At 71.0% G+C, this 57,671-nt stretch carries 39 protein-coding genes and 1 pseudogene (2 of these 40 only partly in view); 27 read left to right on the top strand and 13 right to left on the bottom strand.

What is annotated here, in order from left to right; translation table 11 throughout:
- The 4 genes in view from ASG30_RS13605 to ASG30_RS13590 are tightly spaced (at most 10 nt apart) and all read left to right on the top strand, a layout consistent with a single transcriptional unit that may run on beyond the window.
- Positions 1 to 8,179 carry the 3' portion of an Ig-like domain-containing protein gene (locus ASG30_RS13605; RefSeq protein ID WP_055897436.1) on the top strand. Its footprint begins 8,084 nt before the window's first position, so only the last 8,179 of its 16,263 coding nucleotides appear in the window; the start codon falls outside the window, past its left edge; its stop codon occupies positions 8,177 to 8,179.
- Positions 8,176 to 10,650, top strand: a complete 2,475-nt coding sequence (locus ASG30_RS13600; RefSeq protein ID WP_055897432.1) for an ATP-binding protein — start codon at positions 8,176 to 8,178, stop codon at positions 10,648 to 10,650. The genes ASG30_RS13605 and ASG30_RS13600 overlap by 4 nt, the downstream gene beginning before the upstream one ends.
- Before the next feature lie 10 nt (positions 10,651 to 10,660).
- Positions 10,661 to 12,592, top strand: a complete 1,932-nt coding sequence (locus ASG30_RS13595) for a GGDEF/EAL domain-containing response regulator (RefSeq protein WP_055897430.1) — start codon at positions 10,661 to 10,663, stop codon at positions 12,590 to 12,592.
- A gap of 4 nt (positions 12,593 to 12,596) precedes the next feature.
- Positions 12,597 to 13,535 carry a serine hydrolase domain-containing protein gene (locus ASG30_RS13590; protein WP_055897427.1) on the top strand — a complete coding sequence of 313 codons (939 nt, stop codon included), beginning with the start codon at positions 12,597 to 12,599 and terminating at the stop codon, positions 13,533 to 13,535.
- A 27-nt stretch (positions 13,536 to 13,562) separates the two neighbouring features.
- On the opposite strand, the gene ASG30_RS13585 is transcribed toward ASG30_RS13590, so the two are convergent.
- Together ASG30_RS13585 and ASG30_RS13580 are read right to left on the bottom strand one after the other, a co-directional pair.
- On the bottom strand, positions 13,563 to 13,772 hold the full coding sequence (locus ASG30_RS13585) for a hypothetical protein (protein ID WP_055897424.1): 210 nt from the start codon (positions 13,770 to 13,772) through the stop codon (positions 13,563 to 13,565).
- Positions 13,773 to 13,993: 221 nt separating this feature from the next.
- A complete protein-coding gene (locus ASG30_RS13580; protein ID WP_055897420.1) occupies positions 13,994 to 14,437 on the bottom strand; it encodes a universal stress protein in 444 nt (147 codons plus the stop codon).
- 85 nt (positions 14,438 to 14,522) lie between these two features.
- Here ASG30_RS13580 and ASG30_RS13575 point away from each other — a divergent pair, with 85 nt between their 5' ends.
- The 9 genes from ASG30_RS13575 (at position 14,523) to ASG30_RS13535 (ending at position 22,150) form a co-directional block, all read left to right on the top strand.
- A complete protein-coding gene (locus tag ASG30_RS13575) occupies positions 14,523 to 16,808 on the top strand; it encodes a heavy metal translocating P-type ATPase (RefSeq protein ID WP_055897418.1) in 2,286 nt (761 codons plus the stop codon).
- 3 nt (positions 16,809 to 16,811) lie between these two features.
- The gene (ccoS, locus tag ASG30_RS13570) at positions 16,812 to 16,949 is read left to right on the top strand and encodes a cbb3-type cytochrome oxidase assembly protein CcoS (protein ID WP_055897415.1); all 138 of its coding nucleotides are present in this window, start codon (positions 16,812 to 16,814) and stop codon (positions 16,947 to 16,949) included.
- Between the two features lie 71 nt (positions 16,950 to 17,020).
- Positions 17,021 to 18,457: a cytochrome-c oxidase, cbb3-type subunit I gene (gene ccoN, locus ASG30_RS13565; protein ID WP_055897412.1), complete on the top strand. Its 1,437-nt coding sequence runs from the start codon at positions 17,021 to 17,023 to the stop codon at positions 18,455 to 18,457.
- A 13-nt stretch (positions 18,458 to 18,470) separates the two neighbouring features.
- On the top strand, positions 18,471 to 19,097 hold the full coding sequence (gene ccoO, locus ASG30_RS13560) for a cytochrome-c oxidase, cbb3-type subunit II (protein ID WP_055897408.1): 627 nt from the start codon (positions 18,471 to 18,473) through the stop codon (positions 19,095 to 19,097).
- Positions 19,098 to 19,115: 18 nt separating this feature from the next.
- On the top strand, positions 19,116 to 19,253 hold the full coding sequence (locus ASG30_RS13555; RefSeq protein ID WP_055897552.1) for a cbb3-type cytochrome oxidase subunit 3: 138 nt from the start codon (positions 19,116 to 19,118) through the stop codon (positions 19,251 to 19,253).
- A gap of 4 nt (positions 19,254 to 19,257) precedes the next feature.
- Positions 19,258 to 20,175: a cytochrome-c oxidase, cbb3-type subunit III gene (ccoP, locus tag ASG30_RS13550; protein WP_055897406.1), complete on the top strand. Its 918-nt coding sequence runs from the start codon at positions 19,258 to 19,260 to the stop codon at positions 20,173 to 20,175.
- A 28-nt stretch (positions 20,176 to 20,203) separates the two neighbouring features.
- Positions 20,204 to 21,619, top strand: a complete 1,416-nt coding sequence (gene ccoG / locus ASG30_RS13545) for a cytochrome c oxidase accessory protein CcoG (RefSeq protein WP_055897404.1) — start codon at positions 20,204 to 20,206, stop codon at positions 21,617 to 21,619.
- A 17-nt stretch (positions 21,620 to 21,636) separates the two neighbouring features.
- Entirely contained in the window at positions 21,637 to 21,900 is a 264-nt protein-coding gene (locus ASG30_RS13540; protein WP_055897549.1) for a hypothetical protein, read from the top strand.
- Between the two features lie 7 nt (positions 21,901 to 21,907).
- Positions 21,908 to 22,150 (top strand): hypothetical protein, encoded by a 243-nt coding sequence (locus ASG30_RS13535; RefSeq protein WP_055897401.1) that lies wholly within the window; start codon positions 21,908 to 21,910, stop codon positions 22,148 to 22,150.
- 252 nt (positions 22,151 to 22,402) lie between these two features.
- On the opposite strand, the pseudogene ASG30_RS23205 reads toward ASG30_RS13535, so the two are convergent.
- Both ASG30_RS23205 and ASG30_RS13530 read right to left on the bottom strand, forming a co-directional pair.
- A pseudogene (locus ASG30_RS23205) lies at positions 22,403 to 22,654 on the bottom strand (type II toxin-antitoxin system HicB family antitoxin); the annotation flags it as partial.
- Between the two features lie 11 nt (positions 22,655 to 22,665).
- Positions 22,666 to 22,920: a type II toxin-antitoxin system HicA family toxin gene (locus ASG30_RS13530; protein ID WP_082522095.1), complete on the bottom strand. Its 255-nt coding sequence runs from the start codon at positions 22,918 to 22,920 to the stop codon at positions 22,666 to 22,668.
- 119 nt (positions 22,921 to 23,039) lie between these two features.
- Here ASG30_RS13530 and ASG30_RS13525 point away from each other — a divergent pair, with 119 nt between their 5' ends.
- From ASG30_RS13525 to ASG30_RS13490, 9 genes are all read left to right on the top strand, one after another.
- On the top strand, positions 23,040 to 24,116 hold the full coding sequence (locus ASG30_RS13525) for a PAS domain-containing sensor histidine kinase (RefSeq protein ID WP_235579794.1): 1,077 nt from the start codon (positions 23,040 to 23,042) through the stop codon (positions 24,114 to 24,116).
- Complete coding sequence (locus ASG30_RS13520) at positions 24,113 to 24,748, top strand: response regulator (RefSeq protein ID WP_055897395.1); 636 nt, start codon at positions 24,113 to 24,115, stop codon at positions 24,746 to 24,748. The genes ASG30_RS13525 and ASG30_RS13520 overlap by 4 nt, the downstream gene beginning before the upstream one ends.
- A gap of 149 nt (positions 24,749 to 24,897) precedes the next feature.
- Positions 24,898 to 25,605, top strand: a complete 708-nt coding sequence (locus tag ASG30_RS13515) for a hypothetical protein (RefSeq protein ID WP_055897392.1) — start codon at positions 24,898 to 24,900, stop codon at positions 25,603 to 25,605.
- Complete coding sequence (locus ASG30_RS13510; protein ID WP_055897389.1) at positions 25,553 to 26,341, top strand: Fic/DOC family protein; 789 nt, start codon at positions 25,553 to 25,555, stop codon at positions 26,339 to 26,341. Before ASG30_RS13515 ends, ASG30_RS13510 begins: the two co-directional genes overlap by 53 nt.
- A gap of 129 nt (positions 26,342 to 26,470) precedes the next feature.
- Positions 26,471 to 26,860 (top strand): response regulator, encoded by a 390-nt coding sequence (locus ASG30_RS13505; protein WP_156385536.1) that lies wholly within the window; start codon positions 26,471 to 26,473, stop codon positions 26,858 to 26,860.
- A gap of 23 nt (positions 26,861 to 26,883) precedes the next feature.
- Positions 26,884 to 27,165, top strand: a complete 282-nt coding sequence (locus ASG30_RS23155; RefSeq protein ID WP_327212926.1) for a hypothetical protein — start codon at positions 26,884 to 26,886, stop codon at positions 27,163 to 27,165.
- Complete coding sequence (locus tag ASG30_RS13500) at positions 27,081 to 27,617, top strand: helix-turn-helix domain-containing protein (protein WP_327212925.1); 537 nt, start codon at positions 27,081 to 27,083, stop codon at positions 27,615 to 27,617. Before ASG30_RS23155 ends, ASG30_RS13500 begins: the two co-directional genes overlap by 85 nt.
- A 116-nt stretch (positions 27,618 to 27,733) precedes the next feature.
- Positions 27,734 to 29,128: an oxygen-independent coproporphyrinogen III oxidase gene (hemN, locus tag ASG30_RS13495; protein WP_055897385.1), complete on the top strand. Its 1,395-nt coding sequence runs from the start codon at positions 27,734 to 27,736 to the stop codon at positions 29,126 to 29,128.
- Between the two features lie 2 nt (positions 29,129 to 29,130).
- Positions 29,131 to 29,775: a sulfite exporter TauE/SafE family protein gene (locus ASG30_RS13490; RefSeq protein ID WP_055897382.1), complete on the top strand. Its 645-nt coding sequence runs from the start codon at positions 29,131 to 29,133 to the stop codon at positions 29,773 to 29,775.
- A gap of 1 nt (position 29,776) precedes the next feature.
- On the opposite strand, the gene ASG30_RS13485 is transcribed toward ASG30_RS13490, so the two are convergent.
- The 5 genes from ASG30_RS13485 to ASG30_RS13465 form a co-directional block, all read right to left on the bottom strand.
- Positions 29,777 to 30,502 carry a Crp/Fnr family transcriptional regulator gene (locus tag ASG30_RS13485; protein WP_055897379.1) on the bottom strand — a complete coding sequence of 242 codons (726 nt, stop codon included), beginning with the start codon at positions 30,500 to 30,502 and terminating at the stop codon, positions 29,777 to 29,779.
- A gap of 47 nt (positions 30,503 to 30,549) precedes the next feature.
- Positions 30,550 to 31,908, bottom strand: coding sequence for a TolC family outer membrane protein (locus tag ASG30_RS13480; RefSeq protein WP_082522093.1), 1,359 nt, complete (start codon positions 31,906 to 31,908; stop codon positions 30,550 to 30,552).
- A gap of 1 nt (position 31,909) precedes the next feature.
- The gene (locus ASG30_RS13475) at positions 31,910 to 33,313 is read right to left on the bottom strand and encodes an HlyD family type I secretion periplasmic adaptor subunit (protein WP_082522092.1); all 1,404 of its coding nucleotides are present in this window, start codon (positions 33,311 to 33,313) and stop codon (positions 31,910 to 31,912) included.
- Positions 33,314 to 33,326: 13 nt separating this feature from the next.
- Entirely contained in the window at positions 33,327 to 35,102 is a 1,776-nt protein-coding gene (locus tag ASG30_RS13470; protein WP_055897373.1) for a type I secretion system permease/ATPase, read from the bottom strand.
- 94 nt (positions 35,103 to 35,196) lie between these two features.
- Positions 35,197 to 42,075, bottom strand: a complete 6,879-nt coding sequence (locus ASG30_RS13465; protein ID WP_055897370.1) for a peroxidase family protein — start codon at positions 42,073 to 42,075, stop codon at positions 35,197 to 35,199.
- Positions 42,076 to 42,605: 530 nt separating this feature from the next.
- On the opposite strand from ASG30_RS13465, the gene ASG30_RS13460 reads away from it, so the two are divergent.
- The 5 genes from ASG30_RS13460 to ASG30_RS13440 all read left to right on the top strand — a co-directional run bounded on the left by ASG30_RS13460 (position 42,606) and on the right by ASG30_RS13440 (position 48,139).
- Positions 42,606 to 43,376, top strand: a complete 771-nt coding sequence (locus ASG30_RS13460) for a LuxR C-terminal-related transcriptional regulator (RefSeq protein WP_055897368.1) — start codon at positions 42,606 to 42,608, stop codon at positions 43,374 to 43,376.
- A 359-nt stretch (positions 43,377 to 43,735) separates the two neighbouring features.
- Positions 43,736 to 45,451: a multicopper oxidase family protein gene (locus ASG30_RS13455; protein WP_082522090.1), complete on the top strand. Its 1,716-nt coding sequence runs from the start codon at positions 43,736 to 43,738 to the stop codon at positions 45,449 to 45,451.
- Between the two features lie 15 nt (positions 45,452 to 45,466).
- A complete protein-coding gene (locus ASG30_RS13450; RefSeq protein ID WP_055897365.1) occupies positions 45,467 to 46,186 on the top strand; it encodes an SCO family protein in 720 nt (239 codons plus the stop codon).
- 83 nt (positions 46,187 to 46,269) lie between these two features.
- Positions 46,270 to 47,385 (top strand): NAD(P)/FAD-dependent oxidoreductase, encoded by a 1,116-nt coding sequence (locus tag ASG30_RS13445; RefSeq protein WP_055897363.1) that lies wholly within the window; start codon positions 46,270 to 46,272, stop codon positions 47,383 to 47,385.
- A 196-nt stretch (positions 47,386 to 47,581) separates the two neighbouring features.
- Complete coding sequence (locus ASG30_RS13440) at positions 47,582 to 48,139, top strand: NADPH-dependent FMN reductase (protein ID WP_055897360.1); 558 nt, start codon at positions 47,582 to 47,584, stop codon at positions 48,137 to 48,139.
- Positions 48,140 to 48,235: 96 nt separating this feature from the next.
- Here ASG30_RS13440 and glgA read toward each other — a convergent pair whose 3' ends face one another.
- The 4 genes from glgA to glgX all read right to left on the bottom strand — a co-directional run.
- Complete coding sequence (gene glgA, locus ASG30_RS13435) at positions 48,236 to 49,717, bottom strand: glycogen synthase GlgA (RefSeq protein ID WP_055897356.1); 1,482 nt, start codon at positions 49,715 to 49,717, stop codon at positions 48,236 to 48,238.
- The gene (locus tag ASG30_RS13430; protein ID WP_055897353.1) at positions 49,714 to 54,765 is read right to left on the bottom strand and encodes a malto-oligosyltrehalose synthase; all 5,052 of its coding nucleotides are present in this window, start codon (positions 54,763 to 54,765) and stop codon (positions 49,714 to 49,716) included. Before ASG30_RS13430 ends, glgA begins: the two co-directional genes overlap by 4 nt.
- A 166-nt stretch (positions 54,766 to 54,931) precedes the next feature.
- Positions 54,932 to 56,788, bottom strand: a complete 1,857-nt coding sequence (treZ, locus tag ASG30_RS13425) for a malto-oligosyltrehalose trehalohydrolase (protein ID WP_055897350.1) — start codon at positions 56,786 to 56,788, stop codon at positions 54,932 to 54,934.
- Positions 56,785 to 57,671, bottom strand: the 3' end of a protein-coding gene (gene glgX, locus ASG30_RS13420) for a glycogen debranching protein GlgX (protein WP_082522089.1). 1,276 nt of this gene lie beyond the right edge of the window; 887 of the gene's 2,163 nt are visible here — the last part of the coding sequence; its start codon lies off the right edge, out of view; it ends in the stop codon at positions 56,785 to 56,787. Before glgX ends, treZ begins: the two co-directional genes overlap by 4 nt.

Below are 57,671 nucleotides of genomic sequence, written 5' to 3'. Positions count from 1 at the left end.
GCCCTTGGCGGTGGCGGCGGCCGACCTGCTTTCGAACGACAGCGACGCGGAGGGCCAGGGCCTCGCGATCACCGGCGTGACGGCCATCGCCGGCGGCAGCGTCACGCTCTCGGGCGGCACGATCAGCTTCACACCGGACGCGCACTTCAATGGCACGGCCCGCTTCAGCTACACCGTTTCGGACGGCAACGGCGGCCAGTCCACCGGCATCGTGACGATCAACCTGGCCGCGGTGGATGACGCACCGGTGGCCGTGGACGACACGCTGGCGGCCACCGAGGACCAGCCGCTGACGATCACGCCCGCCGTGCTGCTGGCCAACGACCGGGCGTTCGACGGCGAGACGCTGGCCCTCACCGGCGTGACTGCCGGGACCGGCGGCACGGTCGTGCTCGACGGCGGCAGCATCGTGTTCACGCCGGACGCCGGCTTCAACGGCACGGCCACGTTCAGCTACACCGTGGAGGACGGCGAGGGCGGCACGACGACCGCCACGGTCAGCGTCCAGTTGTCCGCGGTGAACGATGCGCCGGTGGCCGGCGCCGACGCGGTCGCGACCAGCGAGGACCAGGCGCTGACCCTGCTGCCGGGCGTGCTGCTGGCCAACGATTCGGACAGCGACGGCGGCGTCCTGTCGATCACGGGCGTCAGCGCGGTCAGCGGCGGCTCCGTCGCGCTGTCCGGCGGCAGCATCGTCTTCACGCCGACGGCCAACTTCCATGGCACGGCCAGCTTCACCTACACGCTGGTCGACGGGCAGGGGGGCACCACCACGGGCACCGTCACCGTGACCGTGGCCTCCGTCGACGATGCGACGGTGGTGGCGGCCGACACCGGTGGCAGCGCGGAGGACAACGCCGCCACGGGCAACGTGCTGGCCAACGATTCCGATGCCGATGACCTGCTGCAGGTGGCGGGCTTCAGCATCGGCGGGACCTCGTACGCCGCCGGCGCGACCGCGACGCTGGCCAGCGTCGGCAGCTTCACGCTGGCGGCCAATGGCGACTACACCTTCACGCCGGCGGCGAACTGGAACGGGTCGGCGCCCCAGGTCGACTACACCACGAGCACGGGCGCAGGCGGGACGCTGGACCTCACCGTGGGCGCGGTGGACGACGCCACGCTCGTGAACCCGGAAACGGCCGCGACGGCCGAGGACACGCCGGCCACCGGGAACGTGCTGGCCAACGACGTCGACGTCGACACGCCGCTGCAGGTGGCGACGTTCAGCATCGGCGGGACGAGCCACGCGGCCGGCTCCACGGTGGCGATCGCCAGCATCGGCAGCTTCACCCTTGGCGCCAGCGGCGATTACGTCTTCACGCCCATCGCGCATTGGAATGGCGCGGTCCCCCAAGTCACCTACATCACGAACACGGGCGCCAGCAGCACGCTGACTTTGACGGTCGACGCGGTCGACGATGCGACCGTCGCCGCCGCGGACGCGGTCGCCACCAACGAGGACACCGCTGCGACCGGCAACGTGCTGGCCAACGACAGCGACGCCGACGACGCGCTGCAGGTGGCCAGCTTCCAGCTCGGCGGCACCACGTACGCGGCCGGCGCCACGGCCACGATCGCGGGCGTGGGCAGCTTCACCCTGGGCGCGGATGGCGGTTTCACCTTCACGCCGCTGGCGGACTGGAGCGGCAGCGTCCCGCAGGTCAGCTACACGACCAGCACGGGCGCAACCAGCACGCTGGCCATTTCGGTGGCTGCGGTCGATGACGCCACGGTGGCGACGGCCGACACCCTGGTCGTCGATGAAGACACGGTGGCCACCGGCAACGTCCTGGCCAACGACACGGACGTCGACTCGGCGCCGGGCGTGGCCTCTTTCCAGGTGAGCGGCAGCACGTACGCCGCCGGCAGCACCGCGGCGCTCGCAGGCATCGGCAGCTTCACGCTGGGGGTGAACGGCGACTTCACTTTCACGCCGGTGGCCCACTGGAACGGAGTGCTTGCGCAAGTCAGCTACACGACCACCACCGGCGCCAGCAGCACGCTCGACATCGCCCTGGCGGCCATCGACGACGCCACGGTCGCCGCGGCCGACACGCTCATCGCCAACGAGGACACCGTCGCCACCGGCAACGTGCTCGCCAACGACAGCGATGCGGACGACCTGCTGCAGGTCACGGGGTTCAGCGTCGGCGGCACTGCCTACGCCGCCGGAGCGACGGCCAACCTGACGGGGGTCGGCAGCCTGACCCTGCGGGCCGATGGCAGCTACACCTTCACGCCGGTGGGCGACTGGAGCGGAACCGTTCCGCAGCTCACGTACGCCACTTCCACCGGCGCGACCGGCACGTTGACCGTCACGGTGGCGCCGATCGACGACGCGAGCGTGCTCGCGCCCGAGGCACCGGCCGTGGACGAGGACACGGTCGCGTCGGGCAACGTGCTGGCCAACGACACCGACGTCGACACGCCGCTGCAAGTGGCGAGCTTCAGCATCGGCGGGACGGGCCATGCAGCCGGCTCCACGGTGGCGATCGCCGGCATCGGCAGCTTCACCCTGGGCGCCAACGGCGATTACGTGTTCACGCCCATCGCGCATTGGAATGGCGCGGTCCCCCAAGTCACCTACATCACGAACACAGGCGCCAGCAGCACGCTGACTTTGACGGTCGACGCGGTCGACGATGCGACCGTCGTCACCGCCGACACGTTCTCTACGTCCGAGGACACCGCCGCGACCGGCAATGTCCTCGCCAACGACAGCGACGCCGACGGCGCGCTCCAGGTGGTCGCCTTCACCATCGGAGGCACGACCTACGCCGCCGGCGCCACGGCGAACCTGGCCGGGGTCGGCAGCTTCACCCTGGGATCGGACGGCGCCTTCAGCCTTGCGCCGATCCCCCATTGGAACGGTGCGGTCCCGCAGGTCAGCTACACGACCAGCACGGGCGTCAGCAGCACCCTCGACATCTCGGTCACCCCCGTCGACGACGTGACGGTCGCAGCGGCTGACACGCTGGTCGTCGACGAAGACACCGTCGCCCCGGGCAACGTGCTCGCCAACGACAGCGACGTCGACTCCCCGCTGCAGGTCGCCAGCTTCACCCTCGGAGGCACCACCCATGCCGCCGGCGCCACGGCCAGCCTGGCCGGCATCGGCAGCTTCACGCTCAGCCTGAACGGTGACTTCAGCTTCACGCCGGTCGCTCACTGGAACGGAACGCTTCCCCAGGTCAGCTACACGACCACCACCGGCGCCAGCAGCACGCTGGATGTCTCGATGACGGCCGTCGACGACGGAACCGTCCTGGCGGCCGACACGCTGGTCGTGAACGAGGACACGTCGGCCACGGGCAACGTGCTGGCCAACGACTCGGACGTGGACTCGGCGCTGTCGGTTGCTTCATTCGAGTTGAACGGAACCGTGTATGCCGCGGGCAGCACGGTGGCGCTGGCGGGCATCGGCTCGTTCTCGCTCGCCGCCACCGGGGATTACGTGTTCACGCCGGTGGCGGACTGGAACGGCAGCCTGCCGGTCGTCAGCTACGCCACCAGCACCGGTTCAACGAGCACGTTGGCCCTCACCATCGCCCCGGTGGACGACGCCACCGGGGTCGCCCCGGACACCCTGACCGTGGACGAGGACGACGTCGCCACCGGCAACGTGCTGGCCAACGACAGCGATGTGGACGATGCGCTCCAGGTGGTGGGGTTCAGCATCGGCGGCACTGCCTACGCGGCGGGGACGACGGCGAATCTCGCCGGGATCGGCGGCCTCACGGTGCGTGCCGACGGCAGCTACACCTTCACGCCGCTGGCGGACTGGAACGGGACGCTCGCGCCGATCACCTACACGACGACGACCGGCGCCAGCAGCACGTTGAGTGTCGCGGTGACCGCCGTCGACGACGCCAGCGTCCTCGCGCCCGAGGCACCGGCCGTGGACGAGGACACGGTCGCCACCGGCAACGTGCTGGCCAACGACACGGACGTCGATACGCCTCTGCAAGTGGCGACCTTCAGCATCGGCGGAACGACTCATGCCGCCGGGACCACGGTCGCGCTCGCCGGCGTCGGCAGCTTCACGCTGGGCGCCAACGGCGATTACGTCTTCACGCCCGCGGCCCACTGGAACGGCGCCGTCCCGCAGGTCACGTACACCACGACCACCGGCGCCAGCAGCACGCTGACCCTCACTGTCGATCCGGTGGATGACGCCACCCTCGTGACGGCCGATGCGGTGACGGTCACCGAGGACAGCCTCGCCACTGGCAACGTACTCACCAACGACAGCGATGCCGATGGCGCCCTCCAGGTGGCCAGCTTCACCATCGCAGGCACCACCTATGCCGCTGGCGCGACGGCGAGCCTGGCCGGGGTCGGAAGCTTCACGCTGGGATTGGATGGCGCCTTCAGCTTCACCCCGATCGGCCACTGGAACGGCACGGTCCCCCAGGTCAGCTACACGACCAGCACCGGCATCAGCAGCACCCTCGACATCTCGGTCACTTCCGTCGAGGACGCAAGCGTCGTGGTGGCCGACACCCTGGTCGTCGACGAGGACACGGTGGCGGTGGGCAACGTACTGGCCAACGACACGGACGTCGACTCCGTGCTGACGGTGGCCTCGTTCCAGGTGAACGGCACGGTCTACGCGGCGGGCGGCACGGCGACACTCGCGGGCATCGGCAGCTTCACGCTCGGCGTCAGCGGCGACTTCAGCTTCACGCCGGTGGCCCACTGGAACGGCACGCTGCCCCAGGTCACCTACACCACCACCACCGGCGCCAGCAGCACGCTCGACATCGCGGTGACGGCGGTCGAGGACCCCACGTCGGCGGCTGCCGACACGGTGCTCGTGAACGAGGACACCCCGGCCACCGGCAACGTCCTGGCCAACGACACGGACGCGGACTCGGCGCTCTCCGTGGCGTCGTTCGAATTGAACGGAACCGTGCATGCGGCCGGCAGCACCGCGACGATCGTCGGCGTCGGCAGCTTCACGCTGGGCGTGAATGGCGACTACGTGTTCATGCCCGCGACCCACTGGAACGGCAGCCTGCCCATCGTCAGCTACACCACCAGCACCGGTGCCACGAGCACGCTGGCCGTCACCGTCACGGCGGTCGACGACGCCACCGTGACCGCCGCGGACACCCTGACCGTGGACGAGGACACGATCGCCACTGGCAACGTGCTGGGCAATGACAGCGACTTCGACAATGTCCTGCAGGTGACGGGGTTCAGCGTCGGCGGCACCGCGTATGCCGCTGGGGCCACGGCCACCCTGGCCGGCCTGGGCAGCCTGAGCTTGCAGGCCGATGGCAGCTACACCTTCACGCCCGCGGGTGACTGGAACGGGACCGTTCCCCAGCTCACGTACACCACGTCAACGGGTGCGACCAGCACGCTGACCGTCACGGTCAACGCGGTCGACGATGCGACCGTCGTGGCTGCCGACGCGGTATCCACGGCCGAGGACGCCCCCGCCACGGGCAACGTGCTCACCAACGACAGCGACGTCGACTCCCCACTGCAGGTGGCCAGTTTCGTGGTCGCAGGCACCACCTACGCCGCCGGCGCCACGGCCAGCCTGGCCGGGGTCGGCAGCTTCACGCTCAGCCTGAACGGCGACTTCAGCTTCACGCCGGTGGCGCACTGGAACGGGACGCTCCCCCAGGTCACCTACACCACCACGACCGGCGCCAGCAGCACGCTCGACATCGCGGTGACGGCGGTCGAGGACCCCACGGTGGTGGCGGCCGACACCGGGATCGTGAACGAGGACACCCCGGCCACGGGCAACGTGCTGGCCAACGACACGGACGCGGATTCGGTGCTCTCGGTGGCCTCTTTCCAGGTGAACGGCACGGTGTTCGCGGCGGGCAGCACCGCGACGCTCGCTGGGGTCGGCGCGTTCACGCTGGCCGCGACGGGCGACTTCGTGTTCACGCCGGCATCGAACTGGAACGGCGCGGTCCCCCAGGTCAGCTACACCACCAGCACCGGTGCCACGGGCACGCTCGCCCTCACCGTCGCCGCGGTGGATGACGCCACCGTGGCCACCGCCGACACCGCCGCCGTTCCCGAAGACAGCCCCGCCACCGGCAACGTGCTCGCCAACGACAGCGACGCCGACGACCTTCTCCAGGTGGCGAGCTTCCGGATCGGCAGCACGACCTACGCCGCCGGCACCACCGCCACCCTGGCCGGCATCGGCAGCTTCACCCTGCACGCGAGCGGCGCGTACACCTTCACGCCGCTGGCCGACTGGAACGGCGCCGCGCCGCAGGTGGCCTACACCACCAGCACCGGCGCCGGCAGCACGCTCGACCTGGCCGTCACCCCGGTCAACGACGCCCCGGTGCGCACGTCGGCGGCGCCGGCACCGGTCATCGTGGTCGAAGGCAGCGGCGCGGTGTCGCTCGGCCTGGGCGGCCTGGGCTACGGCGTGGGCGGCGGCGCGGACGAGGCGACGCAGGCCATCCTGGTCACCGTGACCGGCCTGCCGTCCGGGCTGGGGACGTTGGTGCTCGCCGATGGCCGCACCCCGGTGGCCGCGGGCTCGAACTACACGCTGGCCGACCTGCGGGGCCTGCGGTTCCTGGCCTCGTCGTCGGTCAGCAGCGGGACCGGGCAGTTCAGCTTCTCGGTCCGCGACGACGGCCCCGGCCCCGCGGTGGCGCTGGGCGAGAGCATGGCCATCACCATCGTCAACCAGGCGCCCACCCTGGTTGGCGCCAACGCCTTGCCGTCCCTCGCCGAGGACGCGAGGGACAACGCCGGCATGCGCGTGGCCGACCTGGTCGCGGGCCAGGCCGCCGACCCGCTCGGCCGCGCCGGCATCGCCGTGATCGCGGCGCAGGGCAATGGCGGGCACTGGGAGTTCAGCCGCGACGGCGGCGCCCGCTGGTCGGCCTTCGTCAGCGTGGCGGCCCATGACGCCGAGCTCCTGGCCGCCGCCGCGAGGCTGCGTTTCGTGCCCGACGCCGACTGGAGCGGCGACGCGGGCGGCCTGGCCTTCCGGGCCTGGGACCTGAGCGGCGGAACCGCCGGCAGCACGCGCGCGGACACGCGGGTCAACGGCGGCAGTTCGGCCTTCAGCACCGGCGTCGCCTTCGCGGGCGTCACCGTGCAGGCCGTCAACGATGCCCCGGTGCGGCTGGATGGCGCGGCCCTGGAGGTCGCGGCGGGGGCCGGGGGCGGCACCACGCCGCTGGGGCTGGGGCTGCTGGCCTACGGCCCCGGCGGCGGCCTGGACGAGTCGAGCCAGACGCTGGCCGTGACGATCACCGCGCTGCCTCCACCGGAAGCCGGCACCGTGCTGCTGGCCGATGGCCGCACGGCGGTCGGACTCGGTGGCACCTACACGCTCGCCGATCTGCGCGGCATGCAGTTCGTCTCCGCGGCCGGGGCCCTGGACGGCTTCAGTGAGCTGGCCTGGACGGTGCGCGACGACGGCGGCACCGACGGTGGCGGGAGCGACCGTGTCCCGGGCGCCCTGCGCATCCGGGTCGGCACGGGTGCGGTGGATGCGCCCGTCGGCCCGCTGCCGAACGCCGGCGCCGTGCTGGAGCCGCCGTCGCTCGCGCCGGTGGTGCAACCGCCGTCGCCGGTCGCGCCCGCCGATCCGGTGGCCTCGCCGGGCCGCGTGCCGGCGGCGGGCGAGGGCGGCGACATCGCTGCCGCCCTGGCCGGCACCAACGTGCTGGGCGCGATCCGGGGCTTCGCGCCGGCGCAGCTGCAGGGCGGGGGCGATGTGGACCGCACGACCCCGCTGGTGCAGGTCGAACCCGGCCCGCTGGGCCTGGCCGACCTCGACTTCGCAGGCGACTTCCTGGTGACGGGCTTCGCCGGCCTCGAAAGCGACTTCACGCGGGTGTCGGCCGACCAGCTCCAGCAGGCGCTGCGCTCCGCGGCCTTCGTGGACGAACTGAACCGCCTGCGCCGGCAGCTGCAGGAGGAATTCGACCTGGACCGCAGCACCACCATCACCGTGGCCGGCCTCTCGCTGGGCGTCTCGCTGATCTACGTCCTCTGGCTGATCCGCGGCGGCGTGCTGGTGGCCAGCTACCTGTCCGCGCTGCCGGCCTGGCGCCTGCTCGACCCGCTGCCGGTGCTGGCGCGGTCCGCCGACGACGACCAGGACGAAGACGACGACGAGGCGCTGCCCCGCGCCGCGCCCACGCCGCCCGATCCCCTGCGAGGTTTCGCTTGAAGTTCCTCAACACCCGCACCTACATCGCGCTGGGCCTGGCGTCCATCGTCACCACCGTCCTGCTGGCGGCGTCCTTCCTCGGCCTGGTGCCCGACCGGCGCGCGGCCGTGCGGGCCGGCCACGTGGCGCTGGCCGAGGCGGTGGCGGCCAGCAGCGCCGCCTTCCTGAACAGTTCCGACCCGGCCCGGGTGCAGGAGCTGCTGCGCTTCATCCAGAGCCGCAACGACGACCTGGAGTCCATCGGCCTGCGCTCGCGAGAGGGCCGGCTGCTGCTGACGACCGGCGAGCACGCGCGCCACTGGGTCCCGGTGGAAAGCGGCCGCGCCAACGAATCGCAGATCCAGGTGGCGCTCTTCGCCGGCAACCAGCCCTGGGGCCAGCTCGAGATGCGCTTCGCGCCGCTGGGCGCGCCGGGCATCGCCGGCATCCTGCAGATGCCGCTGGTGCTGCTGCTGGCCTTCGCGGGCGGCCTGTGCCTGCTGTCCTTCCACGTCTACCTGCATCGGGTGCTGCGCCACCTGGACCCTTCGCGCGCCATCCCCTCGCGCGTGCGCTCGGCGTTCGACTCGCTGGCCGAAGGCCTGGTGGTGATCGACCAGCAGCAGAACGTGGTGCTGGCCAACGAGGCGCTCACCCGCCTGCTCGGCCGCGCGCACGAGCAGCTGATGGGCCGCCCGGTGGGGGAGATCGCGTGGCTGGATGCCGCCGGCCGTCCGCTGCAGCCCGACCACCACCCCTGGGCGGCCGCGCTGGCCAGCGGCAGCGTGGAGCACGACGTCTCGATGAAGCTGCGCGACGTGGAGGGCGTGGTCCGCAGCTTCGTCGTCAACTGCTCGCCGGTGCTGGCGCAGGGCGGCCGCGCCTCGGGCGTGCTGGTCAGCCTGAAGGACATCACGCAGCTGGAACGCAGCCAGGAGCAGCTGCGCGAGGCCCGCGACGAGGCCGAGGCGGCCAACCGCGCCAAGAGCGAGTTCCTGGCCAACATGAGCCACGAGATCCGCACCCCGATGAACGCCATCCTCGGCTTCACCGAGCTGCTGCGGCGCGGCTTCGGCCGCAACGAGGGCGAGTCGTCGCGCTACCTGGACACCATCCACCGCAGCGGCCGCCACCTGCTGGGCCTGATCAACGACATCCTCGACCTCTCCAAGGTCGAGGCCGGCCAGCTGGCGGTGGAGACGATCGCCTGCGCCCCGCACCAGGTGGTGCAGGGCGCGGTCGAGGAGCTGGGGCTCAAGGCCCGCGAGAAGGGCATAGGCCTGTCGCTGCGGCTGGAGACGCCGGTGCCCGAGAGCGTGCAGTCGGACCCCGCGCGCATCCGGCAGGTGGTGCTCAACCTGCTGAGCAACGCGATCAAGTTCACGGCGGCCGGGCAGGTCGAGGTGGTGCTGGCCCGCCACGGCGAGCGCTACACGGTGGCGGTGAACGACACCGGCATCGGCATCGACCCCGGGAAGATCGAGGCCATGTTCGACCCCTTCACCCAGGCGGACGCGTCGATCACGCGCCGCTTCGGCGGCACCGGCCTGGGGCTGGCGATCAGCCGCCGGCTGGCGCGTGCGCTGGGCGGCGACCTCACCGGCACCAGCCGGCCGGGGCAGGGCACGAGCATGGTCTTCAGTTTCGCCACCGGCGACCTGCAGGGCGTGCGGCTGCTCGACGCCTTCCAACTGGCCAGCGCGGCGCCCGCGCCGGTGGCGGGCCGGCGCCGCTGGCGCATCCCGCCCGCGCGGGTGCTGGTGGTGGACGACGGCGCCGAGAACCGCGAACTGGTGGCCCTGGTGCTGGCCGAGCAGGGCCTGTGGGTGGAGGAGGCGCAAAACGGCCAGGAGGCGCTCGACCGCCTGGCCGCCGCCAGCTTCGACCTGGTGCTGATGGACATGCAGATGCCGGTGATGGACGGCTTCGCGGCCACGCGCGAGCTGCGCCGCCGCGGCGCCGGCCTGCCGATCGTGGCCCTGACCGCCAATGCGATGAAGGGCTCGGAAGAGGAAGTGCTGCAGGCCGGCTGCACCGCCTACCTGGCCAAGCCGATCGACATCGACGCCCTGGTGCGGCAGGTGGCGCTGCTGCTGGGCGGTGTCCCCGAGGACGCGCCGGTGCCCGCGGCGGCGGCGCAGGCGGCACCGGCGTTGGACCTGGACATCGACCTGCAACCCCCGTCCGGGCGGATCCGCTCGCGCTTTGCCGACAACGCGAAATTCGCGCCGATCGTGGGCCGCTTCGCCGCGCGCCTGGCCGAGCAGCTCGGGCACGCCCGCACCGCGGCGGCGCAGGGCGACCTGGCCGAGGTCGAGCGCCTGGCGCACTGGCTGGCCGGCGCGGCCGGCACCGTGGGCTACGACGACTTCACGCCGCCCGCCCGCGAGCTGGAGGCGGCCGCCCGGGCCGGCGACGGCGCGGCGGCCGGCGAGGTCCTGCAGCAGCTGAACCGCATGGCCGGGCAGCTCGAGATTCCCGAACACCCCTAGAGAAGTACCCATGAACAAACCATTTTCCCAGTCGAACGATCCGGGCACGGTCCCTTCCAGCGAATGCCGCGAGTCGGAACTCGACGCCCTCGCGACGGTGCCCACGATGTTCGCGCCGGGCGACGACAGGCTGTCCCAGCAGGAGTTCGGCGCCCATTCGCGGCCGGCCCCGCTGGGGCCGCAGGGCGGCTCGATGGCCGGCCTGCCGGACTCGCTGATCATGATGGTCGACGACGAGATCCTGAACATCGAGATGACGCAGGCCTTCCTGCTGGAGGCCGGCTACCGCCACTTCGCCAGCACCGATGCGCCCGAGCTCGCGGTCGATGCCATGCGCGCGCAGCCGCCCGGCGTGCTGCTGCTGGACCTGAGCATGCCCAGGGTCAGCGGCCTGGACATCCTGGAAGCCATGGGCGCGGACCCCGTCCTGCGCCACGTGCCCGTGATCGTGCTGACCAGCAGCACCGACCCGCAGGTCAAGCTGAAGGCGCTCTCGATGGGCGCGATGGACTTCCTCTCCAAGCCGGTCGACCCGAGCGAGCTGGCCCTGCGCCTGCGCAACACGCTGACGGCCAGCGCCTACCGCGACTACCTGCGGCAGCACGATCCGCTGACCGGCCTGCCCAACAAGCAGCGCTTCCGCCAGGACGTGGCCCGGGTGCTGGCTTCCGCCCAGTCCGAGGGCCGCTCCGGCGCGCTGCTGCTGGTGGGCGTGGATGCGCTGGGCCGAGTCAACGACGCGCTCGGCCGCGCCAGCGGCGACAACGTGCTCAAGCGCATCGCCAAGCGCCTGGCCGCCTGCGTGCAGACCGAGGCGGGCGGCGAGCTCAGTTCCGCAGAAGGCGACCCGACGCTGTACCGGCTGGATGGCGACGAGTTCGCGGTGATCGTTCCCCACATCGACGGCACGCACAGCGCCGCCGCCTTCATCAACAAGCTGCTGGACGACGCGGCCGTGAGCTACCAGCGCCGCGACTCGCCCGAGCTGTTCGTGACCTGCAGCATCGGCGTGGTCGTGTTCCCCTCCGGCGGCAACCCGGAGCTGCTCGCCGGCAACGCGGGGCTGGCGCTGCGCCATGCCAAGCAGGCCGGATCGCACCGCTACGAATTCTTCTCGCCGCGGTTCACCGAGCTGGCGCAGAACCGGCTCGACCTGAGCGCCGAGCTGCGCCGCGCGATCGGGCGCGACGAGGTCGAGCTGCTCTTCGAGCCGCGCGTGGAGCTGGCCACGGGGCGCCTGCGCGCGGCCCAGGGCGTGCTGCGCTGGAAGCATGCGTCGGGCCGCGTGGTGGAGGGCGACGAGCTGATGGACCTGGCGCGGGCCTCCGAGATGAACGTCGCGCTGGTCGAGTGGGTGCTCGACCGGCTGCGCCAGAGCGTGCGCAACTGGCGCGGGGCGGGCCTGCACCCGGTGCCCGTCGGCATCGGGGCGTCGCTGGCGAACCTGCGGCTGGTGGAGCTGGGCCACCTGGTGTCCGCGGCCGTCGCCAGCGGGCTGGAGCCGCAGCAGCTCACGCTGGAACTGCAGCACCTCGGGGGCGACAGCCGCCTGGCCGAGCCCGACGCCAAGGCCATCGCGATGCTGCGCAAGAAGGGCGTGCGCCTGTCCCTGGACCGGTTCGGGTCGGTCACGTCGGTGGCCCACCTGCGCATGTTCCAGTGCGAGGAGATCAAGATCGATGCGTCCTTCGTGCAGCAGCTGGAGAAGGACGCCCGCACCCAGGCCATCCTGCTGGGCATGGGCGACCTGGCGCGGCGGCTGAACCTGGACTGCATCGCCCCCGGCGTGGGCAGTTCCCCGGCGCTCGCGTTCCTGCGCAAGAACGGCTGGCAGCAGGGGCAGGGGCGCCTCTTCGGCGAACCGCTGGCCGCGGTCCCCTTCGCGGCCCAGTGGCTCACGCGCACCGGCAAGCCGCAGCGGGCGGAACTTCCGCTGGGGTGAGGCGATGCTGACGCGCCGCGATTTCACCGCGCTGCTCGGCGCCACGCCGCTGGCCGCGGCCGCGCAGGCGCCGGCCGACGCCTTCGCCGGCCTGGACAAGCCGCTCGCGCAGCAGCTGACCGACATCCAGGGGGCGGTGGTCTTCCAGCGCGGACGGCCGGTCTTCGAGTACCACCGCGACGGCTCGCCGGAGGCCCTGCGCGACGTGCAGTCCGTGGTCAAGAGCGGGCTGGCGACGCTGGTCGGCATCGCGCTGGCGCAAGGGCACTTCGCCAGCGCCGACCAGCCGGTGGCCGCGCTGATGCCCGAGTGGACCCACCCCGATCCGCGCGCCGCCTCGATCACGCTGCGGCACCTCCTCGCGATGACGGCCGGCTTCGAATCCACGTCGGTGGGCGGCGTCGGCGGGTTCATGCCTGCCGCGCAGGGCTGGGCACGGCCGCTGGCCTCGGACCCGGGCAGCACCTTCCGCTACGACAACGCCAACGTGGCCCTGGTCTCGGCCCTGCTGGAGAAGGCGACGGGGATGCCGCTGGCCGAGTTCGGGCGCCGCCACCTGGGCGCGCCCCTCGGCATCGCGCCGGCCACCTTCGAGCGTTTCCGCATGCGGACGGTCGACATGGCCCGGCTGGGGCAGCTGTGGCTGCAGCAAGGACAGTGGGAGGGCCGGCAGCTGATGCCGGCGGCCTACGTGGCCGAGGCGACGCGGGCGCACACGGCGGGCGGCCCGCCGGTGGGGATGCCGTACGGCTTCATGTGGTGGATCGTCTCGCCGCGACCGCACATCTACATGGCCAGCGGCTATGGTGGCCAGCTGGTCTGGGTGGCGCCCGCGCAGGACGCCGTGGTCGCCGTCGCTTCGACGGTGTCGCCACAAAGCCAGCAGCGCGGCCACTCGGTCCAGTGGCTGCAACGGCACCTGGGGCCGGCGCTGCTTCGCTAGCGCGGCCCTGGCTGGCTGCTGGTCGGTCTAGACGGGCCGGAGGCTGCGCAGCTGGAACTGCAAGCTCGTCACCCGGCTGTGGAGAACATCCACGTTCCGCTCGGCTTCGCGGATGTCCCGCAGGGATCCCATCGCCCGGAGATGGTGTGCGCGCCGCAAGGCCTCGGCCTGCTCGGCCCGGGCCATCGCCAGTTCATCGCGCACTGCTTCGATTTCAATAGATTCGTCCACATGCATGGACGGAGGATTCTTCGCTGACTGGCGGGTCGCGGCAGTTACCTGGTGCCCCCAGGAGGTGACTTACGGAAACGGCCACCACCAAGCCTAGCTCGGCGGGACCGGCTCATTTTGGTGCGCGGCAGCGGCACCTGGGGGCCTACGGACGCCTGTGGGCCGCGCTGCCCATCAGCGTCCCCGCGAGGCCGGCAGCGCCGTGCGCACCCATGAGGATGTTTCCGTCAGCGCAACACCAGCACCGGCAGCGTGCCCTGCGTCAGCACGTTCTGGGTCTCGCTTCCCAGCAGCACGCGCTGCAGGCCCTTGCGTCCGTGCGAGGCCATCACGATCAGGTCGCACCTGTGCTTGCGCGCGGCGGCCAGCACCGATTCGGCCACGCGGTCGGAGCAGGTGACCGTGGCGCGGGCGGCCACCCCGGCGGCGCGCGCCGCATCGACCACCCGGTCCACCAGCGCGCGGCCGTGGTCGGCCCATTGCCGCTCGATCCGGGCCACGTCGTCCGCATCGAAGGTCGCGGCGCCTTCGAAGAAGTGGGTGGGGTAGCGCGGCACCACGTGCAGGGCCACCAGTTCGGCGCCGACCGACGCGGCCAGCGCGATGGCCGAACGCACGGCCCGGCGCGAGAGCCGGGAATCGTCGGTGGCGACCAGGATGCGTTGGTACATGCGGGGCAGCTTAGGCCGGCCGATGCGCCGCCGACTTGACCCAGCGCAAGTCCACACCGCGCGGCCGCCCCTAGCCTCGGGGTCCATGCAAGCTGCGCACCTCCTGCCCGCCGACCAGGCGCCCGCGCCCGGTCCCGACGCCGCCCTGGACGAGCGCGGGGTGTGGGAGGAGTTCAGCCGCCCGCTGCTGCAGGCCGCGCAGGCCGGGCTGTGGGAGTCCTACCTCGCCATCGAGGGCATGCACTGCGCCTCCTGCGCGCTCACCGTGGAGCAGGCGCTGGCCGGCGCGCCCGGCGTGCGCGAGGTCCGGGTCAACGGCTCGGCCCAGGTGGCGCGCGTGGTCTGGTCGCCGGGGGAGGGGCGGCCGTCGCAGTGGTGGCAGGCGCTGCGCCGCGCCGGCTATGGCGCGCTGCCGGCGGGCGACCAGCTGGCGGCGCTGCCGCGCGAGCGCGAGGCCCGCCGGCTGCTCTGGCGCTGGCTGGTGGCGGGCTTTTGCATGATGCAGGTGATGATGTACGCGACGCCCGCGTACATCGCGGGCCCGGGCGAACTGCCGGCCGATGCGCAGGCGCTGCTGCGCTGGGCCTCCTGGGTGTTGACGCTGCCGGTGGTGCTGTTCTCCTGCCGGCCGTTCTTCGCCTCGGCGCTGCGCGACCTGCGCCATGCCCGCGTGGGCATGGACGTGCCGGTGGCGCTGGGCATCGCCATCGCCTTTGGCGCCAGCACGGCCGGCACCTTCGATCCGGCCGGGCCGTTCGGCCGCGAGGTCTGGTTCGACTCGGTCACCATGTTCGTCTTCTTCCTGCTCTCCGGCCGACTGCTGGAGCAGCGGCTGCGCGACCGCACCGCCGGCGCGCTGCAGGCGCTGATGCGCCGGGTGCCCGCCACCGTGGAGCGGCGCCGCGAGGACGGCGGCTTCGAGCGCGTGGCGGTGCGGCGGCTGGCCGCCGGCGACGCCATCCGCGTGCTGCCGGGCGAGGCCTTCCCGGCCGACGGCGTGGTGCTGGAAGGCCGCAGCCGGGTCGACGAAGCCCTGCTCACCGGCGAATCGACGCCGCTCGCGCGGGCCCCTGGCCAGGCCGTGGTGGCGGGCAGCCACAACCTGGCGTCGCCGCTGCTGGTGCGGGTGCAGCGCACCGGCGACGCCACGCGCTACGCGGCCATCGTGGCGCTGATGGAGCAGGCCTCGGTGGACAAGCCGCGCCTGGCGCTGCTGGCCGACCGGATCGCGCGGCCTTTCCTGCTGGCCGTGCTGGCGGCGGCCGGTGCGGCCGCCTGGTGGTGGTGGCCGCAGGGCCCGTCGCAGGCCCTGGGCATCGCGGTCGCGGTGCTGATCGTCACCTGCCCCTGCGCGCTGTCGCTGGCCACGCCCACGGCCACGCTGGCGGCGGCCGGGGCGCTGGCGCGGCGGGGCATCCTGGTGCGGCGGCTGGAGGCGCTGGAGACCGGCGCCACCGTCGACACCGTCGTCTTCGACAAGACCGGCACGCTGACCACCGACCGGATGGGGGTGCTGGGCGTGCGCACGCGGCCCGGCGTCGAGGCTTCGCAGGCGCGCGCCCTGGCCGCCGCCCTGGCGCGGCATTCGCTGCACCCGGTGTCGCGGGCGCTCACCGCGGCGGGGCCGACCGCCGGCGTCGAGGTGTCCCACGTCGAGGAACTGGCGGGCCGCGGCCTGCGCGGCACCCTCGTGACCGGCGCCCGCCCGCGCGCGCTGCGCCTGGGCTCCGCCGCCCTCTGCGGCGTGCCGGACGACCGGGCCGGCGAACAGGTCCACCTGGCCGACGAACAGGGCTGGCTCGCCAGCTTCCGCCTGGACGAGACCTTGCGCGACGATGCCAGGGAGGCCGTCGCCCGCCTGCACCGCCAGCGCCTGGAGTTGCGGCTGCTCTCGGGCGACCGGCAGGAGGCCGTGCAGCGGCTGGCGCGGCGCGCCGGCATCGCCACCGCCACCGGCGAGCGCACGCCCGAGGACAAGCTCGCCGCCGTCCAGGCGCTGCAGGCCCAGGGCCACCGCGTGGCCATGGTCGGCGACGGCCTGAACGACGGACCCGTGCTCGCCCGGGCCGACCTGTCGCTCGCGATGGGGGAGGGCGCGCCGCTCGCGCAGGCCCAGGCCGACGTGGTGGTGCTGGGCGGCCGGCTCGACGCGGTGCCCACGCTGCTCGCGCAGGCCCGCCGCACGCGGCGCGTCGTGCGGCAGAACCTGGCCTGGGCGGCCGCCTACAACGCCGTCTGCGTGCCGCTGGCGCTGGCGGGCTGGATGCCGGCCTGGCTCGCGGGCCTGGGCATGGCCGCCAGTTCGCTGGCCGTGGTGCTCAACGCGGCCCGGCTGGCCTCGGTGCCCTCGGGTGCAAAGGCCGGGAGCTGACGCATGGACATCCTCTTCCTCCTCGTTCCGCTGTCGGTGGCGCTGGCGCTGCTGATCCTGGGCGGCCTGGCCTGGGCCGTCTGGCGCGGCCAGTTCGAGTCGCTGGACGGCGAAGCACAGCGCATTCTCGAAGGCGATTGACTTTCCTCAAGTCACGGCCGAGGGGGCGCGCCGACACTGGGTGCGTGAAGAAGACTTTCCCCCTCGCGTCCATGAACCCCCAACAGAACCTCCCCGCCGCACAGTACGCCGACACGGTCGTGCGCCAGTTCTCGCTGGCCGCCGTGGTCTGGGGCGTGGTGGGCATGCTGGTCGGCGTGCTCATCGCGGCCCAGCTGGCCTGGCCGTCCCTCAACTTCGGCGTGCCGTGGCTGAGCTACGGCCGGCTGCGGCCGCTGCACACCAACGCGGTGATCTTTGCCTTCGGCGGCTGCGCGCTCTTCGCCACCAGCTACTGGGTGGTGCAGCGCACCTGCCAGGTCCGACTGTTCATGCCCAGGCTGGCGGCCTTCACCTTCTGGGGCTGGCAGGCGGTGATCGTGGCCGCGGCCATCAGCCTGCCGCTGGGCTACACCCAGGGCAAGGAGTACGCCGAACTGGAGTGGCCGATCGACCTCTTGATCGCCGCGGTCTGGGTGTCCTACGCCATCGTGTTCTTCGGCACCGTGGGCATCCGCAAGGTGCGCCACATCTACGTGGCCAACTGGTTCTTCGGCGCCTTCATCCTGGCCGTGGCCATCCTGCACATCGTCAACAGCGCGGCCATCCCGGCCGGCTGGATGAAGTCGTATTCGGCCTATGCCGGCGTGCAGGACGCGATGGTGCAGTGGTGGTACGGCCATAACGCGGTGGGCTTCTTCCTCACCGCCGGCTTCCTGGGGATGATGTACTACTTCATCCCGAAGCAGGCCGAGCGCCCGGTGTACAGCTACCGCCTGTCCATCGTGCACTTCTGGGCGCTGATCTTCACCTACATGTGGGCGGGCCCGCACCACCTGCACTTCACCGCGCTGCCGGACTGGACCCAGTCGATCGGCATGCTGTTCTCGCTGATCCTGCTGGCGCCCAGCTGGGGCGGGATGATCAACGGCGTCATGACGCTCTCGGGCGCCTGGCACAAGCTGCGCGACGACCCGGTGCTGCGCTTCCTGATCGTGGCCCTGTCCTTCTACGGCATGGCCACCTTCGAAGGCCCGCTGATGTCGATCAAGACCGTCAACGCGCTGTCGCACTACACCGACTGGACCGTGGGCCACGTGCACGCCGGCGCCCTGGGCTGGGTGGGGCTGATCACCATGGGCTCGCTGTACTACCTGGTCCCGCGCCTGTTCGGCCGCCGCCAGATGCATTCGGTGGGCGCCATCGAGCTGCACTTCTGGATGTCCACCCTGGGCATCGTGCTCTACATCGCCGCCATGTGGATCGCCGGCGTGATGCAGGGCCTGATGTGGCGCGCCGTGAACGCCGACGGCACGCTCACCTACACCTTCGTGGAGTCGGTCAAGGCGACCTATCCGTTCTACGTGATCCGCTTCATCGGCGGCCTGCTGTACCTGGGCGGCATGGGGGTGATGGCCTGGAACACCTGGATGACCGCCGTCGGCGGCCACGCCGCCCGCGTGCCGGTTCCCGCGGCGCAACCCGCCTGAGCGGAGCAACACCATGAGCAACGCAAACCCGACCCCTGGTTTCTCCCACGAGAAGGTCGAGACCAGCAATTTCCTGATGATCGTGCTGATCCTGCTGGTGGTCGCCGTCGGCGGCCTGGTGGAGATCGTCCCGCTGTTCTTCCAGAAGAGCACCACGCAGCCGCTGGAGGGCGTCAAGCCCTACACCGCGCTGCAGCTGGCCGGCCGCGACGTCTACCTGCGCGAGGGCTGCTACAACTGCCACTCGCAGATGATCCGGCCGTTCCGCGCCGAGACGCTGCGCTACGGCCCGTACTCGGTGGCCGGCGAGTTCGTCTACGACCGCCCGTTCCAGTGGGGCAGCAAGCGCACCGGCCCCGACCTGCACCGCGTGGGCGGCAAGTACAGCGACGAGTGGCACCGCATCCACCTGGTCAACCCGCGCGACCTGGTGCCCGAGTCCAACATGCCGGCCTATCCCTGGCTGGAACGCAACCCGGCCGACGCCGGCTCGATCGCCACCCACATGAAGGCGCTGCGCGTCGCCGGCGTGCCCTACACCGACGCCGAGATCGCCGCCGCGCCCACCCAGCTCAAGGGCCGCACCGAGATGGACGCGCTGGTCGCGTACCTGCAGGGCCTGGGCCTGGCGCTCAAGTAAGAGGAGTCCCCCATGGACCTGGACGTCACCACGATGCGCATCCTGGCCACGCTGGCCTCGTTCGCCGCCTTCCTGGGCATCGCCGGCTGGGCCTACGCCCGCGGCAACAGGGGCCGCTTCGAGCAGGACGCGCGCATCCCCTTCGAGCAGGACTGAACATATGAGCGACTTCGACGCCGACTTCTGGTCGATCTACGTGGCCGGGCTCACGCTGGTGAGCATCCTGGCCTGCCTGGTGCTGCTGTGGTTCACCTCCCGCAAGAAGGTGCCGGCCAACGCCGACAACACGACCGGCCACGTCTGGGACGAGGACCTGGTCGAGATGAACAACCCGCTGCCGCTGTGGTGGGTGTGGCTGTTCATCCTCACCGTCGTCTTCTCGCTGCTGTACCTGGTGGCCTACCCGGGCCTGGGCTCGTGGGACGGCGGGCTGCAATGGAGCTCGCGCGGCGAATACGCCGGCGAGGTGAGGAAGGCCGAGGGCGAGCTCGCCCCCCTGTACGCACAGTTCACCGGCCGCAAGGCCGAGGAACTGGCCGGCGACGCGCAGGCCATGGCCATCGGCGAGCGCCTCTTCATGAACAACTGCTCGCAGTGCCACGGCTCCGACGCGCGCGGCAGCAAGGGCTTTCCCAACCTGGCGGACCCGGACTGGCTGCACGGCGGCTCGCCCGCGAAGATCGCCGAGAGCATCCAGGGCGGCCGCAACGGCAGCATGCCGCCCATGGCCGCGGCCGTGGGCAGCGCCGACGACGTCAAGAACGTCGCCCACTACGTGCTCAGCCTCTCGAACAGCCCGCACGATTCGCTGCGCGCGCAGCTGGGGCGGTCCAGGTTCTCGGCCTGCGCCGCCTGCCACGGCGCCAATGGCAAGGGCAATTCCGCCCTGGGCGCGCCCGACCTCACGGACGACACCTGGCTGCACGGCTGGGGCGAGCAGGCCATCATCGACATCGTCAACCGCGGCCGCACCAACACCATGCCGGCCCAGGCGGGCAAGCTGACCGAGTCCCAGGTGCACCTGCTGGCGTCCTACGTCTGGGGACTGTCGAACAAGCCGGTGCCGGCCAAGCCCTGACCCCGCCGCGCCTGCGGGACCCGAGCCCATGAAAGTCATCCCCATCATCCCCGTGACCGCGGCCGAAGAAGGCGGCCGCTCCCTGTACGAGGCCCGCCGCAAGATCCATCCGCGCGACGTCACCGGCGTCTTCGCGCGCTGGCGCTGGGCCTTCGTGTGGATCACGCAGATCGTGTTCTACGGCCTGCCCTGGCTGCAGTGGGGCGAGCGCCAGGCGGTGCTGTTCGACCTGGCCGCGCGGCGGTTCTACCTGTTCGGCTACGTGCTGTACCCGCAGGACTTCATCTACCTGACCGGGCTGCTGGTGATCAGCGCGCTGTCGCTGTTCCTGTTCACCGCGGTGGCGGGGCGCCTGTGGTGCGGCTTCGCCTGCCCGCAGACGGTCTACACCGAGATGTTCATGTGGATCGAGCGCCGGATCGAGGGCGACCGCAACGCCCGCCTGAAGCTCGATGCCGCCCCCCTGGGCGCGAGCAAGCTGCTGCGCCGCGTCGCCAAGCACGCGGCCTGGGGCGCGGTGGCGATGTGGACCGGCTTCACCTTCGTCGGCTACTTCACGCCGGTGCAGACGCTGTGGGCCGAGGCCTTCACGCTCTCGTTCGGGCCCTGGGAGTGGTTCTGGGTGAACTTCTACGCCCTGGCCACCTACGGCAACGCCGGCTTCCTGCGCGAGCAGGTCTGCAAGTACATGTGCCCCTACGCGCGCTTCCAGAGCGCCATGTTCGACCGCGACACGCTGATCGTCAGCTACGACATGGCACGCGGCGACCCGCGCGGCTCGCGCCCGCGCAAGGCCGACCCGGCCCTGCTGGGCCTGGGCAGCTGCGTGGACTGCAACCTGTGCGTGCACGTCTGCCCGACCGGCATCGACATCCGCGACGGCCTGCAGTACGAGTGCATCGGCTGCGCCGCCTGCGTGGACGTGTGCGACGGCGTGATGGACAAGATGGGCTATGCCCGCGGCCTGATCCGCTTCACCACCCAGAACGCGCTGGACAACGGCTGGCGGGGCTCGCAGCTCCTGCGGCGCGTGCTGCGGCCGCGCGTGCTGGCCTACGCCGGCGTGCTGCTGGCGCTGGCCTTCGGCCTGGCCCTGAGCCTGGCGCTGCGCACGCCGCTCAAGGTGGACGTGGTGCGCGACCGCGGCGCGCTGGCCCGCATCGCCGCCGGCGGCAAGCTGGAGAACGTCTACCGGCTGCAGGTGATGAACGCGACCGAGGAGGCGCAGCGCTACCTCGTCTCCGCCGACGGCCTGGAAGGCCTGGTGGTGGCGGCCGGCGGCGAGGTGCTGGTGGGACCGGCGCAGTCGCGCTGGGTGGCCGTGCGGCTGCAGGTCCCGTACGGCACGGCCGCGGCCGGCTCGCTTCCCATCCATTTCGACATCGAGGCCCGCGGCGGCGGCGCGCACGTGCGCGAGAAGTCCGTGTTCCTGGTGCCCCGGTGAACCTGGAGGAAGACCTGATGAACCCCGAAACGATTGCCCAGCCTCCCGCCGCCCCGTGGTGGCGCCACGGCCTGCTGTGGCTGGTGATCGCCGGTCCCGTGGCCGCCGTGGCCGCGGGCGTGGCCACCGTGGTGATCGCGGTGGGCCGGCCCGACCCGCTGGTCAACGGGCGGGCGCAGCCCGGTGCCGTGCGCCTGGATGCGCAGACCGTCCGCGAGCGGGCGCTGCTGCCGGCGCAGCAGGCGCGCAACCACGCGGCCACGCCGTCGGCGCAGCGCTGAGGACGCCATGCGGCTCACCCGCCTCCTGCGCGTCGCCTGGCCGGCCTTCCTGTCGGCCTGCCTGCTGCAGATGGTCGTCTTCGCCGCGATCGACCCGGCCGAGCTGCACCTGCGCTGGGGCCAGGAGGGGCCGGCCTGGTCGCGCCAGGCGGTCTACGCGCTGGCGTTCTTCCTGTTCTGGGCGGGTGCCGCGCTGGCCGCCGCGATGACTGTCCTGCTGGAGAGGAGAGGGGAAGAAGAGGGCCGGTGACGCGCCGCGGGCCGGGGGGTCCGCGGCGCGGCGGGGCGATTACTTTCTTGCAGGCCGCATCCCGGGCTTGCCAGCACTTGGCTTGCTCCCTCGACCGGCACCCGCAGCCGGCGATTGCTTCATCTCCAGCGATGTATCCCCCAGACGGGTTCGTGAGGATGCAGGTGACCCGCTTCGCTCCAGGTACATGTCGATCGCCTCGTTGACGATCGCGTTGAGAGACGCGCCTTTCCGAAGCGCACGCGTTCCCAGTTCGCAGTGCTTCTCGGGTGAGGTCCGGACGTTGAACACGCCGCCATAGGACTTCCTCGGGGCGCGGTTCAGTTGCCTGCAGGTTTCGAGGTAGTCGTCGACAGCGGCCTCGAACGCGCCCACCAGTTCCCTCGGGGTCGCGGCTTCATAGGTCACCAAGTCATCGATCAGCCGGATGCGGCCATGGCAAACGCCACGCTGCAGGTCCACTTCCGCGCTGCCTTCATAGCCCTTGTAGCGAAGTACCGTCATCTCCAACTCCTTCAGATGAACCCATGGGCGCGCAGCAGCTCCCGGACCTGATCCATGGCCGCCTTGCAGACCTCGGGCGACGGATGAGGTTCATGCAAGCTGATGAGCACGTTCTTTCCTTCGTGGAAAAACTTGCGCCTGGAGCCCGAACCCTTCAGCAGCTCGAAACCCAGCGATTCCAGCGCGCCCTTCAAGTCGTCCCAGCGCATGTCGGCCGGCGCTGGCTTGCGAGCGATTCGATCGAGGTTCCTGGCGTGCTTGGGCATCGACTGTAACTGAACGCCAGTTACAGCAGCAGGACAAGGCCGGAAGTCGGGCAGGGGAGGCCGGCATCAACGATCCTGCTTCCCCGGCCATCAAGGCCCCCTGCGGTAAATTCCCCGGCGTGCCCCACTCCGATCTCACCGCCAGCCACGCCGCCGCCCGCCTGGCCGGGCTTCTGGACTCCGCCATGGACGGCATCATCTCCGTGGACGAGGGCCAGACCATCGTGCTGTACAACCGCGCCGCCGAGAAGATCTTCGGCTGGCCCGCCTCGCAGGTGAAGGGTCGGCCGCTGGAGCTGCTGATCCCCGAGCGGTTCCGCCACGGCCATGGCGCGCAGGTGCGCCAGTTCGGCCGCACCGGCGTGAGCTCGCGCCGCATGATGGGCCGCGGCGGCGACCGCATGGTGTACGGCCTGCGGGCCAACGGCGAGGAGTTCCCGATCGACGCCTCGATCTCGCAGCTGGACACCGAGGAAGGCAAGCTCTACACCGTCATCCTGCGCGACATCACCGACCGGGTGCGCGCCGAGCGCGAACTGGCCACCTTCGCGGCCGAGGCCGCCGGCGTGCGCGAGCAGGAGAAAACGCGCATCGCGCGCGAACTGCACGACGAGCTGGCGCAGTCGCTCACCGCGCTGAAGATGGACACGCAGTGGCTGCGCGAGCACCTGCAGGCCGATCCCGCCGCGGCCCGCGACCGGCTGGACGGCATGCTGGCCCTGCTCGACGCCAGCGTGGCCGCCACCCGCCGCATCGCGGCCGACCTGCGCCCGCTGGTGCTGGACGACCTGGGCCTGGCCGCCGCCATCGAATGGCTGGCGCAGAACTTCACCCAGCGCACGGGCATCCCCTGCGAGCTGGACGTGGACGAGGCGCTGGAGCTGCCCGAGCCCTACGCCACCGCGGTGTTCCGCATCGTCCAGGAGTCGCTGGCCAACGTGGGCAAGCATGCCCGCGCGAGCCGGGTGCGGCTGCGCGTGGCGCGCGAGGGCGACGCGATGGTGCTGGCGGTGCAGGACGACGGCATCGGCTTCGCGCCCGGCGCGCCGCGCAAGCCCCAGTCGCTGGGCCTGGTGGGCCTGCGCGAGCGCGCCTACCTGCTGCAGGGCGAGGTGGGCATCGACAGCGCGCCGGGGCAGGGCACCCGCGTGCAGGCGCGCATCCCCATCGTGGCGGCGCCGGGAGAAGGCGCATGAGCCGCATCGTCATCGCCGACGACCACGCCATCGTGCGCGAAGGCCTCAAGCGCATCGTCGGCGAGGCGCCCGACCTGCAGGTGGTGGGCGAGGCCGCCGACGGCACCGAGGTGATGGAGCGGGTGCGCGGGCTGGAGTTCGACCTGCTGGTGCTGGACCTGTCGATGCCGGGCCGCAGCGGCATGGAGCTGATCAAGCTGGTGAAGGCCGAGAAGCCGCGCCTTCGCATCCTGGTGCTGTCCATGCACCAGGAGACCCAGTACGCGGTGCGCGCGATCAAGTCGGGCGCGAGCGGCTACCTCACCAAGGAAAGCGCGCCGGCCCAGCTGGTGCTGGCGCTGCGCAAGATCGCCGGCGGCGGGGCCTACATCAGCGCCGAGGTCGCCGAGCAGCTGGCGCTGGGCGCCATGCCCGGTGCGGCGGGAGCACCGCACGAGGCGCTTTCCGACCGCGAGTTCGACGTGCTGCGGCGGCTGGCGGGCGGCGCTTCGGTGACGGACATCGCGGCGGCGCTGAACCTGTCGGTGAAGACCGTGAGCACGCACAAGGCCAACGGCATGGCCAAGCTGGGGCTGTCGAACCAGAGCGAGCTGGTGCGGTACGCGCTCAAGCAGGGGTTGATCGAGGACTAAGCGGCGCGCGGGTGGGAGAGGCCGCTGCCGATCCCCGCGCCACCATGCAAATTATGCCTGTTTCCCGGCAAGTTATTCGCTCCTAAGTTATTGTATTTCAAGGGATTTTGTCGTATTCTGCAATGTACATTGTGGGATCGGGAGTGCCCATGAAGCTCGATAGCAAGTTGCGGATGTCGCTCACCAAGCGACCCGGCAACGTGGTCCTTCGCCGCGATCTGTCGGGACTGGGGAGCCCTTCGCACCTGACCGAAGCGATCAACAGCCTTGTTGCCGCGGGTCGACTCGTTCGCCTGGGATCGGGTGTCTATGCAAAGGCCAGCCCAGGCGCCGAAGGAACGGTGCACCTCGCCGCCGAACCGGACGTCTTGGCAAGGGAAGTCTTCGAGAAGCTGGGGATCGAGGTGCGCGTGGTGGATGTGGGTGACGAAGGCGGGCGCCGGGCCTACGTCCTGGATACGGGCAGGCGCCGGATTTCGCGCAAGCTGGATTTCGGCGATGCGGCGGTGGCCTATCCGGATCGCCGGCATGCGCCCCGAACCGGCGGTTTCACGTTGCCCGACGATCTGGACCGCCTGCCCAGGCAGGGCGTTCGCGCGTTCGTGGAGCGGCTCGCACAAGCCCATGGGATCCAGCACCACCGCACGGGCGTGGATGACTTTGCCGAGGCCGTGACACGCGCATCCGGCGACGACGTCAGGCTGGATCGAACGGGGAAGTTGCTGGTGGCCTTGAAGAAGAACAGCGTCATCACCGGTCGGCAACTGGCGCGGCTGATGACGAACCACATGGAGGAGGCGCAAGGTGTTCGACCCGTTCGGGGACTTCCGGACCGCAGGCTATCTCCGCAACGTTGAAGGCCTGACCGACCTGGAAAAGGTCAAGATCCAGGAACACGTCTTCTTCGAAGCCAACTTCGAGGAGGCTCTCGCCTTTCTCGGCAAGGCCAAGGGCGCGATCACCTACGAGCACTTCCTGGAAGTTCATCGCATCCTGTTCGGGGAGTTCTACCCCTGGGCCGGCCAGGATCGGCGAGCGCTTGGCGTCGGACGGTTCGTCGCCAAGGGGTCCCAGGTCCAGTTCGAGGCTTCGGAGCGCTGCCAGAGGGCCGTCGAATGGGGCTTGCAGATGGGCAACGACCCCGCGACCCACCGCGCGCAGCCGGGCACGGTCATGGGTGCATTCGCCTGGGGCCATCCGTTCCTGGACGGCAACGGACGCACGATGCTCCTGGTGCATGCCGAACTGTGTCAGAGAGCCGGCTTCGGGATCGATTGGAGGGCGTCGCACAAAGGCTCATTCCTCGACGCGCTGACGAGGGAACTGGCAGACCCGGCTGGCAAGCACCTGGATCGGTACCAGCTTCCCCTGGCGGCCCCGGTCGCGACCGGAAGCACCCTCCTGGATCAACTGAGGGCGGTGCCTGGGTTGGATGGGCAAGAGGAGGCGGTTGACCAGAACATCGCCTACCAGGCGGACGATCCGCAGGCGATCCAGACCTACCTGGAGACGAAGCGCGCCCGGGGAGAGCCTCTCGGTGATGGGTTGGGCGGGCCCCGAACGTCCCCAGGGCCAGGTCCGTCCGGCCCGTAGTTGCTTCGCGCCACTAGGACGATTCCTAGCCCCCCTCGGACCCCCGCCCGCGCCGTCCCGGAATCCGCCGAGCGCCTGAATCAGCGCACGCCGATGCCGCGTCCCGCCCCCGGCGGGCACAGTGACGGCATGCAAACGAAAGAGACCCTGCGGGTGTTCCTGGCCGAGGACTCCGCCCCGATCCGCGAGCGCATCGCCGGGTTGCTGGACGGTGGCCGGCTGCGGGTGATCGGCGGCGCCGCGACGCCGGCCGACTGCATCGCCGGCATCCTGCGCGAGCAGCCCGACGTGGTGGTGCTGGATTCCCAGCTCGAAGGCGGCAGCGGCCTGGAGGTGCTGCGCGCCGTGCGCCGCGTGGAGCCGGCCATCGCCTTCGTGGTCTTCAGCAACCACGCCCAGCCGCCGTATGCGCGGCGCTACCTGGCCGACGGCGCCGCCAGCGTGCTCGACAAGAGCCTGGACTTCGAGCGGCTGTCCCAGGCCGTCGAGGCCGCGCCCGCCGCCCACCGCATCCACTGACTTTCCGAAAGAGAAGAAAAGCCATGTCCGCCGCCACCGCCCTTGCCCAAGCCCCCGCCGCCCTGCGTGTCATCCCCGTGCGCGAGGTGCGCGCCATGGCCGCCCGCCCGCAGCAGGCGACCCTGTGCTCCACCTGCCACCTGAAGGACCTGTGCCTGCCCTGCGACCTGGCCGAGGCCGACGTGCAGCGCCTGGACGGCCTGATGTTCGGCCGGCGCCGGTGCGCAGCGGCACCTTCAAGTCCGAGCTGCAGCTGGCCGACGGCCGCGAGCAGGTCAGCGGCTTCCACATGGCCGGCGAGCTGATGGGCCTGGACGGCCTGGCCCAGGGCCGCCACGCCAGCGGCGCCACCGCGCTGGAGGACGCCGAGGTCTGCGCCATCCCCTACGGCCAGCTGGCCGACCTGTCGGCCGGCAGCGCCGCCCTGCAGGCGGTGGTGACGCGCCTCATGAGCCGCGAGATCGTGCGCGAGCACAGCCTGATGCTGCTGCTGGGCAGCATGAGCGCCGAGGAGCGCCTGGCCGCCTTCCTTCTCAACATTTCGCAGCGCATGAAGGCGCGCGGCTGGTCGCCCAGCGAGTTCCACCTGCGCATGTCGCGCGCCGAGATCGGCAGCTACCTGGGCCTGAAGCTGGAGACCGTCAGCCGCACCTTCTCGGCCTTCGCCCAGCAGGGGCTGCTGCAGGTGGACCGGCGCCACGTCCGCATCGTGGACCTGGAGGGCCTGGCCCGCCTGGTCGAGATGCGCATGCACTGACCTCCAGCCGGAGCCCGCGCAAGTGCGGGTCTTCGCTGGCGGACGGCCCGGGCTTGAGCCGGATCAAACCCGCGGCCGCGCGCCGGCGCCACGATCGCCGCATCGAGAGTCTCGCCATGAACAACGTCTCCCCCTTGCTGCCCCTGGACCTGCTGCGCCGCCACGACGTGCCGGGCCCGCGCTACACCTCCTACCCCACGGCCGACCGCTTCGTCGATGCCTTCGGCCCCGCCGACCTGCTGGCCGCGCTGGACCAGCGCCTGGCCGCCCCGGGCCCGGCGACGCAACCGCTGTCGCTGTACGTGCACATCCCGTTCTGCGAGCAGCTTTGCTACTACTGCGCCTGCAACAAGATCATCACGAAGCACCATGACCGCGCCGCGCCCTACCTGGCCCTGCTGGGGCGCGAGGCTTCGCTTTACGCGCAGCGCATCGGCCCGGGCCAGCAGGTCTCGCAGCTGCACCTGGGCGGTGGTTCGCCCACCTTCCTGGACGACGCGCAGCTCGGTTCGCTCATGGCGATGCTGCGCGAGCGCTTCACGTTCGCCCCCGGGGCCGAGTGCTCCATCGAGGTCGACCCTCGCACCGTGGACGGCGGGCGGCTCCAGGCGCTGGCGGCCCTGGGCTTCAACCGCCTGAGCTTCGGCGTGCAGGATTTCGATCCGGCCGTGCAGCAGGCCGTGCACCGCGTCCAGCCCCACGAGCAGGTGGCGGCCCTGATGGCCGAGGCCCGCCGCATCGGCTTCGACTCGGTCAACGTCGACCTGATCTACGGCCTGCCGAAGCAGACGCCCGACAGCTTCGCGCGGACGCTGGCGCAGGTGGCGGGCCTGCGGCCGGACCGCATCGCGCTCTATGGCTACGCGCACCTGCCCGAGCGCTTCAAGCCGCAGCGGCGGCTGTCGGCGGCCGACCTGCCCGAGGCGGCCGCCCGCGTGCAGATGCTGGAGCAGGCGCTGGGCGCCTTCCTGGGTGCCGGCTACGACCACGTGGGCATGGACCACTTCGCGCTGCCGCAAGACGCGCTGGCCGTGGCGAAGCGGCAGGGCCGGCTGCACCGCAACTTCCAGGGCTACAGCACGCAGCCGGACTGCGACCTCCTGGGGCTGGGCGTGTCCGCCATCGGCCGCGTGGGCGCCACCTACGCGCAGAACGCGCGCACGCTGGAGGAGTACCGCGACCGGCTGGAGCAGGGCGGGCTGCCGGTGGTGCGCGGCCTGGCCCTCACGCGCGACGACCTGGTGCGGCGCGCGGTGATCATGGCCCTCATGTGCCAGGGTCAGGTGGTGTTCGAGTCGATCGACGTGGCCTGGCTGGTGGACTTCCGCCGCTACTTCGCCGCCGAACTGCGCGAGCTGCAGGCGCTGGAGGGGGAGGGCCTGCTGAAGGTCGACGACCAGGGCGTCCAGCTGACCGCGCGCGGCTGGTACTTCGTGCGTACCGTCGCCATGGTGTTCGACCGCTACCTGCAGGCCGACCGCCAGCGCACGCGCTTCTCGCGGGTGCTCTGAGCATGTCGGCGACGCTATTGGCCAGCGCCTTCCTGCTCGGGCTGGGCGGCTCGCCCCACTGCGCCGCCATGTGCGGCACGGCGTGCGGCGGCGTGACCGGGCGCGACAAGCGGCGGCGTCTCCTGTTCCATGCCGGCCGGATCTGCGGCTACGTGGGCGCGGGCGCGGTGGCCGGCGCGGCGGGGCAGAGCCTGGGCTGGCTGGCCGGCCACTCGGCGGCGCTGCGGCCGGTGTGGGTGCTGTTCCACCTGGCGGTGCTGGCCTGGGGCCTGTCGCTGCTGGTGCTGGCGCGGCAACCGGTGTGGGTGGAAGGCGCCGCGCGCGCGGCCTGGCAGCGGGTGCGGCCGGCCGCCGGGCGGGCCGCCTTCGTGGCCGGGGCGCTGTGGACGCTGCTGCCCTGCGGCCTGCTCTGGTCCGCGCTGCTGGTCGCGTCGCTCACCGGCGGTGCGGCGCAGGGCGGGGCGGCGATGGCGCTGTTCGCCGCGGCGACGCTGCCGGGCCTGACGCTGTGGCCGGCGCTGCTGGGGCGTCTGCGCACGTTGGGAAGAAGCTGGGGGACGCGCCTGGCCGGACTGCTGGTGACGGCGGGCGCGGGCTGGGGCCTGGGGGCGGAGCTCGCCCACCGCGTGGCGCAGTGGTGCGCGTGATTCAGCGGCGGCGCCGCACCACGCAGGTCCCCGGCGGGTGCAGCAGGGTGGCGTACAGCAGCCGGTCGGTCTTGTAGCAGTTGCACGAGACCGTGCGCAGGCCGTCGCGGTCCAGGACGGTGACGGTGCCGCGGCTGTAGTCGATCAGGCCGCTGCGCTGCATCTCCTTGGCGGCGGCGGTGATGCCGACGCGGCGCACGCCCAGCATGTCGGCCAGGAACTGCTGCGTGACGTGGATGCTGCGCGGGCCGGCACGGTCTTGCGTCATGAGCAGCCAGCGGGCCAGCCGGGGCGCGAGCTGGTGCTGGTGCAGGCAGGCGGTGGACGCCGCCATCTGGCGCAGGGTGACGTGGGCGATCCGGTTGACGGCCGCCTGCAGGGCCGGACTGCGGTCCACCTCGGCCTCGAAGTCCTCCGCGTCCGCGCGCAGCGCCGTGCCGCCTTCCTGCACGATGGCCGTGAGCGGCGCGATGGCGGTGCCCAGCGCGAGCTGCACGCCCACCATGCCTTCATGGCCCACCATGGCCACCTCCACGCAGGGATCGTGCTGGCAGTCGGCGAACAGGCTGACCAGCGCGCCGGCCGGGAAGTAGACGTGGCGCGTCGGCGCATCCGACTGCTGCAGCAGCTCGCCCAGCTCCAGCTCCACCGGCCGGCACATGGACTCCAGCAGCCGTCCCTCCTCGCGCGGGAGCAGGTCGATCAGGGTGTTGCGCAGGGGAGCCATGGGTTGCCGATCCAGCCAGGTCTCGTCCCATGCTCCTTCGTTGGCCTTCACCCGCCTGTCCCAGTGGTCTTGAAGTAGCGGGCCATCTCCACCAGGTCCTGCAGTTGCAGCACGCCGGCGGCCAGCCGCAGGCGCAGCACGCTCAGCAGGTGGTTGTAGCGGGCCTGGGCGAGGGTGCGCCGGGCGTCGAAGAGCTGCTGCTGGGCCTGCAGCACGTCCAGGTTGATGCGCTGGCCGCCCGCGACGCTGCGCCGGGTGGCTTCCACCAGCAGCAGCGCGGAATCGAGCGCGGCGCGTGCGGCGTCGTGGCGGGCCGCGCTGCTCGTGGTCAGGTCGAACTGCTTGCGCAGCTCCACCATGGTTTCGGCGGTTGCGGCGTCGAGTTCGGCCTGGATGCGCTCGGCATTCGACTGGGCCTGCGCCGCCGCCGCCGTGACCGCGCCGCCGGAGTAGATGGGCACGGTGAGCTGGACCCCGACGCTGCGGACCGTGGCCTTCTGGTTGAAGCTGTTGATGGTGTCCGAGTCGGTGCGGCCGAGGCTGGCCACCAGGTCCAGCCGGGGCAGGTGGCCGGCGCGGTGGCGGTTGGCTTCCTCCAGCGCGACGTCGACCGCGTGCCGGCGTGCCAGCAGCTCCGGGTTGCTCGACAGGGCCAGGCCGCGCCAGTCCTCGAAGTTGCCCGGCACCAGCTGCCGGATGGCGAAGTCGTCGGTGAGCGCGTCCAGGCGCGTCACGTCGCGTCCGATCATGGCGGACAGCGCATTGCGCGCGTTGGTCACGCTGTCGTTGGCTTCCAGGACCTGCGCGACGGCCAGGTCGAACCGGGCCTGGGTCTCCAGCACGTCGGTGCGGGTGCCTTCGCCGCGCAGGAACAGGCGCTGGTTGGTCAGCCGCTGCTCGGCCAGCGCCTCGCGCTGCGCGACGGCCAGCGCGAGCTGGTCCTCCGCGTACTTGGCGAAGGTGTAGGCCGAGGCCAGCCGCACCATCAGCTCCTGGCCGCGCGCCGCGAACTGCGCGTCGCTGCCGCGGGTCTGGGCCACGCCCTGGCGGTAGCGCGCCATGCCCTCGGGATGGAACAGCGGCTGCCGCAGCTGCAGCGCCGCCGACAGCGCGCTGTAGCGCCGCTCGTCGGTCGCGCCCCCGGCCACCGCCGTGTTGGTCACGTCGGCCCGGTTGCGCGAGGGCGAGTAGGTGGCCGCGACGTTGGGCAGCAGGTTGGACCGGCCCAGCACCGCGAACTGCTGGGCGGCCTCGTTCTCGAACTGCGCGGCGCGGTAGGTCGGGTCGTTCTTGACGGCGAGCTCGTAGGCTTCGATCAGGCTGAGGGCGAAGGCCGGCGCCGCGGCCGCCGCCAGCAGGGCCGCGGCCGCGGCCAGCCTCAAGCTTCTTCTTCTGGAGGAGCTCATGTCAGTCCTCCTTCAACGCCATCTTGGCGTTGTCGAGCATCGGCTTGAGCAGGTAGTTCATCATGGTCCGCTCGCCGGTCTTGATGAACATGTCCACCGGCATCCCGGGGCGCACCTGCAACTGCGAGACCATCCTCAGGCCCTCGGGCGCCACCTTGGCCTTGAGCTGGTAGTAGGGCTGGCCGGTCTTCTCGTCGACGATCCGGTCGGCCGACACGTGGGTGACGATGCCGGGGATGTGCGGCGTCATCGTCTGGTTGAAGGCGGAGAAGATCAGGTCCACCTTCAGGTTCGGGTTCACCTTGTCGATCAGGTGCACCGGCAGCTGGCCGTCCACGATCAGCGGATCGTCGCTGGGCACGATGTCCATCATCCGGTAGCCCGCGGGCACCACGCCGCCGTGGGTGAACACGTTCATGCCCACCACGGTGCCGTCCACCGGCGCGCGCACGATGGTGTTGCCCACCTCGTGGTCCAGGCTGGCCAGCTTGTTCATCATCGCCTCGGCGTCCTTCTGCGCCTCCGACAGCTGGGTGCGCACCTCCTTCTGGTACTCCTGCTGCTTTTGCAGGCGGCGCAGCCGGATCTCGGAGATCTGCCGCGCGCCGCGGCCGATGCTGCCGGTGTCCTCCGCGATAGAGGTGTTGATCTGCGCGTACAGCCGCTCCAGCTCCAAGAGCTTGTTGCGCGCCACGTAGCCTTCAGCGGCCAGGTCGCGCATGCCGTCCAGCTGCTCCTTCAGGTAGACCAGCTGCTCGCGCTTGCCCTGGCGCGCTTCCTCCAGTCCCCGGTTCTGCAGGGTCAGGCCCATCACGTTCTCGTCCAGGCCCGCCAGCTCAATGCGGATGGCCGACTGGCGCGAGGAGATCAGCTGCTGCTGCAGCCGCATCATGGCGGCCACCCGCGAGTCCTTCTGGAGTTTTTCCAGTTCTTCGGGGAACACGATGGTGCTCTTGCCATCGCGCTCGGCGACCAGCCGCGCCTCGGCGGCCCGCGCGTTGAAGTACTGCACGCGCACCGATTCGGCGGTGGAGCGGGCCTGCACCCCGTTCATGCGCACCAGCGGGTCGCCGGCCTTCACCACGTCGCCTTCGCGCACCAGGATGGCGTCGACCGTGCCGCCCACCTGGTGCTGCACCTGCTTCTTGTTGGTGGCGACGGTCACGGTGCCGGTCAGGGGCACGCCCTTGTCCAGCGGCGCCAGCGAAGCCCACAGGCCGAAGCCGCCGACACCGGCCAGGATGACGGCCCAGCCCAGCCGGACGTGCTTGCGCGAATCGATGTTGACCAGCGGGCCCAGCTGGCCGGAGAGCGGGGCGAGCGTGGTCGCCGGGGCGGACCCGGCGACCGGGCCGACTGCGTTCTCCGGCGAAACCGCGACTTCGTTGCGCGAGGGTTGGTTCATGGTGCTCTCCTCTTCACTCGGTTCGGATGGAACGCGCCTGCGTGGCGCCCAGCTCGGAAGCAGGCGTGGCAGCGCTCACGCGCGCCCCCTGGCTCTTTTCCTTGGCCGTCGCCAGGTCGGTCAGGACCTTGGCCGTGGGGCCGAACATCTCGCCGACGCCATTGCGCAGCACCAGCAGCTTGTTGGTCACGCCGATGGCGCTGGTGCGCTGGGTGATCAGCACCAGCGTCTTGCCGCGGCTGCGCAGGTCGACGATGGCGTCCACGAGCGCGCGCTCGCCGACGTCGTCGAGGTTGGAGTTCGGCTCGTCGAGCACCAGCAGGGACGGGTCGCCGTACATGGCGCGCGCCAGGGCGATCCGCTGCTTCTGGCCGCCCGAGAGGCCCGCCCCGCAGTCGCCCAGCGGCGTCTCGTAGCCCATGGGGAACTGCAGGATCATCTCGTGCACCCCGGTGCGCTTGGCGGCCTCGACCACCTTCGCGGCATCGATCTCGGCGAAGCGGGCGATGTTCTCGGCGATGGTGCCGGCGAACAGCTCCACGTCCTGCGGCATGTAGCCGACGGAAGGCCCGAGCTCGTCCTTGTTCCACAGGTACACGTCGGCGCCGTCCAGCCGCACGGTGCCCACCGCCGACGCCCACACGCCCACCAGCAGCCGCGCCAGCGTGGACTTGCCCGCGCCGCTGGGCCCGATGACGCCCAGCACGTCGCCGGGGACGATGGAGAAATTGAGCTGGCGGATCGTGGGCACGGTGGCGCCCGGCGGCCCGGCGGTCACGCCCTCCACCGACAGCCGGCCTTCCGGCCCGGGCAGCGACATGCCAGTGCGGCGCAGGGGGTTGGTGGACAGCAGGTCGTTCAGGCGCGACCAGGCGGTGCGCGTGCCGTCCCAGTTGCGCCACACGCCGATCAGCTGTTCGACCGGGTTGAGCGTGCGGCCCATGAGGATGGAGGCCACGATCATCATCCCGCCCGTCATCTTCTCGTCCAGCACCAGCAGGGCGCCGAAGCCCAGGACCAGGGACTGCATCGCGATGCGCACCGACTTGGCCATGGAGGTGATGGCGCCCGCCCTTTCGCTGGCGCGGGCCTGCAGGTTCAGGAACTGGCTGTGCAGGGCGAACCAGCGGCCCATCATGCTGGGCAGCATCCCCATCGCGTCGATCACCTCCGCGTTGCGCAGGTTGTTGGTCGCCTGGGTGTTGGCGGCGATCGAGACGCCGGCCGCATCGGCCATCGGCTTGCGGGTGGCCGACTCGTTCAGCCAGGCCAGGGCGACGAGCACGATGGCGCCGCACAGGGCGAACATGCCCAGGTAGACGTTGAAGAAGAAGATGATCGCCAGGTACAGCGGGAACCAGGGCGCGTCGAAGAAGGCGAACAGGCCGTTGCCGGTGACGAACTGGCGCACGGTCGTCAGGTCCTGCAGCGCCTGGCCGGCGTTGGTGCCCGGCTTCTTCAGGTTCTGCTCGAAGGTGGCGGTGAAGACGCGCTTGTTCAGGCGCATGTCCAGCTGGGCACCCACGCGCACCAGGACGAAGCTGCGCACGAACTCCAGCGCGCCCATGAAGAGCAGGGCGCCCAGGATCATCACGGTCAGCATCAGCAGGGTGGTCTGGTTGCGGCTGGCCAGCACGCGGTCGTACACCTGCAGCATGTAGATGGAGGGGGCCAGCACGGTGAGGTTGATCACCGCGCTGAAGAACGCGACGGTCCAGAAAGCGCCCTTGAACTCCGAAAGCGCCAGGGCGATCTCGCTCTTGCGCTGGCCGGGTGCTGTTTTCTGCATGAGTCACTCCTCGGGGACGAAGGGGCCGGGCGTCCGGGCCGTCGAGGGCCCGGGTTGCCACGGCAGAACAACAGGGATGGAAAAGCGCGGCTTGCTACAGGATCACGTCGCCCGCCGCCAGCGTGGTGACTCCGATCAGCGCCACCTGGGCGTCGGTGACGTTGCCGTTGGCGCCGCCCACGTTCACCTGCATGACGGACCCGGTCGTCCCCACCCCGGGGGTGGCCTCGTTGTGGTAGCGCAGCTGCGCGGGCGCCGTGAAGCCGTCACCGGACGTGGTGCTGAACTGGAAGGTGTCGTTCGTCGCCGTTCCGTTGTTGGCGTTGGCGTCGATCGTGCTGAAGTCCAGGTCGTCCGTGCCGGTCGTGAAGTCCATGACGCGTTCGCGCAGCAGCGGTGCCTCGTTCGGGATCTCCGTGATGTTGTTGAAGTCGAAGACGTCCGAGCCCGTGCCGCCGGTCAGGATGTCCTGCCCCGCGCCACCCGTCAGCGTGTCGTTCCCGGCCCCGCCGCTCAGCGTGTCGAGGCCGGCACCGCCGTCCAGCGTGTCCGCTCCCCCGTTGCCCGACAGCGTGTCGTTGCCGCCGTTGCCGGTCAGGGTGTTGTTCGACCCGTCACCGTTGACGGTGTCGTTGCCGCTGCCGCCCACGACGTTGTCGATGTTGCTGATCAGGTCGGTGCTGACTCCCGCCGTCCCGGTGCCCTGCACTTCGGCCGCGGTGGCCTCGTTGAGCGTCACGTTGATGCCGGTGGTATTGGTGCTGTAGTTGATCGTGTTGGTCCCGCCGGCGCCGTTGACCGTGTCACGGGCCAGGTCGTTGGTCATCACGAAGGTGTCGGCGCCCGCACCGCCGGTCAGCACGTTCGAACCCACGCCGTCGGTCATGGTGTCTCCACCCTGGCTGCCGGTGACGTTCTCGATGCCGTTCAGCGTGTCGGTGCCGGTCTGGGTGCTGGTCGACGTGTTGGTGGTCAGGTTCACCGTCGCGCCGGCCGTGGTCCCGGAAAGGTCGTACAGGTCGGTGCCCAGGCCGCCGGTGATCGAGTCGTTGCCGTCGTTGACGGTCGCCACCAGGGTGTCGTTGCCCGCCCCGCCGTTCAGGGTGTCGTTGCCGGCACCGCCGGTCAGCACGTCGTTGTTGTCGCCGCCGCTGAGCGTGTCGGCCCCGCCGTTGCCGGTCAGCGTGTTCACCGACGTGTCGCCCGTGATGGTGTCGTTGCCGCTGCCGCCGATGACGTTGTCGATGTTGCTGATCAGGTCGGTCGTCGTGCCCGCCGTGCCGGTGCCCAGCACCTGGACCGCGGTGGCCTCGTTCAGCGTCACGTTGATGCCGGCGGTGTTGGAGGTGTAGTTGATCGTGTTGCTGCCGCCGAGGCCGTTGATGGTGTCGCGTGCGCCGTCGTTGGTCATGACGAAGGTGTCGGCGCCGGCGCCGCCGGTCAGCACGTTCGAGCCCACGCCGTCGGTGATGGTGTCGCCGCCCGCGCTGCCGGTGACGTTCTCGATGCCGTTGAGCGTGTCGGTGCCGGTCTGGCCGCTGGTCGACGTGTTGGTGGTCAGGTTCACGGTGGCCGCCGCGGTCGTCGCCGACAGGTTGTACAGGTCGGTGCCCGCTCCGCCGATCAGCTGGTCGTTGCCGTCGTTGGTGCTGGCCATCAGGATGTCGTTGTCGTCCCCGCCGTTGACGACGTCGACGCCCGCGCCGCCGGTCAGCGTGTCGGCACCCGCCCCTCCGAGCAGCGTGTCGGCGCCACCGTTGCCGGTCAGCGTGTCGGCCCCACCGTTGCCGGTCAGGGTGTTGGCCGACCCGTCGCCGACGATGGTGTCGCTGCCGGTGCCGCCGATGACGTTGTCGATGTTGCTGATCAGGTCGGTGGTGGTGCCCGCCGTGCCGGTGCCCAGCACCTGGACCGCGGTGGCCTCGTTCAGCGTCACGTTGATGCCGGCGGTGTTGGCGCTGTAGTCGATCGTGTTGCTCCCGCCGAGGCCGTTGACTGTGTCGCGCGCGGCGTCGTTGGTCATCACGAAGGTGTCGGCCCCCCCGCCGCCGGTCAGCGCGTTCGATCCCGCGCCGTCGGTGATGGTGTCGCCGGCCTGGCTGCCGATGACGTTCTCGATGCCGGCCAGCACGTCGCTGCCCGTGGCCGCGCTGGTGGACGTGTTGGTGGTCAGGTTGACCGTGGCCGCGGCGTTGGTCGCCGCCAGGGAGTAGGTGTCCGTTCCGACGCCGCCGTCGAGCACGTCGTTGCCGGCGCCCGCGAGCAGCGTGTCGTTGCCGCCCAGGCCGAGCATGATGTCGCGGCCCACCGTGCCGGTCAGCGTCTCGCCGATGGAGGTGCCGATGATGGCCGTCTCGGCCGAGACCACCACGTCGGCGGCGCCGAAGCCGTCGTTGTACCGGACGACCACGCGCTCGGTCGCGCCGGACTGGCCGGTGATCGTGGCGCCGGTCGCGCCGGCGATGTCCACCCAGGTGCCGTCGGCCTGCTGGCTCTGCCACTGCATCTGGGGTTGCGAGGCCGGGGGCAGGCCCAGGAGGTCTTCGTCCGCCACCGTGCTCACGGCCGTCAGCGTGGCCGCGGTCGCGGTGGTGGCCCAGGTCGCGATGGTCACCGTCCCGGTGGCCGCGTCATCGGCGTTGGTGACGGTGACGGCGATGGCCTGGCTGGCCGACAGCACGCCGTCGGTGACCCGAACCGTCACGTCGTACACGTTGTTCGCGCCCACGTCGGCCGCCGCCTCGAAGTTGGGCGCCGTGGCGAAGGAGATGATCCCGTCCAGCGCGTCGATGTCGAACAGGGCCGCGTCGGCGCCTTCGAGGGAGAACAGGTACAGCGCGGCCGGGTCGGCGTTGTTCAGCGTGACGGTGGTGACCGCCTGCGTGTTCTCGGCGACCGAGAAGGTGGAGGGCGAGTTGATCGACAGTCCCAGTTGCACCAGCCGGTCGGCGAACTGCAGCTGCTCGATGTTGCGCAGGGTGTCGCTGCCGTCGTTGATCAGCGTCGTTGCCGCCTGGGTCGTGTGGGCCACGGTCACGACTCCGTTGTCGCTGGTGACCGTGTACTCCTCGAAGCTGCCGTTGTAGACCGCGGTGTCGATGTCGCCGGCCGCGTTGTCGAACTGGATCTCCCGCACGATGCTCAGCTGGGCCGGGTTGATCTCGCGGGTGAGCATCCGGTCGCGGATCTCCTCCATGCTGTTGACGGTGAAGTCGGGCTCCCCGCCTTCCGGCATGTCGACCGCGATGTGCACGCCCAGCCAGGCGTCCCCGTCGATGATGTCGTCGCCCAGGTTGCCGGTGATGGTGTCGCTGCCGCCGCCGCCGATGATGACCGTGGCGCCTTGCGTGACGTCGATGACGGAGACGTCGTCGGCCAGGGCGTCGACCTCGGCATCGGTCATGCCCAGCAGCTCGGCGAAGCCGTCGATCAGGCCGATGTTGCCGGCTTTGAGGTCGCTGGAGTCCAGGGGAACGGCCACGCCGTCCTCGGTGCCGGCGGCACCGCCGCGAAGGACGGTGGCGCCGGTCAGGATGTCGTCGTGCACCCAGCCGGAGAGGCCTTCGACGGAATCGAAGCGGTCGCGCAGGATGAAGTCGGGCTGGGTCACGAAGATCGGGATGCCCAGGTCCGAGTTGGCGGCGACCGTGTCGCCCTGGTGGGTCGCCCAGTCGAAGCCGAACATGCCGTTGCTGCGCTGGATGCCGGGGCCCTGGACCATGATGTCGTCGCCGGACTCGCCGTCGTAGTCGGTGTCGTTGCCCATGCCGTTGAGCACGTCGTGGCCGATGATCGGGCTGTTGAAGAACAGTTCGGAGTTCTCGCCGGACAGGCTGTCGAAGCCTTCGCCGCCTTCGATCCAGTCGTTGCCTTCATTGCCCATCAGGACATCGGGACCGTTGCCGCCCAGGACGAAGTCGTCGCCCCGGCCGGCGAAGACTTCGCTGAAGTCCTGGCCGGTGAAGATGAAGTCCTTGCCATCGCCGCCGAACAGCAGGTCATTGCCGGTGCCGCCGCTGATCACGTCGTTGCCGTTGTCGCCGCGCAGGAAGTCGGCGCCGCCGGCCACCGTGCCGTGGTCGACGATGATGTCGTCGCCGTCGCCGCCGTGCACCTGGTCCGACTCGTCGCCCGCGTCGATGTAGTCGTTGCCGGCGTCGCCCCAGACGGTGTCCATGCCGCGGCCGCCGAGCAGGATGTCGTTCTGGTTCGTGCCGCCCAGGACCACGTGGTCGCCGCCGTCGTAGTTGAAGCTCAGGAGGCCGTCGTACTCCATCGTGCCGTCGCCGTCCTTGTCCAGGCGGGCGTCGTAGCCGGCCGCCGCATTGGCGCGCTGGACCAGCGGGCTGAGCAGGTCGAGGATGTCGTCTCCGCGTGTCGGGTCGCCGTTCATCGTCAGGCCGTCGGGGCCGAGGAGGCCGGTACGCTGGTTGGCCTGGTCCATCTCCAGCACGTAGCTGGGCGTGGTGAACAGCAGGCTGGGCAGGTGCGCCGTGGTGCCGTCTTCACCCAGGTCGCTGTTGCGCATCACCATCTTCGAGAAGGTGTTGGCTTCCAGTTCGTTCAGCAGGTTCAGGCCCTGCGTGCGGCTCAGGTAGTAGAACCGGTCGCCGTTCTGCAGGTCCTCCAGCTGCTGCTCGAACACGAAGTTGAAGGTCGGGCCAAGCATCCCGCCGAACTCCAGCTTCGCCTCGGCCAGGCCGCCGATCCAGAAGTCGATGTTGTCGACGCCGCCGGCCTCGGTGGCATAGGTGCCGGTGCCGCTCAGGAACGCGAGCCGATCCGTCGGGGCCGCGGTCTCGCCGGGATCCGTCGTGTTGCCGTCGTTGTCCAGGTCGGCGCGGCCGAAGACCAGCATGTTGGCGGCGTCACGCTTTTCCTCCAGCGTCGTGGCCGCGGTGATGGTGGCGTGCGTGCCGTACGCCGCGATGAAGTTGACGACGGACGCTGGGTTCTTCAGGTGCGGGGCCAGGTCCACCCAGCTCGTGTAGGGCGTGTACTGGCTGTCGCCCGTCATCTCGTAGAACTGCTCGCGCGCCTCGTTGAAGGTGGGCATCGCGGTCTCGCGGGCCCGCGTCATGTTGATCGTCGCCAGGTCCAGCGGCAGGCCCAGCAGGTTGTTGCGCAGCGCCTCGGTGACGAACTCGTCGATCTCGTTGCCCACCTGGGTGGACATGCCCAGCATGATGTCGGCGATGGCGGTGCTCACGCCGCCGGCGACGTTGAACTCCACCGGGTTCAGGAAAGCCTGGATCAGCCCGATGTCGTAGTCGGTCATGGTGTCGCCGTCGGTGCGCGCGACCGTCTCCGTCAGCATCGAGTGGCCGAAGCGGTACACGACGTTGGCGAACTCCTCGACGATGGCCGGGTCGATGTCGGCCGAGTTCTGGAAGATGAAGGGGTCGATGGTGGGCGCCACCGCGCGGGCGAACTCCTCGAACACCATGTGCTGGTACTCCATCTCGGTGACGAAGCGGCCGGCCTGGAACAGGCGCTCGCCGTCCCATGTGGCCGTGGCTGCCACTTCGGCGCCGAGGGCCGCCCATTGCGCGGCCGTGCGTTCGGTCGTGGCCAGGCCGGTCGTGAGCCATTCGTTCAGGAAGGTCACGTCCTGCTTGGCGATGGCGTCGGCGATCAGCGTCTCCTTGTACTGGTCCACCAGGCGGTTGTGTTCCGCATGGAAGACCGAGTGGATCGCCGTCAGGCCGATGTTCTCGTTGCCGCGCCCGTCGCCGGTGACGAAGTGCCGGCCCAGGAGGTCGTCGTCGTAGGTCAGCGGGTCGCCGTCGTCGCCGATGACGTCGTCGTTGTCGGCCGTCTGCACCGTCCGGTCGCCGGTGGTGAGCGGGTTGCCGTCGGCGTCGAAGATGCTGGGCGCGGCGTCGTGCGCGATGTCGTCCAGGAAGGCGTGGCTGGTGCGGAAGGCGTCCTCGGGCACGAGGGAGCCGAGGCCGCCGTTGGCAGTGGGATCGGCCTCCACCAGGCCGCCGGCGGTGACGAACTGCACGTAGCCGTTCTCGCCGCGGATGAATTCGCCGTAGCGGTCGGTGGCCAGCAGCGGCACGTCGAACACGTCGGCGTCGGTCAGCTGCACGCCCAGCAACTCGGCGGCCTGCGCCTTCACCTCGGTCCAGTTGGCGGCGCCGTACTGCCCTTCCAGCAGGTTGCCCGTGGCCACCGTCTGGCCCGAGGCGTCGGTCGTGTATTCGCGCAGGAACACCTGGTGCGAGGGATGGGAGGTGTAGGTCTGGTTCTGGTCGACGAACGGGGTGGTCGTGTTGATGTGCCCGTCGTCCGCCGTGCCGGCGATGCCGTCCACGCCCACGTCGCCGGTGGTGGCCCGCGTCAGGACCATGAAGTTGGTCTGGCTGCCCGCGACGTAAAGAGGATCATCCTCCTGCAGCGGGACGAACACCGTGCCGCCGCCCTTCGTGAGCAGGTCCAGCCCGTGGTCGAAGAACTGGCCGAACAGGGTCATGATGCCGTTGAACGGAGGCGACAGGCCGATGTCGGGAGACTGGTTCGGGATGAACAGCGTGCCGTTCTCGGAGACCTGCACCGTCTCCAGCCCGGGGAAGGTGGACTCTCCGGCCCGGTCGTCCGCGGCGATCACCGCGGCCGGATTGGTGGCCGTCTGGTCGACGATCAGGTTGCTGATGATGCGCGGCTCCGCATCCATGTAGATGGTCGTGCCCGGGATCGCCGGCGTCGTGTACATCGGCAGCAGCGTGCCGGTGGTCAGCCTGGGCATGATGGTGTCGGCCGACCCGTACAACTGCTGCCCCGGCAGCAGGCTGTTCCAGGTGCCATCCACCGTGCGGATGCCGAAAGGCGCCAGCGGGTTCACGGCGTCGCGCAAGGCGTCGCCGTTGACGGTGCCGTCCGGGTTCGTGGTGGCCTCGGCGATCTTGACCTGGTTGAGGATGAACATCAGGTCTTCGAGCGTCACGAAGAAGTCGTACTGCGTCGCCATGGCGGTTCCTCCGGGGGTGTGGTGAGGTTTGACGGTTTCGTCCGCAAGTGGACGGACGACCACATGGTGGAAGCCGACCCCCTCCACCATCAATCCTCACTTTTCGTCCATCGTTTCTTGGGAGGACGCATGCCTCGCGATGCGACCGCGCGCTCAATCTGACCGGAGCCTGACCATGCTCGGGATGTTTTCCAAAGGGTGTTGCAAGCACCGATCGAAGCTATGCGTGGCCGATCCGGCACGCTCCGTTTTCGATAGCTGTATGGTCGCGCTAGGAAGGACTTTGCGGTGTCATTCAACGAACCTCGCGGGTCGCTGCGTTTCGCTGGAGAAGTTGTGCGTCACGAGCTGCGTGAGACGTAATGATTCGATTCGGCACACGGTGCTCTGCCCGGCCGTGGCTCGTTCCCTACGAATGTTCGTTGGCGTACAGACAGTGCTACAGCCATGAACTTACCTTCGGTTCCTGAGAGAGCAGTAAACGAGAGGGAATGGCGATGGAAGTAAACGAATGCTTGGCGACTGGCGCAATGCCGATCGCTCCGATCCGCACCCAGTCCAGCGGATTCTCGACCTTCAAGAACTCCCCCTGCATCTGGCCCGAGAGCATGAGCGGCCAGCCCGGCGCGCCGCTGCGGGTGCACATCGTCGACAGCGATGCGCACGTGCGCGGCGTCATCGCCCAGGAGCTGATGGGGGACACCCGGACTGTCGTGGCCGGCCAGGCCGGCACCCTGCGCGATGGCCGCCGCATGGTGCGCGACATCCGCTTCGACGTGCTGCTGGTGGACGTCGCGCTGTCCGACGGCGCCGGCTTCGAGCTGATCACGCACGCCCGCAGCCTGAACGCGAGCGCCGAGGTGGTGGCGCTGTCCAGGTCGGAAACGGATGACGACGCCGTGCGCGCTTTCGAGCTGGGCGCCGCCGGCTTCGTGGTGAAGAACTCGTGGTTCGTCAGCTTCGTGCAGGCGGTGCTGCAGGTGGCCAACGGCGGCGCGGCGATCACGCCCGCGCTCTCGCGCCGGCTCCTGCTCAAGCGTGGCCCGGGCGCCGCGGCCGCCGGCGTGGCCACGGCGAAGGTGGCGGGACCGGCCGGCGAGGTGGTGCGCATCAAGCTGTCGCTGCGCGAGCACGAGGTGCTGCGCATGATCGCCAGCGGCCTGACGAGCAGCCAGATCGGCGATCGCCTGGCCATCAGCTCCACCACCGTCAATTCCCACGTGAAGAACATGTACCACAAGCTCCACGTGCGCTCGCGCGCGCAGGCCGTCAGCTGCGCGAACTCGTGGGGCCTGCTCTGAGCGGCCTCCTTATTTTTTTTGCACCCAGTCTGGTCTTTCGTTGCCGGATGCAAGCGCGGGGCGTGCCCCACCCTGGTGAGTGCCCCGCCTAGAACGGGGTGGGAAAAAGGCGCAGGGCCGCGTCGCGACTCGCAGCGCGATGGATGGGTGGCGGCCGGCCGCGCAGCCGTCACCCGAAGAGCGGCTCGCCGCGCGCGAGGCCACGCACTGACCGCTACCTGACTCCCTCCCCAGATCTTGCGATCGGCCCCCCGGCACAGGGGCAAGCCGCCATCTAGATTTGCATCAACCGCGACGCGTCGCGAGAGCCGGGCTTCCCCGGCCGGCGCCGCCCGCCGGATCCCTTGCCGGAGGGTCGCATGAGCAATCGACAGGATCTCCATCCAAGCCCCGCCGGCTCGCCGCGGAGCCCCACGCGGCGGTTGCTGCTCAAGACGGCCGGTGCCTCGGCCGCCGGCGCTTTCGTGGCGCGGGGAAGCGCCCAGACGCTGGTCCCGCTCCGCCCGCCCAGCCCGCCCACGACGCCGTGGGCCCAAGAGCTGCCGGTCCAGCAGCCGATCCGGCCGGAGTCCTCGGTCAGCACCGACGCGACCGGCATCGCCGGCGCGGACGAGTGCGGCCGGGCCGACCACCAGGCGTGGTCGCGCTTCCCGCCGCAGCTGATGTACCGCGTGGACGTCAAGGTGGGCTCGCACCGCTTCCATCCGGAGCTGCCGACGCAGGAGGTGTGGGGCTACGACGGCCGCGTGCCCGGCCCGCTCTTCCACGCCCGCTACGGCCAGCCGATCCTGGTGCGGTTCCGCAACCAGCTGCCCAATGCACTGCAGGGCTTCGGATCGCCCGACATCTCGGTGCACCTGCACAACCTGCACACACCCTCCGAGAGCGACGGCTTCCCGGTCGACTGGTTCAGCGAGACCGCCTGCGGGCCGACCCTCACCCGCCCCGGCAGGTTCAAGGACCACCACTACCCCATGGTGTACGCCGGCGTGGAGGCCTTCGGCGGCATCGGCGACCCGCGCGAGGCGCTGGGCACCCTCTGGTACCACGACCACCGCCTCGACTTCACCGCGCCCAACGTCTACCGGGGCATGGCCGGGTTCTTCCTGGCCTTCGACGAGATCGACTCGGGCAACGAGCACGATGGCAATCCGAGCGCGCTGCGGCTGCCCAGCGGGGCCTACGACGTGCCGCTGATGTTCGGGGACAAGCAGTTCGACAGCGGCGGCAACCTGATGTTCGACCAGTTCAATGGCGACGGCTTCATCGGCGACAAGTTCCTGGTCAACGGCAAGATCCAGCCGTTCTTCCACGTGGAGCCCCGCAAGTACCGCTTCCGCATGCTGGCCGCGGGGACGTCGCGCGTGTGGGACTTCCAGCTTCGCTGGCAGAACCGGGTCCAGAGCTTCGCGCAGATCGCCAACGACGGAAACCTGCTCGTGGCGCCCCTCTTGCGCAGCAACGTGAGGCTGGGCAACGCCGAGCGCGCCGACATCGTGGTGGACTTCTCCAGGTTCCCGGTGGGCTCGGAGCTCATCCTGACCAACCGGCTCAAGCACCTGGATGGCCGCAAGCCGGAGAACGACTTCCTGTCCACGCCGGACCCGCTGCTCAAGTTCATCGTCGACAAGCCGCTCGCGGCAGCGGACGAGAGCCAGGTGCCCGGTCGGCTGCGCGAGCAGCCGCCCATCACCCTGTCCGAGGTGGTGACCACGCGCAACTTCCAGTTCAACCGCTCGGGCGGGGGCTGGACCATCAACGACCGCGAGTTCAACAACCGGCCGATCGCCACGCCCAAAGTGGGCACCGCGGAGATCTGGAACCTGGTCAACCCGAGCGGCGGCTGGGCCCACCCGATCCACATCCACTTCGAGGAAGGCCGCATCCTCCAGCGCAACGGGCGCGAGCCGCCGGAGCACGAGCGCGGCCGCAAGGACGTCTACACGATCGGGCCCAACGAAAGCGTGCGGGTGTTCCTGCGCTTTCGCGACTTCACCGGCAAGTACGTCATGCACTGCCACAACACCATCCACGAGGACCACGCCATGATGGGCCGCTGGGACATCGTGGCCTGACCGTCGAGGACCGCCATGACATCCGCATCTGAAACTCCTGAAGACCGGCCGGAACCGCCCGCGCGGGGCGGCGGCCGCCGCGGCAGCCTGGCCGTCCTGGGCGGCGCGCTCGCCGCGACCGCCAGTGCCGGACTGGCCTGGCGCTTCGGCAAAGCCTCCGCGCCGGCCCCGGTGGCGGCAGCCAACCCCCAGCGAGGCAGGCCCGGCCGCCTCCCTGACGTTCCCCTGGTCACGCACGAGGGCCGCCCGGTCCACTTCTATTCCGACCTGGTGCGCGGCCGCGTCGTCTTCGTGAACATGATGTACGCCCAGTGCAGCGAGCGCTGCCCGCCGATGACGCAGAACCTGCGCGCGGTGCAGGAGGCGCTGGGCGACCGCGTCGGCCGCGACGTGTTCATCTACTCGATCACGCTGCTGCCGGAGCACGACCGACCCGCGGACCTGAAGGCCTACCGCGAGCTGAACCGTGTGGGCCCGGGCTGGACGTTCCTGACCGGTGCCAAGCCGGACGTGGAGCGCCTGCGGTTCGCCCTGGGCTTCTACGACCCCGACCCGGCCACCGACGCCGACCTCGGCCAGCACATCGGCGCCGTGCGCGTGGGCAACGACGCGCTGGACCGCTGGTGCATGACGCCGCTGCTGACCGAGCCCCACCTCATCCTGGAAGCGCTCATGGCGGTGGACCCGGTGACGCGCGCCCGCGGGCGCACGTGGCCGGTCCCGCCGCAGGCGTAATGCGGTCCCACGAACGGCCCCACGAACGCACGAGCTTGTGTTAATTTGCCCGCCGGTCGCGCGAGCGTGCGCAGGGGGGCAGGATGGATCAGGTCGAAGCGGTCGTGGTCGGCGCCGGCGTCGTCGGGCTCGCGGTGGCGCGCGCCCTGGCCCGGGCCGGGCACGAGACCCTGGTGCTGGAAGCCGAAGGCGGCATCGGCCAGGGCGTGAGTTCGCGCAACAGCGAGGTCATCCATGCGGGCCTGTACTACGCGCCGGGCTCGATCAAGGCCCGCCTGTGCGTACGAGGCAAGGAGATGCTGTACGCGCTGTGCGCCAGCCACGGCGTGGGCCACCGGCGCTGCGGCAAGTTCACCGTGGCCAACAGCGAGGACGAGGTGCGGGCGCTGCGCGTCCTGCAGCAGCGGGCCGCGGCCAACGGCGTGCCGGTCGAGTGGCTGGAAGGCGAGGAGGCCTGCGCGATGGAGCCGGCCCTGCGCTGCATCGCCGCGCTGCATTCGCCCAGCACCGGCATCGTCGACAGCCACGGCTTCATGCTCGCGCTGCAGGGCGACCTGGAGCGCGAGGGCGGCATGGTGGCCTTCCGCTCCGCCGTGGCTTCGGTGCGGCTGGCCGCGGGGGAGGGCGGCCTGCACGTGCTGCGGCTGGCCGACGGCACCGAGCTGGCCACGTCGCTGCTGGTGAACTCGGCCTCGCTGCACGCCTGCGCACTGGCGCGCCGCTTCGAGGGGCTGGATGCGCGCTTCGTGCCGCGCGAGTGGTTCGCCAAGGGCAACTACTACGCGCTGTCGGGCCGGGCGCCGTTCAGCCGGCTGATCTACCCCGCGCCCGCCGACGCGCACCTGGGCACGCACCTCACGCTGGACCTGGGCGGCCAGGCCAAGTTCGGTCCCGACATCGAGTGGCTGGACATCCGCACGCCCGAGGAGATCGACTGGCGGGTCGACCCGCGGCGGGCCGACGGCTTCTATGCCGAGGTGCGGCGCTACTGGCCGGGCCTGCCCGACGACAGCCTGCAGCCCAGCTACAGCGGCGTGCGGCCCAAGATCCACGGCGAGCACGAGAAGGCGCCCGACTTCCGCATCGACGGCCCCGCGCTGCACGGCGTGCCCGGGCTGGTCAACCTGTTCGGCATCGAGTCACCGGGGCTGACCAGTTCGCTGGCGCTGGCGGAAGACGTGGTGGGGATATTGGGATAAGTCGTCATTCCCGCGGAGGCGGGAATCCAGTGCGCCCGCCTTCGCGGGCTGCCGGAAGCCCTGGGTCCCCGCCTGCGCGAGGACGACGAAAAAGCGCTCCACCACCATTTCTGCGACATCGGTCTCCAGAGGTTTCCCCCGCCGCGCAGCGCCGGTCCGGCTCCCCAGAATGTCTTTTTCTCCGGTACCGAACCTCATGAACACCTACCAGATCGCCGTCATCGTCGGGAGCCTGCGCAAGGACTCCTTCAACCAGAAGCTCGCTCACGCGCTGGCCAAGATGGGACCGTCCGACTTCAGCTTCCACAACTGCGCCATCCACGACCTGCCGCTCTACAACCAGGACGACGACAAGCAGCAGGCCGAGCCGGTGCGGCGGCTCAAGAGCGAGATCAGCGGCGCGCAGGGCGTGCTGTTCGTGACGCCCGAATACAACCGGTCCATCCCCGGCGTGCTGAAGAACGCCATCGACCACGCCTCGCGGCCCTATGGCCAGAGCGCCTTCGCCGGCAAGCCGGCCGGGATCATCGGCATCTCCGTCGGCGCCATCGGCACCGCGATCGCGCAGCAGCACCTGCGCGGCATCCTGGGCTACCTGGACATGCCCACGCTCGGCCAGCCCGAGGCCTTCGTGCAGAACAAGGAAGGCCTGCTGGGCGAGAACGGCACCATCGGCGTGGAGAGCACGCGCAAGTTCCTGCAGGGGTGGGTGGACAGGTACGTGGCGTGGGTGAAGCAGCACGTGAAGGTTTAGCCCGTCATCCCCGCGAAGGCGGGGATCCAGTGCGTCCGCCTTCAGCGGACTGCCGAAAGCCCTGGGTCCCCGCCTTCGCGAGGATGACGAGGCGTTTTACGCCGTCGTGAAGAACCGCGGCCGCGCGCGTTCGATCGCCTGTTCGTACACCTCGACGTAGCGCCGCGCGCTGGCCTCCCAGCCGAATCCCTTGGCCATCCCGTTCACCTGCAGCCGCCGCCAGGCCTTGGGGTTGCGCCATGCCGTGCGCAGCCGCGAGACGGCATCGGCGAAGCCGTGGGCATCGGGCGAGCGCATGACGAAGCCGGTGCCCCTGGCCGGGTCCGCGGTGGCGTCCACCACCGAATCGACCAGCCCGCCGGTGCCGCCGACCAGGGGCGGCGTGCCGTAGGCCTGGCTGTACATCTGGTTCAGCCCGCAGGGCTCGAAACGCGAAGGCATGAGGAAGGCATCGGCCCCGGCCTCGACCAGGTGCGCCAGCGCCTCGCTGAAGCCCACCGTCACGCTCATGGCCTTGGGCGACCGCGCCGCTGCTTCCGTCAGCGCCTGCTGCAGGCCCGCGTCGCCGGTGCCCAGGATCACCACCTGTGCGCCGTCGCGCAGCAGCAGCTCCAGCTGGCCCAGGACCAGGTCGATGCCCTTTTGCGAGGTGAGCCGGCTGACCATGCCGAACACCAGCGCGCCGGGATCGGGACGCAGCCCGCACTGCGCCTGCAGCGCGGCCTTGTTGCGCGACTTGCCGGCGAAGTCGCCGGGGCCGAAGCGGTGCGGCAGCAGCGGATCGGTCGCGGGGTTCCACACCTGCGGGTCGATGCCGTTGAGGATGCCGGCCAGGCGGTCGGCGCGCGACCGCAGCACGCCGTCCAGCCCCGCGCCGAACTCCGGCGTCTGGATCTCCTGCGCGTAGGTGGGGCTTACCGTGGTGATCGCGTCGGCGAACTGCAGGCCGCCCTTGAGCATGGACAGCTGGCCCCAGAACTCCACGCCCTCCAGGCCGCGCCAGTGGCCGGGGATCGCCAGCAGGTCGGCGTGCTCCATGGGGAACACGCCCTGGAAGGCCATGTTGTGGATGGTCACCACGCCGGCCGCGACCGCCTCGTGCGCATTCGCCTCGCGTGCCTGCGCCAGGTACAGCGGCGCCAGCGAGCAGGGCCAGTCGTTGGCGTGGACCACGTCGGCCTGCCAGCCCTCCAGCGGCGAGCGCGCGGTGCCCAGCATCGCGGCGATGCGGCTGAGGAAGCCGAAGCGCCGCACGTTGTCGGGGTAGTCGTGGCCGGTGGCGTCCACGTACGGCCCGCCGGCCCGCTGGTAGAGCGCGGGGCAGGCCAGCAGCAACAGCGTGACGCCGCTGTCGGTGCGCACCGGCAGCAGCTGCGCCGCCGGCCAGGGGCCGTCGGCCGGCAGGTCGACGCCGTCGCCGACCTCGCCGCTGACCTTCATGCCGCGGTAGGCGGGCAGCAGCACCCGCACGTCGTGCCCCAGGGCCGCCAGGGCCGTAGGCAGGGCGCCGCTCACGTCGCCCAGGCCGCCGGTCTTGACCCAGGGGGCGCACTCGGGCGTGGCGAACAGGATCTTCATTCGGCCCCCTCGCGCGGGCCCTGCGCCACCAGCACGGCGAAGGGCAGGCCGGCGGCGCCGGCGAACAGCGTCTCCACGGCCAGCGACCCGTCGGGCCCGGCCCCGGCGACCTCCTCGCCGGTCAGCCAGTTGCGCCAGCGCGGCCACTTGCGCAGGCCCGCGGCCTCGGCGGCGCGCAGCTGCGTGCCGCGCCAGAGGGCGGGCGTCCAGCGCGTCTCGGCGCTGTCGCACAGCGTGCAGGCCAGGCGCGCCGCGACCACCAGCACCGCCCGGTCGTCGCGCGTGCGCAGGAAGGCGATGGCATGGTCGCCCGCCGGGCCCTCGGCGGCCAGCGGCTGGTAGGCGCCGTCGCGGAACAGCTCGCGCATCGCCTGCCGCAGCTGCAGCAGGCGCCAGGTGACCAGGTGCTTGATGCGCCCGTCGGCCATGCCGGCGTGCAGCTGCCGCCAGAGCGACGCGGGCGGGACGCCGTCGCGGCACTGCGCCTGCAGCTCGGCCAGGCCGCGCTGCAGCTGGCCGAAGTCCACCGGCCGCCGGTTGTCCGGGTCGACCAGGCTGAAGTTCCACTGCTCGCAGCCCTGGTACACGTCGGGCACGCCCGGCACGGTGAACTTCAGCGCCACCTGCGCCAGGCTGTTGCGCCAGCCCCAGGGCGCGACGCGGGCGGTGAACTTCTGCAGCTCGTCGACGAAGGGGTTGGGCGAGCCGGGCCGCAGCACCGCGTCGATGTAGCGGGCCAGCGCGTCCTCGTAGGCCTTGTCGGGGCAGGTCCAGCTGGTGTGCTGCTTGGCCTCGCGCACCGCCTTGCGCATGTACTCCTGCAGGCGCAGCCGCAGCGACTCGCGATCCTGCGCATGCGGCACCTCGGCCGGCCACAGGCCCGCCAGCGTCTGGAACAGCAGCCAGATGTCGTTGCGCGAGGGCGCCACGCCGGCCTCGGTCTCGGTGAGGTACATCTCGGCCCAGCCGGCCCAGCGCTGCAGCGTCTCGGTCCAAAGCTGCGGCAACTCGGACAGCACGTCGATGCGCGCGCGCAGGTCCTCGCCGCGCTTGCTGTCGTGGGTGGAGGTGGCCAGCAGGCAGTGCGGCCGGTGCCGCTCGCGCGCCTGGTTGGCGCCATGGAAGGCGGCCACCGACAGGCCGTAGCTGGCCGGCTCGCCGCCCACCTCGTTGAGCGAGGTCAGGCGCAGGTAGCGGTAGAAGGCCGTGTCCTCCACCGCCTTGGCCATCACCGGCGAGGTGAATTGCTGCCAGCGGGCCAGGAAGCGGCCGCGCTGCTCCGGCGGCACGCCCGCCGCCTCGCCTTCGCCCAGCAGCACTTCGCGCACGTGGTCCAGCACGCCGGCCTCCGAGCCCCCCAGGCGCCGCAGCGCGGCCGCCACCGCCCAGTCGATGTGCCGGCGGTCGGCCGGGCTGGGCGTGTCGCCGGGGCGCAGGTAGGTGCGGTAGACCGGAAAGCCCGCCGCGATCTCGGCCAGCGCCAGCCGCAGCCGGTTGCGGGTGAAGTCGCAGCGGCGCCGGTTGGCGCGGGTGATGCGGTACATCGCCTCCACCAGCCAGTTCAGCTCCGAGAACAGCGAGGTCTCGATGATCAGCCGCTTGCACTGGTAGACGATCTCGGTGAAGGCCTCCTGCTCGCCGCTGAAGTCGCGGTAGGCCCGCTCCATCTCCGCGGCCCGCGTGCCGTCCACGAACAGGCCGTTGACCAGGCTGGCGAAGCGGTAGCCGGTGTCGCCGTGCACCGGCCACTGGTGCGACAGCGGCTCATGTTCGGCCAGGATCTTCTCCACCACCAGGTAGAGCGCGCGGGGCTCGCGGCCGGCCACCTCGGCCTGGCGTGCATGGCGGGCCTGCAGCCGCTGGAAGTACTGCTGCGGGTCGGACAGCCCGTCGGGGTGGTCCAGCCGCAGCGCGTCCAGGTGGCCGTCCTGCAGCCACTGCAGCACGCGCGCGTGCGTGGCCTCGAACACCTCCTGGCGTTCCATCCGCAGCGCCGCCAGGGTGTTGACGTCGAAGAAGCGGCGGTAGTTGACGTCGTCGCTGGCCGTGTGCCAGTCGGCCAGCCGGTACGCCTGGCGCGAGAGCAGCCGGTCCAGCAGGTCGAAGCTGGCCGGATCGGCCGGGTTGCCGTTGAAGCGCTGCACGCAGCTGTCCACCCAGTGCTGCAGCCATTCGTTGCGCGCCACCAGGCGCGCCAGGTTGCGCTTGTAGATCGAGGCGTCGCGCACGCGGGCGCGGCGCTGCTCGTCGTCGCTGCTGTCGCGCGGCGGCAGCCGCTCGAACGAGGCGAGCAGGGAGGCGACCACCGCATGGCTGTCGCTCTCGGCCTCGTCCTGCGCGGGCGGCGCCGGCAGAACGGCCAGGATGCCGGGGTAGGTGGCCGGGTCGACCGGGAAGCGGTGGTTCCAGTAGCGCAGGCCGAACTCGCCGGCTTCGGCATTGAAATGCAGCTGCAGCTCGCCCGACTCCAGCACCCGGCCGTAGTGGTCGCCCAGCACCGGCAGCAGCACGCGACCGGCCATCTCGGGCGCGGCCGGTTGCCACTCGATGTCGAAGGTCTGGGAGTGGGCCGAGGCCTGGCCATGCTCCAGCATCTCCAGCCACCAGGCGTTGTCGGCCTCCAGCACGCCCATGTGGTTGGGCACCAGGTCCAGCATCTGGCCCATGCCGTGGCGGCGCAGCGCGCGGCACATGCGCTCGAAGTCCTCCTCGTCGCCCACCTCGGGGTTGAGCGCGCCGTGGTCGACGATGTCGTAGCCGTGGGTGCTGCCCGGCCGCGCCCGCAGGAACGGCGAGCTGTACAGGTGGCTGATGCCCAGCGCGTGCAGGTAGGGCACGGCCTCGGCCACGTCGGTGAAGCGGCAGCCTTCGTGGAACTGCACGCGGTAGGTGGCCACCGGGATGCGCGCGCTGTCCAGCGGCGGCAGCTCGGCCGGCGCGGTGTCGGGGGCGGGGCCGCTGCGCTCGGCGCGCAGCACGGCGGCGACGGCGGCGAAGCGCTCGTCGCTGGCCAGGTCCTCCACCGCCACCGACAGCTTGCGCCGCCAGTTGGGGAAGCGGTCCTCGGTGGTGCCGGGCACGTTGACCTGCAGCCGCTGGCCGGTCACGTCCTCCAGCTGCACGCCCACCAGCCAGCTGGGCGTGCGGGCCAGGTAGGCGTAGACGCCGGCGACGAAGGCGGGCGTGGCGTCGGGCACCGATGTGGGCTGCGCGCTGGCGTCGGGCGGCAGCAGGCCCTGGTGCTGCAGCGCGAGCAGCAGGCGGGCCCGGTCCTGCGAGCGGTCGATCACGGCGCGCTCGCGCGCGGCCTCGTCGGGGAACAGGCCCAGGCTGGCGACCAGCTCCAGGTCTTCGCCCAGCCAGAAGCCGCGCAGCGTGGGCAGGTCGTGCGTGCTGACCACCGCCAGCGCCTGCGGCTGCCACTCGCCCGGCGGGCGGAAGCTGCCGTCGGCGGCGCGTTCGAACAGCAGCGGCCGGTAGGACAGCAGGCTGCGCTCTCGCATGGCGTCGCGCATGGCGGGCGCCACGTTGCCCAGGTCCTCGCCGATCACCAGGCAGCGGTGGCGATGGCTCTCCAGCGCCAGGATGCCCAGCAGGTCCTGCAGCGGATAGGTGACGTAGGTGCCGCCGCGGCCGCCGATCCAGAACAGGCGCATCAGCGCCATCACGTGGTCCATGCGCAGCGCGCCGCAGTGCCGCATGTTGGCGCGCAGCGTCTCGATGAAGGGGGCGTAGCGGGCGGCCTGCAGCTGCACCGGGTTGAGCGGCGGCAGGCCCCAGTTCTGGCCCAGCGCGTTCAGCGGGTCGGGCGGTGCGCCCACATGCATGCCCAGGGCGTAGAGCGAGGGCTGCATCCAGGTCTCGGCGCCGCCTTCGTTGACGCCCACCGCCAGGTCGCAGTACAGGCCCAGCCCCATGCCGCGCGTGCGGGCGTAGCGCTGCACCGATTCGAGCTGCACCTCGCACAGCCACTGCAGCCAGAAGCGGTAGCGCACCGCCGACGCGTGGTCCTGGCGGAAAGCCCGCACCGCCTCGCCTTCGGGGTCGCGCCAGGCCTCGGGCCAGGCCGGCCAGCCCCACACGTGCGGGTCGGTGGCGTAGAGGTGGCCCTGCACGGCCTCGAACAGCGCATGCGGGCCGAGCGTCGTCTCGCGCTCCTGCATGTAGCTGGCGAAGTGCGCGCCGCGCGAGCTGCCCGGGTGCATCTCGTGCTGCTCGAAGTGCCGCCACAGGATGGCCAGCATCTCCTCCTTGGCGGCGGCCACGGCGGGGTAGTCCACCAGCTCGGCTTCGCGCAGGCGGCGCAGCCGGTGCTGGAACTCCTCGCCGTGCAGCTTGCGCAGGGCCTCTTCGCAACCCGACAGTTCGGCCAGGGCCTGCACGTCCAGGTAGATCGGGTTGAGCGCCGTGCGGCTGGAGGGGCTGTACGGGCTGGCCACCTCGGGCCGGTGCGGGAACAGCGCGTGCAGCGGCGACAGGCCGATGAACGACGCGCCCTGGCGCGCCGCCGTGTCCACCAGCCGGCGCAGGTCGCCGAAGTCCCCGATGCCCCAGTTGCGGGCGGAGCGCAGCGCGTAGAGCTGGATGGTGCAGCCCCACCAGCGCTGGCCCTCCAGCAGCGATTGCGGTGCCCAGCAGCGCTTGGGCGCGACCACCAGCAGGCAGTAGGACGGCTGTCCGTCGACCACGAGCCGCCAGTAGCCGATGCGCGGAGCGGGCGGCAGCTCGATCACCGACAGCTCGCCTTCGCGCCGGACCTCGCCCTGCGAGGACTCGCCGCCGTCCTCGGGCGTGAGCTGCCAGCGGCCGCCCGCCGGACCGCCGGTCCACGCGATGCGCGCCGGCTCGCCTTCGGCCACCACCTGCACCGGCGGCAGGCCTTCGGCGGCGGGCGGGGGCGCATGGCGCAGACCCATGCTGTCGAGGGCCTGGGCCAGCACCTCGGGCGCCACCTGGAGGTCCTCGCCCCAGAAGGAGTGGTAGCGCAGGGCGACGCCATGGCGTTCGGCCTGCTGGGCGAGGTCGTGCGTTTCGGCTTCGAGGCTCATGGGGGATTCACAAGGACCGTCGTCCCCGCGGAGGCGGGGACCCAGGGCTTCCACGTCGTCCCCGCGGAGGCGGGGATCCAGGGCTTCCGATTTGCTGTGCAGGCGGAAGCACTGGATTCCCACCTTCGCGGGAATGACGGGTATGGGTTGAGGTTCAGGGTGCCCGTCACTGCGTGATCTCCGTACCAATGCGCCAGCGGGCGGCCCAGGCGGGCCAGGTGCCGGGGGCGGCGTCGGCCGGCCAGCGGTGAAGGAAGACGTCCTGCGGTTCCACCGGCCCGACGTGCTTGTCGGGCACGGCCAGCGGCGCGGGCCCGAGGTTGATCTCCAGCGACAGCACCTGGCCGTCGCCGTAGCGCCACTGCACGGCCAGGCCGGTCTCGCCGACGCGCTGCGCGGTGTGCTGTCCGGTCAGCAACTGCTCCTGCCGCGGCACGATCCACTGCCACCGGGCGGCCAGGGCGCTGCGCACCATGGCCTGCCAGGCGCGGCCGCGTTCGCCGTCGCGCTCGTCGTCGCCCGGCCGGCTGGCGTCGAAGGTGTCGGCACTGCATGGGTCCGGCAGCGGCAGGGGCTTGCCGTCCACCACCTTGTTCACATGGCCGAACTCGCGCTTGCGGCCTTCCTGCACGGCCTTCTTCAGCTCGCCCTGCCAGTCGGCGAAGTACAGCCACGGGCGGGTGCTGCCGAACTCCTCGCCCAGGAACAGCATGGGCACGGCCGGGGTGAGCAGGGCCAGCAGCGTCGCCAGCGGCGCGGCGTCGGGCCCGACCAGCGCGGCCAGCCGTTCGCCGAAGGCGCGGTTGCCGACCTGGTCGTGGTTGTGCGCGAAGTTCACCAGCGCCGACAGCGGCACCGGTGGCGTGGGCCGCGGCGCCTCGCGCGCACCGCCGGGCTTGCGCGCGCTGTCCTCGAACAGCATGCCGTGCGACAGCGACCGCGCCAGGAGTTGGAGCGGCGCCTCGGCCGCGGCGTGGCCGTAGTCGTGGTAGTAGCCGCTGGTCTCGCCGGTGAGCGCGACGTGCAGCGCATGGTGGAAGTCGTCGTTCCACTGGCCGTCGTAGCGGCCGGGCTCGGGCCGGGTGGCGAGCCGCTCGTGGTGGTTGTTCTCGTTCTCCAGCACCAGGTGGACGTGCCGGCCGCGGGTGGATTCGCGCACGCGGGTGGAGAGCTCTTCCAGGACGTGCGGCCGGCTGTCGTCGGCGATCGCGTGCACCGCGTCCAGCCGCAGGCCGTCGAAGCGGTACTCGGTGGTCCAGTAGACCGCGTTGTCGATGAAGAAGTCGCGCACCGGCCGGCTGTCCGGCCCGTCGAAGTTGATCGCCGCCCCCCAGGGGCTGCTGCGCGTGCGCGAGAAGAAGCCCGGTGCGTAGCGGTGCAGGTAGTTGCCGTCGGGCCCGAAGTGGTTGTAGACCACGTCCAGGAACACCATCAGTCCCAGGCGGTGCGCCGCCTGGATGAAGGCCTTGAGCTGGTCGGGCGTGCCGTAGGCGGCGTGGGGCGCGAACGGCAGCACGCCGTCGTAGCCCCAGCCGAAGCGGCCCGGGAAATCCGCCAGCGGCATCAGCTCGACCGCCGTGATGCCCAGCTGCGCCAGCTGCGGCAGGCGTCCTTGCGCCGCGGCGAAGGTGCCCTCGGGCGTGAAGGCGCCCACGTGCAGTTCGTACAGCACGACCTCGTGCCAGGGGCGACCGGTCCAGTCGTCGTCCCACTGGAAGGCCAGCGGGTCGACGACCGCGCTGGGCTCATGGACGCCGTCCGGGTTGTGTCGCGATGCCGGGTCGGGCACCGACTGCTCGCCGTCGATGCGCCACTGGTAGAGCGTGCCGGCGCCGGCTTCGGGCACGTGGCATTCCCACCAACCCTGCTCGTCTCGCCGCGCGGGCAGCAGGCGCGGCGTGGCGCCTGGTTTTTCGTGGAGCGCCAGTTCCGCCCGCTTCGCGCCGGGCCCCCAGAGCCGGAAATCCACCCCGCCCTCCGGCCGCAGCGACGCGCCGAAGCGCATGGCGTGCGCGCACCTCATGCCGGGCGGCCCTCGACCAGCACCGCCATCGCGTGCGACTCGAGGTCGATCTTGGCCTGCGGCTGCACGCGCTCGGCCTCCTCGTGCGGGTAGTGCCCCTGGCCGGTGTCCACGCGCACGCGCCACTCCTGGATGCCCGGCACTTCGGGCAGCGTGAAGATCACCTCCTCGTCGGAGGCGTTGAACAGCAGCAGCACGCTGGGGCTGGCGCGGCCGTCCACCGGCGTGAACTTGCCGTCGAACAGGACGGCGATGCAGCGCACCGAGGGGTTGGTCCACTCCTCCTCGGTCATGGGCAGGCCCCACACGCTGAACCAGGCCAGCTCGCTGCGGCCGCCGTCGTCCTGCTCGCCGCTGGGCCAGCGGTTGTCGCGCAGCACCGGCAGCTCGCGCCGCAGGGCCATCAGCCGGGAGGTGAACTCGATCAGCGGGTCGTTGCGGCGCTCCTCGCTCCAGTCGAACCAGCTGACCGGGTTGTCCTGGCAGTAGGCGTTGTTGTTGCCGCCCTGGGTGCGGCTCATCTCGTCGCCGCCCAGCAGCAGCGGCACGCCGCGCGAGCAGAACAGGGTGGCGATGAAGTTGCGCTTTTGCCGCTCGCGCAGCGCCAGCACGTCCTCGTCGTCGGTGGGGCCCTCGGCGCCGCAGTTCCAGCTGCGGTTGTGGCCCTCGCCGTCGCGGTTGTCCTCGAAGTTGGCCTCGTTGTGCTTCTCGTTGTAGCTGACCAGGTCCTCGAGCGTGAAGCCGTCGTGCACCGTCACCAGGTTGACGCTGGCGATGGGCCGCCGGCGCGAGGGCGAGAAGATGTCGGCCGAGCCCGACAGCCGCGCCGCGAACTCCTGCACCGCGCCGTCCTCGCCGCGCCAGAAGTCGCGCACCGAGTCGC

Source organism: Ramlibacter sp. Leaf400 (assembly GCF_001424545.1).
GTDB lineage: Bacteria > Pseudomonadota > Gammaproteobacteria > Burkholderiales > Burkholderiaceae_C > Ramlibacter.
This window is presented reverse-complemented; position numbering and strand designations above follow the sequence as displayed.

What these genes read in the sequence shown, in the direction of transcription:
- ccoG (WP_055897404.1), top strand. Translation starts at nt 20,204, where the DNA reads ATGAAAGTCATCCCCATCATCCCCGTGACCGCGGCCGAAGAAGGCGGC.
- ASG30_RS13580 (WP_055897420.1), bottom strand. Translation starts at nt 14,437, where the DNA reads ATGTACCAACGCATCCTGGTCGCCACCGACGATTCCCGGCTCTCGCGC.
- ASG30_RS13575 (WP_055897418.1), top strand. Translation starts at nt 14,523, where the DNA reads ATGCAAGCTGCGCACCTCCTGCCCGCCGACCAGGCGCCCGCGCCCGGT.
- ASG30_RS13590 (WP_055897427.1), top strand. Translation starts at nt 12,597, where the DNA reads ATGCTGACGCGCCGCGATTTCACCGCGCTGCTCGGCGCCACGCCGCTG.
- ASG30_RS13475 (WP_082522092.1), bottom strand. Translation starts at nt 33,313, where the DNA reads ATGAACCAACCCTCGCGCAACGAAGTCGCGGTTTCGCCGGAGAACGCA.
- ccoO (WP_055897408.1), top strand. Translation starts at nt 18,471, where the DNA reads ATGAGCAACGCAAACCCGACCCCTGGTTTCTCCCACGAGAAGGTCGAG.
- ASG30_RS13515 (WP_055897392.1), top strand. Translation starts at nt 24,898, where the DNA reads ATGAAGCTCGATAGCAAGTTGCGGATGTCGCTCACCAAGCGACCCGGC.
- ASG30_RS13465 (WP_055897370.1), bottom strand. Translation starts at nt 42,075, where the DNA reads ATGGCGACGCAGTACGACTTCTTCGTGACGCTCGAAGACCTGATGTTC.
- ASG30_RS13445 (WP_055897363.1), top strand. Translation starts at nt 46,270, where the DNA reads ATGGATCAGGTCGAAGCGGTCGTGGTCGGCGCCGGCGTCGTCGGGCTC.
- ASG30_RS13470 (WP_055897373.1), bottom strand. Translation starts at nt 35,102, where the DNA reads ATGCAGAAAACAGCACCCGGCCAGCGCAAGAGCGAGATCGCCCTGGCG.
- hemN (WP_055897385.1), top strand. Translation starts at nt 27,734, where the DNA reads ATGAACAACGTCTCCCCCTTGCTGCCCCTGGACCTGCTGCGCCGCCAC.
- ASG30_RS13490 (WP_055897382.1), top strand. Translation starts at nt 29,131, where the DNA reads ATGTCGGCGACGCTATTGGCCAGCGCCTTCCTGCTCGGGCTGGGCGGC.
- ccoN (WP_055897412.1), top strand. Translation starts at nt 17,021, where the DNA reads ATGAACCCCCAACAGAACCTCCCCGCCGCACAGTACGCCGACACGGTC.
- ASG30_RS13460 (WP_055897368.1), top strand. Translation starts at nt 42,606, where the DNA reads ATGCCGATCGCTCCGATCCGCACCCAGTCCAGCGGATTCTCGACCTTC.
- ccoP (WP_055897406.1), top strand. Translation starts at nt 19,258, where the DNA reads ATGAGCGACTTCGACGCCGACTTCTGGTCGATCTACGTGGCCGGGCTC.
- ASG30_RS23155 (WP_327212926.1), top strand. Translation starts at nt 26,884, where the DNA reads ATGTCCGCCGCCACCGCCCTTGCCCAAGCCCCCGCCGCCCTGCGTGTC.
- ASG30_RS13595 (WP_055897430.1), top strand. Translation starts at nt 10,661, where the DNA reads ATGAACAAACCATTTTCCCAGTCGAACGATCCGGGCACGGTCCCTTCC.
- ASG30_RS13505 (WP_156385536.1), top strand. Translation starts at nt 26,471, where the DNA reads ATGCAAACGAAAGAGACCCTGCGGGTGTTCCTGGCCGAGGACTCCGCC.
- ASG30_RS13480 (WP_082522093.1), bottom strand. Translation starts at nt 31,908, where the DNA reads ATGAGCTCCTCCAGAAGAAGAAGCTTGAGGCTGGCCGCGGCCGCGGCC.
- ASG30_RS13485 (WP_055897379.1), bottom strand. Translation starts at nt 30,502, where the DNA reads ATGGCTCCCCTGCGCAACACCCTGATCGACCTGCTCCCGCGCGAGGAG.
- ASG30_RS13520 (WP_055897395.1), top strand. Translation starts at nt 24,113, where the DNA reads ATGAGCCGCATCGTCATCGCCGACGACCACGCCATCGTGCGCGAAGGC.
- ccoS (WP_055897415.1), top strand. Translation starts at nt 16,812, where the DNA reads ATGGACATCCTCTTCCTCCTCGTTCCGCTGTCGGTGGCGCTGGCGCTG.
- ASG30_RS13450 (WP_055897365.1), top strand. Translation starts at nt 45,467, where the DNA reads ATGACATCCGCATCTGAAACTCCTGAAGACCGGCCGGAACCGCCCGCG.
- ASG30_RS13440 (WP_055897360.1), top strand. Translation starts at nt 47,582, where the DNA reads ATGAACACCTACCAGATCGCCGTCATCGTCGGGAGCCTGCGCAAGGAC.
- ASG30_RS13530 (WP_082522095.1), bottom strand. Translation starts at nt 22,920, where the DNA reads ATGCCCAAGCACGCCAGGAACCTCGATCGAATCGCTCGCAAGCCAGCG.
- ASG30_RS13535 (WP_055897401.1), top strand. Translation starts at nt 21,908, where the DNA reads ATGCGGCTCACCCGCCTCCTGCGCGTCGCCTGGCCGGCCTTCCTGTCG.
- ASG30_RS13540 (WP_055897549.1), top strand. Translation starts at nt 21,637, where the DNA reads ATGAACCCCGAAACGATTGCCCAGCCTCCCGCCGCCCCGTGGTGGCGC.
- ASG30_RS13455 (WP_082522090.1), top strand. Translation starts at nt 43,736, where the DNA reads ATGAGCAATCGACAGGATCTCCATCCAAGCCCCGCCGGCTCGCCGCGG.
- glgA (WP_055897356.1), bottom strand. Translation starts at nt 49,717, where the DNA reads ATGAAGATCCTGTTCGCCACGCCCGAGTGCGCCCCCTGGGTCAAGACC.
- ASG30_RS13585 (WP_055897424.1), bottom strand. Translation starts at nt 13,772, where the DNA reads ATGCATGTGGACGAATCTATTGAAATCGAAGCAGTGCGCGATGAACTG.
- treZ (WP_055897350.1), bottom strand. Translation starts at nt 56,788, where the DNA reads ATGAGGTGCGCGCACGCCATGCGCTTCGGCGCGTCGCTGCGGCCGGAG.
- ASG30_RS13430 (WP_055897353.1), bottom strand. Translation starts at nt 54,765, where the DNA reads ATGAGCCTCGAAGCCGAAACGCACGACCTCGCCCAGCAGGCCGAACGC.